A 57,671-nucleotide genomic window follows, 5' to 3' on the forward strand; every position below is an offset into this window, starting at 1 on the left:
GCGGGGGCAGGATTTGAACCTACGACCTTCGGGTTATGAGCCCGACGAGCTACCAGGCTGCTCCACCCCGCAACAACTCCAGGAAACGAAGCCTGGCAATCTTAGTTTCCCTGCGGCGGGGCTAACTAACCCAACCACTCAAGAGGCTGCGAATTCTATGGCTGCGGCCCAAGTGAGTCAAGCCGTAATTGGCATTTGTTTTTACTCTGGGCGGAAAGCCACCCGCCCTATCCCGCAGATCAGTATAGAAAAGGAAGAAAATCCCGCAAGAGGTCATTCTCCACTGTTGACCACCTGCGCCGGGCTGCCAGCAAGCCGGCTGGCGGCCCGGCCAATCCCGACACCTGGCGGGCCTGCTTCCGCCGCTATCCGCTCTTTCTTTTTAGCCACTTTAAACCTGGCCAATTTGCTATATTCACCGCTCCCACAATCCTCGTTAGCGCATGAGCTGGTGCACGATAGCCCGACGAATTGGCGCAAAGTGATCACTCACACGCAGCACTGCCTTGCGCAGCAACTTCGCAGGCAGACGATCATTGGTAAACAGGCCCACCACCCGATTGGTCCCTGAGTAAATCGGGCGAGTCTCCAGGCGGTGCTGAAATTGATAGCGGGACAGTGCGCGCCCGAGCCGCGCAGGCTGATACAGGCGGGCAACCCCTTGCAGCTGACGCGCCAGGGTATCTGCACCGGCAAGCCCGAGATTAAAGCCGTGCGCCGTCACCGGGTGCATACCCACAGCGGCGTCCCCCACCAAGGCAAAGCGCTCAGCATAGAACCGGTGTGCATACATAGCGACCAGTGGATAGCTGTAGCGCTGGCCACAGGTCTCGACCGCGCCAAGCTGCGAAGCACTTTCCGCCTGCACCCAGGCGGCAAACGCTGCATCACTTAACTGCATAACCGCCTCAGTGCAACTGGCGGGCACGGTCACCACTGCCGAGGAGGCGTGACACTCCGCCAGGGGCAACAGCGCCAGGGTAGAGCCATAGCGAAAACATTCCCGCGCGACACCACCGTGCGCCCGTTCAGTGCGCACCTGCCCGACAATCGCCACACGACCAAAGTCGCGCATATCTGCACCGATACCCGCCATTCTCCGCACCTCAGAAAAACGGCTGTCCGCCGCCACTACCAGTGCTGCAGCAATACTCCCGTCCTCCCCATAGCCCAGCACTCGCCGGCCCGCTTCGGCTATGATCCCAGTTACTGTGCAGCCGCTGCAGAGTTGTATCTTGCGGTCCTCCCGAGCCACCTCATAGAGCACGCGCCGGAGAGTCGCATTAGATACAATAAACCCAAGGGGCCCGCCGCCGCGGGTACCAAAATTCAAACTGGCCGGGGCGTATCCGTCCACAACCTGTGCAGATCGCAGTGTGCCGATTTCATCGTCGCGCAGTCGCTGCCAAGCCCCCAGATTCTCCAATATCCTCACGGATTTGTGGGTTAGTGCAATCTCTCGTCCGTCATCATCCGGGCTGAGGACATGTTGCTCACTCTGGCGCTCCAGCAATACTACCCGGCAATCACGTCTGGCCAGTGCCACCGCCAACGCCAGCCCTGCAGGCCCCGCCCCAACAATTGCGACATCTGCTTGCAACATTTCTGTCCCCCCTGACGGCAAGTCCACCGCCAAACCATTTTCTCAACTGGCACCTTCGGCTACAGCCGCCGAGTTGTAGGGGACCTTAAAGAAAGGGCTATTACCGGGTACTGACACAGATCAGGAAACAGGTAGAATCAGTGGCAGATCAACAGGCTTCACCGTTGACCTCACCCTTTTACCGGCTTAAAGGCAATAACCGCAGTAACTACGCTCAGGGCACAGTGATTATTCACAGAATAATACGCACAGGATATGGAAAAAGAGGAGCAAACCATGCAGCTCGAAATCACCATTGTAGATGCCTTTACCGACACCCTGTTTAAAGGCAACTCCGCAGCAGTCATTATCACGCAGCAATGGCTTGCGGATGATTTGATGCAATCAATCGCTGCGGAAAATAACCTGTCTGAAACCGCCTTTCTGCTGAAGTGCTCTGACAGCGAGTACCGGATTCGCTGGTTTTCCCCCGTGACTGAAATCGATTTTTGCGGTCATGCCACCCTGGCCTCGGCCTTTGTGATTTTCTCCGAAAATCCCTCATTGCAGGGCGTTCACTTTTCAGCCGGGGCTGTGGGGAAAATGTACGTTGCCCGAGCCGACAATGGCTATATCACCATGCACTTTCCCAAGCGGGCTCCGCATCCGGTAACGCATGTACCCAATGACCTAATTGCAGGGCTATCTATTAAACCGGCGGATATACTGCGCAACCATCAGGCATATTTTGCGATTTACGAGAAGGAAGAGGATATCTACAACCTGAAGCCGAACTCGGCAAAACTGAAAACTCTCGCCCCCTTTGATGTGGTGGCGACAGCCAGATCCGCACAATACGATTTCATCTCAAGATATTTCTGGCCCACCAATGGTGGCGTTGAAGACCCTGTAACCGGGTCCATCCATACGGGACTGGCCCCCTACTGGGCAGAAAAGCTGGACAAATCCCAACTGACTGCGTTCCAGGCATCCAAACGGGGAGGGCTGCTAAACTGCCAAGTCAAGGAGGATCGGGTCATTATTTCCGGCAAGGCGGTTCAATACTTGAAAGGCACCATCACACTATAATTTACCCGGCAATGGTATTGAATCGGTCAAAAAGTCCCCATGTATCTCCTGCCGCAATCGGTAGGCACCAGGCCGGTTTGATCTATGCCAAGGGCCTGTTTGGCGGTTATCGACAGGCCAAATTTTCCACCGCGTAAATACCAGCAAAGCAAATCTCACCCGGTACCGCCTGTCGATGCACTAAAGCGCACTTATTTAAGCGGTTTTTGATCATACGGGATAAAGCCTTCCCAGTGCATCGGAAAATCATGCTCAGCAATAGTTAGCGAAAGCAGATAATCGAAGATGCCTTCCGCATTGTTACTATTACTCATCAACAAGACTCCCGTACCCGTCTCGGGATAAATCATCGAGAAGTTCTGAAAGCCCTCATCATGATGCCCCTCTTTAAAGGCCGCCCAACCGTATTTGGTGTGAAACAACCCCCAACCCAAGCCATAGCTGAGCCGAATATCATCATCACGATCGGTGATTTCTCCGGCACCGGGGCCGAACTGTGTTTTAGTGCGAATCCGTATCTGCGGACTGAACATCTCTTCGAGAGCCATTTTGCTGATGCCATCACCATCCAGTATCGCAGTCATAAAGCGCACATAGTCCTGGGTTGTGGTTTCCAGAGTACTGGGTGCACGGGCCGCATTATCTTTATCCCGAGGAAAGGTGCTGCCGTCAGCCCCATGCCCCAAAGCATAATCGCGCTCAAAGCGGGATTGCCAGGTATAACTGGACATAGCCATTCCGTATGGGGCAAAAATATTTTCCCGCATCAGCTGTTCCACAGATTTTCCGGTCAGCTTTTCCAGCACAATCTGTAAAAGCACCATCCCCTCTGCAGAGTAACTGTATCGCTCTCCCGGCTCGAAATGAATACGCAGTTTATGATCCGGTTCAAACCAGCGCCAGTTTGGCAATCCGGTCGTATGAGACAAGCACATGCGTGCGGTGATTTTCCGATATCGCGGTGCTTGGCGCAAATCCCCTAAATTCTTGTGCCATGCATTTCCGCCATCACTCTGGCTTTTCCACAGTGGCTCTTTCAAATACGATTGAAGCGGTTTATCCAGATCTATAATACCCTGGTCCGCCAGCTTCAATACCAAAACAGCAAAAACCGCTTTACTCAGCGAAGCGCCGTACATTTCTGTGGTGGTTTTGAGCGGTTTTTTATTTGGCAGGTCGGCAAACCCAAACGCTTCAGAATATACCGGCAGGCCATTGTTAAACACTGTGACAGTCAAACCCTGTACCTGAGCCGCATTGGTCAGTTGGGTGATTTTGTTCGTCAATTGACTGGAGGAAATGGTACTGCCATCCAAGCGCACCAGCTGCTTTTCAGCAGAGCTGGCAAAATTGGTCAACCCGATAACAATCAAAACTACCAGAATTCTTTTCATAGCCTATTCACGCTGTTTTTCTTTTAATCTGTATTAAACGGTTTCGCTGCTTCAAAAGAACCTGTGTCAGATTTTAATTCTTATCTGCATGTTCGCAGCCTTGGGAATTGAACAATCGGGAAAAGGAGTTTATTGAGTCGCTCCAGAATACAAGTGAGCGTCTGATCGAATTAATGTGTTTCCAGGTGCTATTAACAAGTCAGCCGTAAAACCCGGTTGAAATCTATCCGGGGCAGACAAAAAGCGTGGATCACTCGAGCGCTCTTGCAAACCTTCGGCTACACAATGTCCACCGTGATTACCCCCCCTTTGGCATCTATTGGAACATTCATTCTCACCCGAGGCAACCCGGTGCCACTGCTATTCCAGATGTCGTTGGGTTTTGACAGACTATCGGAGAATTTTTCCCTCCATATCAGCACCCTAAGAGCACGGTGTCCCTGCCCAGCGCACTGGCAGCCAAATATCTGCTTAACCAGAAAGCTGGCAGCTACCCGAAGCCACCCCGGGACTTACCCGGGGTGGCCATCGCAGCGGGGCCGGAAGAGGACCGGAGTGTAGTACAATAGGAAGAGTGCATACCCCACGATCCAAGTGACGATGGCCACAAGAAAGCCAGTGGGTGCAGATGCCCAGAACACGCGCACCAAGGCCGAGCATGCCAGCGCTGCAAATGCCAGCGGCATCAGGCGCGGCGCCTTCAACACCCGACCGGTATGCCCGAGGCTCACGCGGCTGGCCATCGACAGAATCAATCCGCCGATACCGCCCACAGCAAAGGCATGCAGGGCGGGACTGTGCCAGGATGGCGCTATACCGCTCCAGGCCAGTGCGGCGAGAAAACAGCCGAGAACGACAAGCCAGTAGCTCAAGTGCAGAGACCAGACCATCGGTTCAGCCCAGATCCGGGTGGGATGCCAGCGCAATACACGCACAAGCTGCAATACACCGAGTATCAGGGCGAGTGCGGCCCAAATCTCCCGGGGCAATCCCACAGCCACGCACAGTAAAAGCAGTATTGCGGCAATGTGCGTACCCCACTCGGCAAAGGGCAGCTGCGCACGCGGACGCACTTGGAAACGCCGCGCGGTAAAAAAGGGAATCACCCGCCCACCAATCACCAGAATAATGGCTGTCACCAGTAAAAGGGCGAGCAATGCCACTCGACTCTGGGCCCCTGGCAACAGCCAGTGGCAGGCCGATAACCCGGCAAAAGCCAGCATGGCAGGCAATACAAACAGATTGCGCCACTGCCTGGTACGCAATACCCTTGCCCCCAACAGAAACGCGGCCAACAGGAAAAACACCACCTCTGTGCAGACAGGTATCCACAGCGGTACCGACGAGAAGAGATACCCCAAACGCGCCAGCAGCCACAATCCCACCAAACTCATTAACTGGACCCCTTTCGGCGAGGGAATTCCGGTCCAGGTCTGCATGGCGGTACCGAGAAAGCCGACCACCACCGCTGCTGCAAACCCAAACAGCATTTCATGGGAGTGCCAGACAACCCCACCGCGCAACGCGGGCAGCTGCCATCCGGACAACTGCAGTTGCCATACCAAAAGTGCGATCATACTCCACAGGGCAGCGCCCCAGAAAAAAGGCCGGAAAGGCATACGCCAAATAGGCGAAATGGATTCTGCGCGTGCGCGGTCGACGATGGGAATCACAATCTACTCTCCTTCTAAAAACTGGGCTGTTTTCCCCAGGGCAAATGCTTAACCGGCTCCGGGTTCTCCATCCATTGAGCAATATCATCTCATCTGTGCTGAAGGTTACAGAGCCTTCCCGCGCACACCCTAGCATCTGCCAGGAATCTATACCCTGATTCCGCTCAAGCGTCCACCCTGGGAAGCGGCGAAAAATCCTTGCGCACCCATGATTACAATGACCTGAAATACCATTCCAGAGATTGAGTGAGGTGTTCATTTTCACTCAACCAACACCAATAGTTAATCGCCAATTGCAAAATGTTGAAAGTCGGGAACTATAACCCTTCAGGGAGGCAAGGTATCTCGCGACCCGCTTCAGCAGGCATTCAATGATACAAACAAATCCGGCAATCGACAGGTTGCCGGGTTATCCGTACTTCCAGGCATTGCGCATAAAAAAAGGGGGGGTGACTGCTTAATCCCGATCAGTTCAGTTGTTTCCCTTACCAGCCTGGCAAGGAAAACCAAAGCGCTCCTACCCAACCTCTCTTTACCTCTTGAGAGGGAATATACGACGTACATTCAACAAGGTATTCATTCAAACCAGCGCAACTTTCACCAGAGTTCGCACAGATGATAAAAGGAGCCGAAGTCCGCACCATAGACCTCGCAGGAAAAAATGCCCACCGCGACCAAGACGATCGCGGGGCTGGCTTCGACTTATCAGTTTCTGTTGTAACCGAAACGGACCCATCCGAGAGTGGCCAATAAAAATCGTAACGGAAAACGCCTTGGAAAAAGAAAATCTCACTCAGGTGCCCTGCTTAACCTGGCACCGACTTGGCTACCGGACTGTTAATGACCGGCATTCAGCCAAGTGGAAATCCGCTTTGAAAAGAACACCCGGTCACAAATGTTCCACGGCGTCAATTTCGTATTCCATCGAACCGGAAGGCGCATGTACCACAACAACCTCTCCAACTTCTTTGCCGATCAACGCCCGCGCAATGGGGGAATTCACAGAGATCTTGCGTTTTTTCACATCGGCTTCATCATCACCTACAATCTTGTAGGTGACTTCGCGGTCGTTATCCAAATGAATAATCGTGACTGTGCTACCGAAAACCACCCTGGCACTTGGCTCAATCGACTTAATATCTATGACCTGTGCATGAGACAGTTTACTTTCAATTTCCTGGATGCGGCCTTCAATAAAACCCTGCTTTTCCCGTGCAGCATGGTATTCGGCATTCTCCTTCAGGTCGCCGTGTTCGCGCGCCTCCGCAATAGCCTGCACTACGGCAGGGCGCTCCACTTTCTTCAGATTTTCCAGCTCTGAACGCAATGCGTCGGCGCCTTCAACGGTCATTGGTACCCGGTTCAATGTGGGGCCTCCATGGTAGTTACTGCAGAACCGAACCCTGGAACTTCACAGGGTCCGCCCGCAACTCATAGGTTGGTTTAGAAATTTAAGACAGCTTGACTACGCGCTGGTGAAGGTCCTGCAGACGGCGCACCTGCAGCGGTTGCTCCTGACGCATGGCCATAGCCATGGCCTGGGCGGCCGTCAGGGTAGTGGTATAACACACCCGGTGATTCTCCGCGCTGCGACGGATATCCGCCGAATCGCGAATCGCCTGGCGCCCTTCGGTGGTATTGACCACCAGCGCAATCTCGTCGTTTTTGATCATATCCACGATGTGCGGACGACCTTCACTCATCTTATTCACGGTTGTAACGGGAATGGCGCTCTCTTGCAAGACCCTGGCAGTACCGCGAGTGGCCACCAGCTCAAAACCCAGGGCGACAAGGTCCCGCGCGACACCCACGGCGTCCTGTTTGTCGAAGTCGCGCACAGAAATAAATACACGCCCCGACATCGGCAGTCGGTCGCCAGCAGCCACCAGCCCTTTATCGAACGCCTCCGCGAAAGTCGCGCCGACCCCCATAACCTCACCGGTGGATTTCATCTCGGGCCCGAGAATCGGGTCCACTTTCGGGAACTTGTTAAACGGGAATACCGACTCTTTCACAGAGAAGTAATCCGGCACAATTTCCTTCGTAAAGCCCTGCTCTCTCAGGCTGGTACCCGCCTGACAGCGCGCAGCGACCTTGGCCAGGGAAACCCCGATACACTTGGAGACAAACGGCACCGTGCGGGAGGCGCGCGGATTCACTTCGATCACGTAAATCTCACCATCCTGATAAGCCAGCTGGGTATTCATCAGGCCTATCACACCCAGTTCACGCGCCATGGCTTTGACTTCCTCGCGCATACGGTCCTGCACCTCCACCGGCAGGCTGTAGGGCGGCAGAGAGCAGGCGGAATCACCGGAGTGTACACCGCACTGCTCAATGTGCTGCATAATGGCGCCTATTACAACGTCATGGCCATCGGACACCGCATCGATATCTACCTCGATGGCAGCATTGAGAAAGCGGTCCAGCAGTACCGGCGCCTCGTCGGAAACCTGCACCGCTTCTTTCATGTAGTTGAGCAGTTCATCTTCCTTGTAGACGATCTCCATGGCGCGGCCTCCCAGCACATAGGAGGGGCGCACCACCAGGGGGTAACCCACATCCTTGGCGGCCTGGATCGCTTCTGAGACCGAGCGCACAATGGCATTTTTCGGCTGCTTGAGGCCCAGTCGCTTGATCATCTGCTGGAAGCGCTCGCGGTCTTCCGCGCGATCGATCTGCTCGGGCGTGGTGCCGATAATGGGCACCCCCTCGGCGGCGAGGTAACGCGCCAGGTTCAGAGGAGTCTGGCCACCGAACTGTACAATGACACCCTGGGGCTTCTCTTTGGCGACAATTTCCAGCACGTCTTCCAGAGTGACCGGGTCGAAGTAGAGGCGGTCGGAAGTATCGTAGTCGGTGGAAACCGTCTCCGGATTACAGTTGACCATAATGGTCTCGTAACCATCCTCGCGCATAGCCAGTGCCGCGTGCACACAGCAGTAGTCAAATTCAATGCCCTGGCCAATACGGTTGGGCCCACCACCCAGCACCATGATTTTCTTCCTGTCGGAGGGCACCACCTCACATTCCTCATCGTAAGTGGAATACATATAGGTGGTGGAGGTGGCAAATTCGGCGGCGCAGGTATCCACACATTTGTAAGACGGGAAAACACCCAACTTATGACGGAGTTCACGCACGGTCTTCTGGCTTACGCCCAGCAGATCGGCCAGGCGCCGGTCGGAGAACCCTTTGCGCTTGAGAAAACGCATATGCTCAGTTCGAAGTGCCGAAGTGGGCAGTGACTTGAGCGGCTCTTCGATCTTGATCAGCTCTTCGATCTGCACCAAAAACCAGGGATCTATAGCAGACAGCTCGTATACCTGCTCTACGCTCATCCCCATACGGAAGGCATCGCCCAGGTACCAGATGCGCTCGGCACCCGGCACGGAGAGCTCGCTGCGCAAGCGGTTCTCGGCACCATCTTCGCCGGGATCGATCTTGCTCTCCAGACCGAAGCTACCCACTTCCAGGCCGCGCAGGGCTTTCTGCAGGGACTCCTGGAAAGTGCGGCCGATGGCCATGACCTCGCCCACGGACTTCATCTGGGTGGTGAGGCGCGCGTCGGCCTCACCAAATTTCTCGAAGGTGAAGCGCGGGATTTTTGTCACCACATAGTCGATGGACGGCTCAAAGGAGGCCGGTGTAGCACCGCCGGTGATATCGTTTTGCAGCTCGTCCAGGGTGTAACCCACCGCCAGCTTGGCCGCCACCTTGGCAATCGGGAAGCCGGTGGCCTTGGAGGCCAGCGCCGAGGAGCGGGATACCCGCGGATTCATCTCGATCACCACCATACGGCCGGTCTTCGGGCAGACGCCGAACTGCACGTTGGAACCACCGGTCTCCACGCCGATCTCGCGCAGCACCGCGATGGAGGCGTTGCGCATCAGTTGGTATTCCTTGTCGGTGAGGGTCTGCGCCGGCGCCACGGTGATGGAGTCACCGGTATGCACCCCCATGGGATCAAAGTTCTCGATGGAACACACGATAATGCAGTTGTCGCGCTTATCGCGAACCACCTCCATCTCGTACTCTTTCCAGCCCAGCAGGGATTCGTCGATCAACAGTTCATTGGTGGGGGACAGATCGAAACCGCGTTTGCAGATCTCCTCGAACTCGGGCCAGTTGTAGGCCACACCGCCACCGGAGCCGCCCATAGTGAAGGACGGGCGGATAATCACCGGGAAACCGAACGCTTCCGGGACTGCCTTCGCCTCTTCCATGGAGTGCACAATCCTGGCCCGCGGCGTCTCCAGGCCGATGGCCTGCATCGCCTTGTCAAACAGGTCGCGGTCTTCCGCCTTTTCAATGGCATCTTTGTCCGCACCGATCAGCTCGACATCCCACTCCTCCAGGATGCCGTGCTTTTCCAGGTCCAGGGCACAATTCAACGCGGTCTGACCACCCATCGTGGGCAGGATGGCGTCGGGGCGCTCCTGCTCGATGATCTTGGCCAGGGTACGCCACTCCACGGGTTCGATGTAGGTAGCATCGGCCATGGCCGGGTCGGTCATGATGGTGGCCGGGTTGGAGTTCACCAGAATGACCCGGTAACCCTCCTCGCGCAGCGCCTTGCAGGCCTGGGCACCAGAGTAATCAAATTCGCAGGCTTGGCCGATCACGATTGGGCCGGCGCCGATAATCAGAATGCTTTGGATATCTGTGCGTTTTGGCATCTTTCTTCCGCTCTACTACCGGCTAATGGCCGGCTGCGCTCATTTTCACTCGTGTCTTGTTAAAACCGCCGCAGAAGCGGCGGTTCTCTCACTGCTGCAGACAGCGGCACGCTTAGGTGCGCACTTTCATCAAATCGATAAACTGGTCGAACAAAGGTGCCAGATCGTGCGGGCCCGGGCTCGCCTCCGGGTGCCCCTGAAAGCTGAAGGCCGGCTTGTCTGTCAAGCGGATGCCCTGCAGGGTGCCGTCGAAGAGGGATTTATGGGTTACCTCCACATTCTCGGGAAGGGCGTCCGCATCCACCGCAAAGCCGTGGTTCTGCGCAGTGATCATCACCCTGCCGCTGCGCAGATCCTGCACCGGGTGGTTGCCGCCGTGGTGCCCAAATTTCATCTTGGAGGTTTTAGCGCCCACGGCCAGGCCGAGCAGCTGGTGTCCCAGGCAGATACCATAGGTGGGAATACCCGTGTCGAGCAATGCACGAATAGCAGCGATCGCATAGTCGCAGGGTTCCGGGTCACCGGGGCCATTGGACAGGAAGATGCCGTCGGGGTTCATCCCCAGCACTTCCGCTGCGGGTGTCTGCGCCGGTACCACGGTAATATTGCAGCCGCGATCCACCAGCATGCGCAGGATATTGCGTTTTACACCGAAATCGTAGGCCACCACCTTGAACGGTTGTGGCGGTGCTGCCTTGTGTCCGGCATCCAGGGCCCAGGTCCCTGCATTAAAGGGGTAGGAATCCTTGGTCGTCACAACCCTGGCCAAATCCATCCCCTTGAGGCCGGCAAAGGCTTTGGCCTTTGCCAAAGCCTTTGCGCAATCGAGATTCTCACCTGCCACGATACAGCCGTTCTGCGCACCCTTGTCGCGCAAAAGGCGGGTCAGGCGACGGGTATCGATATCGGCGATAGCGACAATATTGCGCTCGCGCAGGTAGTCCTGCAGGGGCTGCTTGTTGCGAAAACTGCTGGCAAGCAGGGGCAGATCCCGGATCACCAGGCCCGCGGCCCAGACTTCTGCGCACTCTTCATCTGTCCCATTGGTGCCGGTATTGCCGATGTGCGGGTAAGTCAGGGTAACAATCTGGCGGGCGTAGGAGGGATCGGTAAGAATCTCCTGATAGCCGGTCATTGAAGTATTGAACACGACCTCGCCCACAGAGCTGCCGTGGGCCCCGATTGCGCGTCCCTCAAAGACACTGCCATCTGCGAGCACCAGCAGGGCGGGCGTTATCGTGTGCAAAAAGTCGAGGGACATACAGGTCTCCGGCGAGGGTACAGCATTAGTCAAATTGGAACTCCGATCTTCACAGCGGCTTGCGGGCCGTGGGCCTTGAACAGGTGGGCATCTCTGGCTAGTGCGCGCATAAAAAAGCGAGATGAAACCTGACAGCTTCATCCCGCTTTAAAATTCTGCCCACACTCGGCACTCACAAACTGGCCATTGCTTACCACCGGTTTTCCGCGGACCTGCACGGCACAACTCAGCCCCGCGCCACAGACCTAAATCCGGGCGCAGATTCTACCCGAATCCGCGCCCGGATGCCAGTGCAAAAATATGCCGAGGGAATCGAGCGGCTCCCGTTCAGTTGGCCTCGCGCCCGAGACGGAACAGGCTGGTACCCATCTTCAACTCCGCCTTCTCCAGCATGGTCTTGTTCATACGCACGGCCACTTCACCACCGCTATCGGCAAACTCGACCATACCGCCAGTTGCAGCAAAACGCTCGGCATCACTTACAGTGAGGACAGGGAAAAATTCCAGCGCCACCAGGGTCTTGAGCAGGCTGGCGCGCGCCATTGGGCCGAGCACGACAATCTGGCACTTGCGGGCGCGCAGCATCTGCTGCAGGTCGACCTTCTCAAACTCCGCCCTGCGCCCGTCGATACGCTGGTTTCTGAAGCGCTCCTGCAGGGGTTCACCAAGGGAATCTCCGCCCATCAGGCACACGCGGAAAGGGGCATTACGGTTGGCAAAGGCATTGACCGGCCATTGCAGATGGTAGGCAAAATGCACAATGTAATCCACCATCACACGCCGTCCAAGGGGGGTATCCGAGAGCTGCACCGCTGCCTGGGCGCCTGGGGCAGCCAGCGATACCAGCAGTAGAAAGCGTGCAAGAAGGCTGTGGGAAGTGCGAGCATTGTGTGTGTTCACGGTTCTTCAATCCCTGCGGCTTGCACCATTTGCCCACAAGGCAACAGCCCCGCCCTGTTCCCAGGGAGCTACCACCCGACAAACGGTTTCGGTCAATGGGCACCTGTGGCGAGGGACCTTCCCCGGACTCCCTTGCGCTTTGCAAAAAAGCCCGGCCACTCCGCAAGTTTAGCTCACCGGGTCGGCGCAAGGCCTTTAAATAGCAGCGACAGCCCGAAGTTGCGCCCGACTGTCATGGGAAGGGAATGGAGGGACAGCAGCACCTGTTATCCCATCCGGCTGCGCGGCATCCACTTACCACCGCTTGTATGGTACAAGGCCTTTAAGAAAGCAGTGCTTTTGAGAACAGAATAGGTAGTTAAGAATGAAACCAAAAACTGCCCGCTCATCTGCAACAAGAACTTGGGCCAGAAATCAATTTCTTCGGTGAACAGCGAAAGGACCAAATTCCCAGGGGCTCAGCGGCGTTCCGGCTTGCGCTACCATTTCTGCAACGCTACGAGCGCCAGCAGAGGAGTCTGCCCAAGCGGCATGACTCAAATCAAATTGCCTCCGGTAAACCCAGAGTGATTCCCCTTTCAAGCTACACTGCCCTACCCATTCCTTTGGGAGTTACCTTGGGTCTCACAAGTTCTCATTACATCTCTGTATGCATGCCACGGCTGAAGAACTCCGTGAGGTCTCCACAATCTTGCCATTCAGATAGCGAGAAACTCTCCCTTCTGAGTCGATTGCTTTGCAGGGGCTTCGATGGCGTTACAAACCTCGTCACCTAGAATTTGCATTTCAAAGCGATACCAGCACTTCAGGAGCGCGCACTCCCTATGGCCTACGTACTTCTCTGCCTACACTTCACGTTGATTGTTCGCTCGTGCATCCTGCCTCTCAAATATTCCTAATTTAAAGCTCCGCACAGCGCGCAAGACTCGATACTGGTGTGTGGCTAGCTCTTGCCAGGCAGGGACTTTCACCCTACAAGATGCTACAAGCTGCGCTTGTTAGCACTAGAATGGCACATCAATTTCAAAAACCTGTGGAGGTTCAGAAGCCTTTGGCTGAAGAACGTTCTCATGATTCTGTCGCAAATTTTTCCATGCTTGCTGATGCCTCTACTTTTCAGGTATAAACTCCCGATTTCAATTTGTGGCTTGAGGGTCATGTCATTGATCAGTTTTAAGGGGGCCCACTACCCAAAAAATGTGATTCTGTATGCGGTTTTTTCTACGTACGCTATACGGTTTCCCATCGTGATCTTGAGGAAATTATGCAAGAACACGGGGTGACCGTGGATCAGGCCACACTCAATCGGTGGGTTGTCAAATACTCTTCTCAAATTGCCAAAGAGGCCAAAAAGAAAAAGGGGGCAGGTCGGCACATCCTGGCGTATGGATGAGACGTATATCAAAATTAAGGGTAAGTGGGTATACCTGTATCGAGCCGTTGATAAATCCGGAAAAACCATTGATTTTATGCTATCAAAGGCCAGAGATGAAGCTGCAGCGACACGCTTCTTTGAGAAATCCATTGCTAGTAATGGGGTGCCAGAGAAGGTGGTTATAAGTAAAAGCGGAGCCAATCTGGCGGGTCCAACCAACCTCAATATCTATCTGTTTCTGATGGGATTCTGGCTTTCATTTATCGATACTCTGCAGTTCAAATATCTCAACAATATCGTGGAACAGGACCATCGGTTTATCAAGCGAATAACCAAGCCTATGATGGGCTTTAAGGCCTTTCATTCAGCCGCTGCCACTCTCGATGGAACTGAAGCGGCACATATGATCCGAAAAGGGCAACTGGGACAGGCTGACATACCAGCCTATCGCCAGTTTATGGCGCTCGCAGGGTAACTGCGCCCAGATCATCGGTGTATTTCGGCCAGACGTAAAGTTTGCGACAAAACCCAAAGTGGAGCGCTACAGTTGGTGTTTGCTTGTGGATGGCAAAAAGGCTTTTATACTTCCTATACTCAAAAGCAATTCATTCGCTCAGCGTAATTTCTGCACCCGCCCCAGGCAATCCGGATACCGGCAGCGAATCACCGCTGTCTTTTCGGCGAATATCCACGGCGGTAACACTGCTGGAGAAGGTTTTGGATACGGAACCGCCGGTGCTGCTGGAGCTACTCGAACTGCCGCCCCCGCCGCCACAAGCACTCAAAGCTAATAACAGCAGAGCGGTGAGCGCAGATTTAAGCATGAAGTTTTTCCCGTTCATCAGTTTGCGCTCCTTCATTGCACAAAATCGTAAGTGACGATGAAATGGCTCTTGCCGGGCTCCAGCGCCAGCGGTCCCGGCATGTCGAGTTGGAAAGTCAGCTCGCCGTTATCTGTTTGAAACCGGCTGCTGGCAAGTAGGGTGTCGCCCTCATCCAGGTTTCCGTCGCTGTTGTCGTCCAGGTAGAGTTTTGCCAGGGCGATATCCAATCCGTCGTCCCCGCTGCCGGATGCTTGCAAGGTCAGGGTGTTGAGTTCCGATGCCACGTCCGTCCCCAGGCTAAACACCTGCACCACCACATCCTCCTCGCCGGGACTCGCCTCGCGATCGCCCGCAGTACCCGAATTTAACTTCACGCCTGAACTCGATGCCTGCCGGAAGCGGGGGTTAAAGGGCTGGGCATCTTCGCTGTCCACCGCGCCGTCATTATCGGTATCCACCACCGTTGCCGCATTCAAGCCCAGCACGAAGGCGCCGCGAATCGTGTTCTGCACACTGTTGCCGGCACTGTCTGTGGCGACAATGCGCAGGTCGGCGACGGCGGAGTCCGACACTTCGGGCAGCAGGGCAAGGTAGCGACCGTCCACCGGTGCGGTTTCCAGCGACAACCAGTCACCCCCGCCCAGCGCCAATTCGGTGGTCACGGAATCGAGTGGCAACTGGCTTTCGAGGGACAAAAACAGCTTGGCGTTGCGGCGCGCATAGTGGGAAATCACGCCGTCGTCCAGCAGTTCCAGCATGGCGATACGCGGCGCGGTGGCACCGTCCAGATTGTTGAGTTGCATCCGGGCGCTGGAGGTGTATTCCTCTTCACCAAGAGACGTGGTGTACTCGAAATCCATCTGCACCGAGGTACATTCGCTGCCGGCGAAGAACAGGTACTCTGGAATAACGTCGCCGCTGCCCAATTCACTATCGCCGGGCAGGCACAGGGCGCGGTAGCTGGACTCCGGGCGGTAGCCGTTGCCCCAGCTGTCCATTATCCAGGAAGAAATGGAGCCGTGGCTGGGAAGCAAGCGGTGATTACCGCCGTCATTGCGCAGACCCCCGACAAAATACCTGGGGCCCTGGCCCATAAGCATGATGCCACTGGACCGCTCCAGTATTACCTCGGGGATAGTGAAGTCCTCATCGTTACGCCGCAGCTTGCGGTAGACCGTGCGGCCGACGGAAATTTCGTTGCTGTGGGTCTGCGTGGTCCAATCTTCCCCTAGGGGTACACGCAAATTCAAAAATGTGGGCCAAGCGGCGATACCCTCCTCGTGCCCATGCAGGGTCAGCAGGGACGACTTGTGGGTCAACTCGCTCGGTATCGTCCACCAGTTGATAATGGACTCGTACATCATGAACCCGTAACCCACGGCATAGCCCTCCCGATTCCAGAACGGATTGCTGACCAGCAATTGCGTACTGCCGGGATTGCTGAGATCGAAGTGCAGATCTTCAGACATGCCCTGTTGGCCGTGCTTAACCGTATACAGCTTGCGGTCCTGCGGGTGCGCGCTCCCTTCCTCCGCCAGGCCCACATAGTTGACATGGAAGTTATCAGACAGGTTGCGCAGGGTTCTCATCGGCGTATCATCACCGTAACCTAGGCTCAAGGCTCTGGGCATTTCAGGGTGGGTCAGCTCAAGTGTCTGTTCCATAAACTGGAGCGTCTTGCCGCTTTCTGTTTGCAAAGGGGGAATGCCAGCCCCCCGAACTCTTGCCGGCACTACCAATTCACCATCGGACGTGTGCCGGTTTTCAAACGCATGCCAGACGTCATACCGCTCTCCATCAGCAACGACGTCCGCACTGAACAGAATATGGATCGGCTCGTTACGCACCGCCATATGCAGGACCGGTTCAGCACTTTCGAAATGGGAGAGCTGCCTCCAGGCAGACCAGCCCTTATTGAACAAAAATGCGGAATAGGACCAGAATTCCCCCGGCGCCTCGGATTCACGCATGGCCAGCACCTCCGCGCGATGGAAGGCCACTGGCAGGCGCACCCGCTCTTCGCCGGATAAATATTCAAGCGCCGAATCGTGGGCGAGTTCCAGCGGTTCGCGGTAGGGCACCCGACCATGATCGACATTCAGGTCGACGAACTGGACTTCGCTCGCACCCGCAGCCAACATGAGCTGGTCGGTGGAAAGCTCCAAGTTGGCGCCGGCGGGGAAACTACCCCCGTCCGCAACTGCGAATTCGGCAGGCGCGCCCAGGTTTTTCACTGTCACCTGCAGGGATCTCCGGCTGTGAGCGCCCTGCCCGAAGTGCCCCGCATACAGGGTCGGCGGGCTGACCAGAAAACGCGCGCTCGCGGCCGCGAAGGCATCCAACTGCCCGTTGCCCACCTCGGCCAGTTGGCCGACCACCTGCGCGGCGCGGTTGACCAGCAGCGCCTTGATCTCGGCGCTGGTCAGTTGCGGGTGCAACTGGCGCAGCAGCGCCGCGGCGCCTGCCACATGGGGTGCGGCAAAAGAAGTACCGGATTCAGTGCGGAGGCCGCCGCCCAGGTTGGCACTGGTGATATCCACGCCCGGCGCGACCATCTCCGGCTTGACGCTGTTGCTCCTCAGGTCCAGGCTGATGCCGAACATGCCTCGGGAACTGAAGTCCGCCAGGTGGCCCGCCCCATCCACCGCGCCTACGGTGACGATTTCCTCCGCGGAACCGGGACTGCCAATGGAGTTGAGAAAGGGACCGTCGTTGCCGGCGGCGGCTACCACCACGACACCGGCGCGCATGGCATTGTTGGCGGCGACGGACGTAACCGAGTTGTTTCCACCCACGCCACCCAGGCTCAGATTGATCACGTCCACTGCGTCGTCAGTTTGCGGATTTCCGTCCGGGTCCAACGCGGCTTCGATGGCGGCGATGATGTCGCTCTCGCTGCCAATGCCATGGCTATTCAGCGCCTTGTAGGCGTAGAGCCTGGCAGCGGGCGCCATCGCCGCGGCCACGCCGGCTACCATGGTGCCGTGGAAGTCGTCGTCCATGGGATCACTATCGTCGTTCACGAAATCGTAGCCACCGGCCACGCGGCAGCCGCTGCCCAAACAGCCGCCCAGGTCTTCATGGGTGTAATCGATACCGGTATCGATAATGGCGATGCTGGTCCCTTGCCCTTTGACGGCCCTGCCTTGCGCATCGCGCATTGCCCACACCTCGGGGGCGCGTACCTGCTGCGGACTGCCGGCCTGAAAAGCGCGCACCTGCCGGTCCCGCGTCACCGCGCGCACCTCCGGCATGGCGGCGATAGCGGGCAGCTGATCCACCCTGGCGATTGCGCTGATGGCGTTGACTGCACGAGTAAAGCGGTGGCTATGGCTCGCGATCAGTTTGCGCTGTTGAAGTTTGGCGACCATTTGCCGCTGGCGCAGGCCCAACTCCTGCTGCCGGGCGGCGAAAGCGCGCATATCCCGCCGTGTGCCGATAGCGCCCGATGCCCGCAAGCCAGCCTGCTCCGCAGCGGAAGGCCCGCGCAGTTCGATGATAATGCGCACCTCTTCGTTCGGGCGATATCTGATCACCTCCGGCCAGGCTTGCCTGTTGCGCTGCGCCTGAGACGCGCCTTCGCGGGACACGCTCAACTGCAGAGAACGAGACTCTGAAGCTTTCCCCCCCGGGTCGGCTGCCGCGGGTTGCAGTAATGCAACCAAGGCGATCGCTGCCAGATACTGCAGCATCGGTTTTACGCGCATAGTGAACGCCCTGTTTAAGTATTTATTCTTTCTTTGAAAGGGACCGACTACCGCCAAACCCCAACTACTTTGAGAAATAAAAGGGTAACAGTTCTCAGGAAGAAAGGAAGGCTTGCCCGATAACATTCCATTGCACTGCTATCGTACCTATATTAGCTGTCATATGACCAGTGGATTCTATCGCAAATTTTTCCATGCTCGCAGATGCCTCTACTTTTCAGGTATAAGCTCCTGATTTCAATTTGTGGCTTGAGGGTCATGTCATTGATCAGTTTTAAGGGGGCCCACTACCCAAAAAATGTGATTCTGTATGCGGTTTTTTCTACGTACGCTATACGGTTTCCCATCGTGATCTTGAGGAAATTATGCAAGAACACGGGGTGACCGTGGATCAGGCCACACTCAACCGGTGGGTTGTCAAATACTCTTCTCAAATTGCCAAAGAGGCCAAAAAGAAAAAGGGGGCAGGTCGGCACATCCTGGCGTATGGATGAGACGTATATCAAAATTAAGGGTAAGTGGGTATACCTGTATCGAGCCGTTGATAAATCCGGAAAAACCATTGATTTTATGCTATCAAAGGCCAGAGATGAAGCTGCAGCGACACGCTTCTTTGAGAAATCCATTGCTAGTAATGGGGTGCCAGAGAAGGTGGTTATAGGTAAAAGCGGAGCCAATCTGGCGGGTCCAACCAACCTCAATATCTATCTGTTTCTGATGGGATTCTGGCTTTCATTTATCGATACTCTGCAGTTCAAATATCTCAACAATATCGTGGAACAGGACCATCGGTTTATCAAGCGAATAACCAAGCCTATGATGGGCTTTAAGGCCTTTCATTCAGCCGCTGCCACTCTCGATGGAACTGAAGCGGCACATATGATCCGAAAAGGGCAACTGGGACAGGCTGACATACCAGCCTATCGCCAGTTTATGGCGCTCGCAGGGTAACTGCGCCCAGATCATCGGTGTATTTCGACCAGACGCAAAATTTGCGACAGAACCGTAAATAGCATGCAGGAATTCTACTGCAATGGTGGTACGGAACACACATTGTCTAATCCGTATCGCAAACCCCTTGAACGCCCTCCCCGATCATCGCCGGGCGCCACTTCAGGGCTTTCTCGATTGACATAATCATGGCACCGGCCACATCCTTGCGGGTTGCGCTCTCGATTCCCTCCAAACCGGGAGAGGAATTCACTTCCAATAGCAATGGCCCCTTGCGCGAACGGATAATATCCACTCCTGCCACTCTCAGCCCCAGCACTTTTGCAGCCTTCACCGCCAAGCGCTTCTCCTCCCGGGTGACCTTGACCACCGAGGCACTGCCGCCCTGGTGAAGATTGGCGCGAAATTCTCCCGGCGCGGCCTCCCGCTGGATGGAGGCCACCACGCGGCTGTCAATCACAAACAGACGCAAGTCCCTGCCCTCAGCCTCGCGAATAAATTCCTGTACCAGCAGGTTGGCCTTCAGAGACTTGAAAGCGTTGATCACGGACTCCCCCGCTTTGCGGGTTTCCGCCAGTACCACGCCGCGCCCCTGGGTGCCTTCCAGCAGTTTGACCACAAGCGGTGCCCCCCCCACCATCTCAATCAGTTCGTTAGTATCTACAGGGGAGCTGGCAAAGCCGGAAGTGGGGATAGTCAGCCCGCTTTGCTGCAGAAGCTGCAGAGAGAACAGTTTGTCCCGCGACTGGCTGATGGCGGCAGAACCATTCAGGGCAAAAACATTCAGGCTCTCAAAATGACGCGTGAGGGCACAGCCGTAAAAGGTCTGACTGGGGCGGATACGTGGAATCACCGCATCCAGGTTGTTGAGGATGCGGCCATCTCTATAGTGTACCTCTGGCTCATCGGCATCCAGCTTCATATAACACTGGCGCACATCGAGAAATGTCATGCGATGACTGCGCTCCGCCCCCGCCTCCATAATCCGGCGGTTGCTGTAGAGGTCCGGGTTGGAGGCCAGCAGGCCGATGCGCAGTCCGGTGCCCGCAATATGATGCTCGTCGCGGTAGTATTCATCCAACTGACTCTGGGGGATCACTCCCAGGCAGTAGCACTCCGAGGGGTCCACCAACATGCGCCCCAACATCGCCTCCCGCCCCAGCAACATACGGTAACCCATGCTATCGCGGTTGGTCAGGGTCAATTCTATGTCCCAGACACTGCCGCCAACCGACAGGGCCGTGCGAATCACCGGGCGTTTCTCACTTTCACCGGAGGAACTGCGCACCAGGCGCTTGTCCATCAGGCGTGCTTCACAGCGTACCGAGGGACGGCGCTGGTGCTGCAACGGATGGGCCTCAAAACTTACCCAGGATTCACCATCGCGCTTAAACGTCTGGATGTTGTAGGCGTGCAGGCAGGACGTCTTGGCTCCCGAGTCCACCCGTGCCTTTATCGCCGGAATACCGAGCGCAGGAAATCCACACCACTCTTCACTGCCGACAATCAGCTTCTTTTCCAAGAGTACTTCCTCAAAGGGGATGACAGACTGACCGATCGGGCGAAACACCCTTCGGCCCTGGCAGGCTCACCCACAAGAGTGGCTGGCAGATGGAAATCACAAAATATCAGGCAGTCCCCTGCAGGCGTCAAAAGTAACTGTTCAGGATGGGATTAATGCAGCCCAAGCACGTCACGCATATCATAGTGTCCCGGCATGCGCACGGACTCCCCGTCGCCCAGCAGCCAAAGAGCCGCCCGCACGGCGCCGCGGGCAAAAGCCAGACGGCTGCTCGCACGGTGATTAATCTCTACCCGTTCACCCTCGGACAGAAAGATGACCGAATGTTCGCCGATGACATCGCCACCGCGTATTGTGGCAAAGCCGATGGTATCCCGATCACGCACACCGGTGTGGCCCTCGCGACCGTAGATTGCCACCCTGTCCAAATCGCGACCCAGCGTTTCGGCCACCACCTCCCCCATACTGAGGGCAGTGCCGGAGGGGGCATCCACCTTGTGGCGGTGATGCGCTTCCACAATTTCGATATCCGCATCCTCACCCAGCACCCGCGCAGCGGTTTCCAGCAATTTGAAACACAGATTTACCCCGGTGGAAAAATTACTGGCCAGGCACAGCGGTACCTTTTCCGCATTGGCCAGCAGCCGAGTTTTCTGCCCCACATCAAAGCCGGTGGTGCCGATGGCAATGGGGCGCCCCAGAGCTGCGCAAAAAGTGGCGTTATCCACAGTAGCTTGCGGCGTGGAAAAGTCGATCAGTACATCGAAGTCGGCCTTTTCCAGGTTATCCACAATAGTGAGGCCGTTACGCCCCAGGCCGGCAACTTCCCCGGCATCCGCCCCAACCAGGCTGGAACCCGGACGCACTACCGCAGCGGAAAGCGCGGCATTTTCGCAAAGCGCCAAAGCCTCTACCAGCGCCCGCCCCATACGTCCGCCAAATCCCGTTACTGCTACCTGTACCGCCATTTTCGACACTCCTGTCCACACCCATAAGTCAGGCCTGGAATTCTACCTTGGGCTCCATACTACGCATAGAACAATAGAAATGCTCAAAATCGGGTAACTTCGCCCTTAAAGGCTTTGCCAGTGGGCCTGAACCCTCATTTGGGGGAATAAGAGAATCTGTTCTTATTGCAAAGGGGCTTTCCCTCACAAAAACAGCGCCAGCCACCGCTGCTAGGCTTTATCCAAAGTAGTCAATGGAGCGCCAATATGCGGCTCATCATTCATTCCAGTGTCTGGCCGTGCCTACTGCAAGTCGCCCTTTCCCTGGGTCTCGCCTTTACCAGCCTGTCAGTTAAAGCGCAGGAACAACCGGAGGTCAACCCCGATTTCTGGGAAAAATATGACGACCTTACAGATTGGGTGACACTCCGCCTGCAACTCACCCCCGAGCAGGAAAAGGTCGTGCTGCCAGTGATGCAGAGGAGTTTTGCGAAACAGAAATCCCTGCTGCAAAGCTACGGCCTTGCCAACAGTACCAAACCCAGCCTCACCCCTGGGCAACGCGGGGAAATCGGCGCACAGCTAGCGATCATCAGCGCACGAAACTACCGGGAACTGCAGGGCATGCTGAACGAGAAACAGCTGAAGGAGGCCAGCAAAATCCAGCGCGAGTTTTTGCGTGCATTTGCCGCCAGATTGAGTATGCGATCAGCGCAAGACGAGTAACCCGGCGCGCTGATCCACTGGCGGGCAAAGCCCCTGGCACCTATCAAACTGCTTGAACAAGTCATTGTCGTTTAGGCACCAGGGAAAAATTACAGTTTCATCTCTCCGAAGAAGCTCTTAACCCCTTCAAACCAGCCGGTCTGACGTGGTGCATTCTTCTTCTCACTGAGAGTACTGGCAAACGTTTGCAACAGCTCCTTCTGCTTGCCGGAGAGGTTCACTGGTGTTTCCACCACAACCCGGCACAACAGGTCGCCGGTGGCACCGCCGCGCACTGGCGCTACACCCTTGCCACGCAAGCGGAACAGCTTGCCAGTCTGGCTCTCTGCCGGGATTTTCAGTTTCACCTTGCCCTCAAGGGTAGGGACTTCCAATTCCCCGCCGAGCGCAGCAGCGGCAAAGCTGATCGGCACTTCGCAGTAGAGATTTTTACCGTCGCGCTGGAACAGCTCGTGCTCCTTGACGACCATCTGTACATACAAATCACCGGCGGGACCGCCGTCAGGCCCCGCCTCACCCTCTCCAGACAGGCGAATGCGATCGCCGGTATCCACACCGGGAGGCACCTTGACCGACAGGGTCTTGGTTTCCTCCACCCGACCGCGCCCGTGGCAGCGGCCACAAGGGTCGGATATAATGCTGCCGCGACCGCGGCACTTGGGACAGGTCTGCTGCACAGAGAAGAATCCCTGCTGCATACGCACCTGACCGGCCCCGCCACAGGTAGCGCAGGTTTGCGGCGAAGAGCCGGGCTTGGCACCGGAGCCATGGCAGATATCGCAGGCAGCCAGCGTGGGTATACGGATCTTCACGGTCGTGCCGCGCACCGCGTCTTCCAGGTCCAGCTCAAGGTCGTAGCGCAGGTCGGAACCGCGCGCCGGCCCGCCGCGGCGACCACCACCACCACCGCCACCGCCAAAAATATCGCCAAACACATCACCGAAAATATCGGAGAAACCGCCGAAACCACCACCGCTGCCACCGCCCATCTGGCCTTCCACACCGGCGTGACCAAACTGGTCATAGGCAGCGCGCTTCTGGGAATCCGCCAGGATCTCGTAGGCTTCGTTGGCCTCTTTAAATCGGTTTTCCGCTTCCTTGTCATCGGGGTTGCGGTCCGGGTGGAACTTCATCGCCACCCGGCGGTAAGCCTTCTTCAGCTCTGCATCCGAAGCGCCGCGTTCGACACCCAGGACTTCATAATAATCGCGTTTCGACATAAAGCTCTATTCTCTGGTCCGGCTGCAACAACAGCCAAACTCAATTTTCTAATTTTCAGTCCCTAACGAACCCCCGCACTGTTACGGGGCTCTGCCAAGCCGAAAGGGACGGCACCACTCTGGCAGGTATCCAAAACCCTCGGCTTTAAATCCATCCACCTGAAACAACACAGGGCACGGGGCCTTAAGAGGAAGGCACCGCACCCCTGAGTTTTCCGGCAGCCACAGTGAGCAATAGCTGCCGTCAAAATGAACCGTAGACGTCTACTTACCTTCTTTCTTGTCGTCCTTTACCTCTTCAAACTCGGCGTCTACCGCATCGTCACCCGCGGAAGACGGTTGCTCACCCTGAGCCTCCGCGCCAGCGCCCCCTTCGGCACCGGCCGCCTGGGCCTGCTCGGCGTACATCTTCTGGGCAACCGGACCAGAGGCTTCGGTCAGCTTGGTGGTGGCAGCTTCCATCGCGGCCTTGTCGTTGCCTTTCACCGCCTCCTCCGCTTCCGAGATAGCCGCTTCAATCGCGGACTTTTCCTCTGCAGTCGCCTTTTCACCGGCCTCTTCCAGGGTTTTCTTGGTAGCTGAAATCAGGCTATCGAGGGTATTGCGAGTTTGCACCAGTTCCTCGAACTGCTTGTCCGCTTCCGCATTGGCTTCCGCGTCAGCAACCATCTTGTCGATCTCCTCCTCGGACAGGCCAGAGGATGCCTTGATCACGATAGACTGCTCCTTGCCGGTGGCTTTGTCCTTGGCGTGAACATGCAGAATACCGTTGGCGTCGATGTCGAAAGTGACTTCGATTTGCGGCATACCGCGCGGTGACGGTGGGATATCAGCCAAGTCGAAACGGCCCAGGGACTTATTCTGGGAAGCCTGCTTGCGTTCACCCTGTACCACATGGATGGTCACGGCAGTTTGATTGTCTTCCGCAGTGGAGAAAACCTGGGACTTCTTGGTCGGGATAGTGGTGTTCTTGTCAATCAGCGGTGTTGCCACGCCACCCATGGTTTCAATACCCAAGGTCAGCGGGGTCACATCCAGTAGCAGTACGTCTTTGACATCCCCAGACAGCACCGCACCCTGAATGGCCGCACCTACGGCAACGGCTTCATCCGGGTTGACATCTTTGCGCGGCTCCTTGCCGAAGAACTCGGTGACTTTCTGTTGTACCAGCGGCATGCGGGTCTGGCCGCCCACCAGGATAACTTCGTCTACGCCGGAAGCGGACAGATCGGCGTCCTGAAGAGCAATTTTTACCGGCTCCAGGGAGCGGGTAACCAACTCCTCCACCAGACTTTCCAGCTTGGCGCGGGTCAATTTAACCACCAGGTGCTTTGGACCGGTGGCATCGGCGGTGATGTACGGCAGATTAACTTCGGTCTGCTGACTGGAAGACAACTCGATCTTGGCTTTTTCCGCAGCCTCTTTCAGACGCTGCATGGCCAGAGGATCGCCTTTCAGGTCGATGCCCTGGTCTTTCTTGAACTCTTCCGCCAGATAGTCGATCAGGCGCAGATCGAAGTCTTCACCACCGAGGAAGGTGTCTCCGTTGGTAGACAGCACTTCAAACTGCTTCTCACCATCCACGTCCGCGATTTCGATAATGGAGATATCGAAGGTGCCGCCACCCAGGTCGTAAACCGCTACGGTGCGGTCGCCACCCTGCTTGTCGAGACCGTAGGCCAGCGCAGCAGCGGTCGGCTCGTTGATAATCCGCTTCACATCCAGACCGGCGATACGGCCGGCATCTTTGGTGGCCTGGCGCTGGGAGTCGTTGAAATAAGCCGGTACCGTAATCACCGCGGCTTCCACTTTCTCACCGAGAAAATCTTCCGCGGTTTTCTTCATTTTTTTCAGGACTTCGGCAGAGATCTGCGGCGGCGCCTTCTTATCGCCCTTGGCTTCCACCCAGGCGTCGCCGTTATCGGCTTCAACGATCGAGTAAGGCACCATTTTAATGTCTTTTTGTACAACATCGTCTTTGAACTTGCGCCCGATCAAGCGCTTGACCGCATACAGGGTGTTCTTGGGATTGGTCACCGCCTGGCGTTTGGCAGACTGGCCAACCAGGATCTCATTGTCGTCAGTGAAGGCAACAATGGAGGGCGTAGTGCGATCACCTTCCGCATTCTCGATGACGCGCGCTTTGTCACCATCCAGTATCGCCACACAGCTGTTGGTGGTGCCCAGATCGATGCCGATAATTTTTCCCATCTGTAAAATCCTCGTTTGATGCGCGCCGCCAGCTCTGTTCTGTATGTATCGCGCGAATAATTCCTGATGTCAGCTATATTGGTGCCGACCGATAAAATTCAAGGCTGCCTCACACAGGCGCCATTACGGTGCCTTGCTGACCACTACCATGGCCGGGCGCACCAGGCGACCGTTGAGGCGATAGCCCTTTTGAAACACTTCCAGAACCGTATTCGGTTCCACGTCCCCGTTGGGTATCTGGGTCATGGCCTGGTGCAGTTCGGGGTCGAAAGGCTCGCCGACTGGATCGACAACCTCCACTGAATTTTTCACCAGGGTATCAGTGAAAGATTTGTGGGTCAGCGCAATGCCTTCCGCCAGCGCCTTGCTGGTCTTGTCTTCGGTGTCGATGGTGGCCAGGGCACGCTCCAGGTTGTCCACCACCGGCAGCAAGTCCTGCAGCAGTTTCTCCACCGCAAACTTGCGCGCGCGTTCAACATCCTGCTGGGCGCGGCGGCGGGCATTCTGCCCTTCGGCCTGGGCACGCAGGGCGAGGTCTTTCTGTACCGCCAGTTGCTCCTGCAGCTTGATAATTTCATCGTGTAGGGCATCGGCACTCTCGGCCTCTTCCAGTAAGGTTTCCTCGGCCTGCCGGCGCTCTGCTGTGGAAGGGTCCTCAATCTCGGCGGAAGCCGCCTCATCTGTCTCTGCCAGATGCTCGTCCGCCAGCGCTTCCGGCTGCACGCCCTCTGTGATCTGATCTTCTTCGCTGCGCTCTCTAGCCACTGCTCTCTCCGTCGCATCAACTCTGTCAGTAATGGAATGGGCCCGCCCAGCGGACACTGGGGCTATATGGGGTCAACACCGCACAGTTCAAGGGGTTTTTCCTGCATGCACCTGTTGGCAGGGTAATGTGGTCCTGGCGCTATAGCTAACGGGAGATAAATACTGTATAAATAACCACTAAGCAGGCCGAAGTGCCCTCACAATAAAAGACACAGAAGCGATTCCTATGTTGCTGCATTTGTCTATCAGCCAATTCGCCCTGGTGGACCAACTGGAGTTGGAACTCGGCCCCGGTACCAGTGCCTTCACTGGCGAAACCGGCGCGGGGAAGTCCATTACCCTGGATGCACTGGGACTGGCCCTGGGCGGGCGGGGCAGTGCCGAATTGGTGCGTCCCGGTGCCAGCCGCGCCGATATCAGTGCCACCTTCGATATCAGCGACCACCCCAGCGCCGAACACTGGCTGGTATCCCGGGAAATGGATGCGGGGCAAGAGGTGATACTGCGCCGTACCATCGGCGCCGACGGCCGCTCAAGGGCTTATATCAACGGCCAGCCGGTGCCCCTCCTGCAGCTGCGCGCTTTTGCTGAACAACTGATCGATATCCACAGCCAACACGAGCACCAATCCCTGCTGAATAAAGAAACCCACTGTCGCCTACTGGATGAATTCGCCCAGGCCCAAACACTGGCCACGGATACCCGCAGCCTTTACAAGACCTGGCAGGACCAGTACCGCCACTACCGCACCCTGGCAGACAGTGCCGAGGAGAGCGAGGCGCGGCGTCAGCTGCTGCAATACCAACTGCAGGAGCTGTCCCGACTGGATTTGAGCGCGGGGGAGATAGAAGCGCTGGAGCGCGAACAACGCCAACTGGCCAAAGCCGGTGACATACTCAACGGCGGCTATCAACTGGCGGCGCTGTTGTCCGGCGGCGAAGGGGATATCGCCGAGCAACTCCACTGCGCCCTGCAGCTGCTCTCAGCCATACCGGATCAGGCCCCGGCCCTGCTGGAGGTGACGCAGATGCTCGACAGCGCACGCATTCAGGTGGATGAGGCGGCAGACACCCTGTCGCGCCATATAGACCGCTTCGAGGTGAACCCGGAACGTTTGGCCGAGGTGGAGGCACGCCTCAGTACGATCTACCAGGCGGCCCGCAGGCACAGGGTACAGCCACAGGAACTACCCTTTCTAGAGCAGCAATTACAGGCGGAATTGGACGATATAAACACGGCAGATACCCTTGAACGACGCGCTGCAGAGTGTGAGAAACTGGAGCGGCAATTCCGCACAGCCGCCGGAAAGCTGAGCAAACGGCGCACCAAAGCCGCACACCAGTTGGCCGAGGCTGTGAACCGACAAATGGCGGAGCTGGCCATGCCCCATGTGCGCATGGAGCTGGCGTTGCACACACTGGCGAAGCCCAACAGCCGCGGTCTGGAGGACGTGGAGATGCTTATAACCACCAATCCGGGACAGCCGCCGCGCCCCTTGGGCAAAATCGCTTCCGGTGGAGAGCTTTCCCGGGTGAGCCTGGCGATCCAGGTTGTGACGGCACGGACCTCCCGCACCCCCACCCTAGTATTCGACGAAGTGGATGTGGGAATCGGCGGCGCCACCGGGGATGTGGTCGGGCGCCTGCTGCGCCAGTTGGGCGAGATGCAAAGTGGCCGCAGTGGCCAGGTGATCTGTGTCACCCATCTGGCCCAGGTGGCCGCGCGGGCCCACCGCCATTACCTGGTAGAGAAGCACGCCGATAGTGAAAGTGCCTTTGTCGCCCTGCGCGAACTGAGCGGTGGCAAACGCCGCGAAGAAATCGCCCGCATGCTTGGGGGAGAGCCCACAGCCCAGTCCCTGGCCCACGCCGAAGAGATGCTATCGCGGGTTGTTTGATCACGCGAAGGGCGCAGACCAGCCCGGCCTCCGCTCGTATTAAGCGCCTTCCACCTTGCCTTAAATAACCGTCACACCACCAATCGGGCGAAGCAGCTGGTTTGTCAGAGACATAGGCCAATTTAGGGCAAGCAGGCCAGAATTAACTGGGTTTGGCGGCAGAAGTCACCATATACTTGGCGGTCCATCCAACTGGCATCGACCAAGTTTATGCAGAAAACGATTTTTAACACCCCAATAGTCACCCCGCTGATGCGCCAAGTCGCCAGATTGCTACTGAGGTTGCATGGCTGGCGCGTAAAAGGCAACCAACAATCGTTGAAGTTGAGAAAGTACGTGCTCTTGGGGGCTCCCCACACCACCAACTGGGACGGTTACTTCTTTATATTGGCCGCGCTTAAACTGAGGCTCACCCCGCAGTGGATGGGCAAAGACAGGTTGTTCAAGTTCCCATTGGGCGGGCCCATGCGCTGGTTTGGCGGTATTGCAGTGAATCGCAGCAAGGCCAACAATTTGGTGGAGGCCACCATCAAGCAGTTCAAGCTGAATAAGGAGCTGATTATCGCGATTCCCCCGGAGGGCACTCGCGGTATGGCGGAGCGTTGGAGAACCGGCTTCTACCATATCGCGCGCAATGCCAAGGTGCCCGTAGTGCTGGGCTTTATCAACTTCAGTAAGAAAGAGGTGGGCATTGGTCCAATCGCGCAGTTGGGTGAAAATCTGGAGGTGGAACTGAACAAGTTACGGATATTCTACGCGGACAAAATCGGCAAATTCCCGCAACGTTACGCGCCCCCCTGCCAGCCACAGCAATAACCTTTGGAGCCCGCTGGGAACCCGGGTGTGTCAAATGCCACACCCGGCGGTGCCTACTGCGCTTTTTCTTTGACGTAAAGCACAAGGCTGTGGCCGGTCAGTTCATAGCCGTGCTCTTCAGCAATCTGGCACTGTAGCTTTTCAATTTCCTCATTGTGAAACTCAATCACTTTACCGGTATCGGTACATACCATGTGATCATGGTGATCCCCACGGTCCAGCTCAAATACGGAGTGGCCACCATCGAAGTTATGGCGCATAACCAGACCCGCGCTCTCAAACTGGGTCAGAACCCGGTAGACGGTGGCCAGACCCACATCCTCCCCCGCTTCCAGCAGCAGCTTGTACACATCCTCAGCACTCAGATGCTGTTCACTGGCACTTTCAAGCAACTGCAGAATCTTTACCCGCGGCAGGGTGACTTTGAGACCGGCCTTGCGCAATTCCTGGTTTTCGTTTGACATGAATAGAGATTTCCCGACAGGATCTTAAGAATGGTCTTTACCTGAAACGGCCCGGAGCAGGGATCAATAATCGGCTAAGATCAAAGCGTCCTATCTGTCAGCGAGCCACCTCTTCGGGTATTATCCCATGTCCTGCGGAGTCAGCGAAACCCCGGCCATCCCTTATGGGGGCAAATCGCCAAGCCCGGGGGAACTTTCCCCCTCAATCGGGGCCTATTTGATCTGGCCAGTTAAAAATGGCGCAATAAACGCCTTTTTCAGCACATAATGGAGCAATGAATGCCGACTAGCCTGAAACTTCTCGCCATCGCCAGCCTGTGCACCCTCCTGGGCGCCTGTACACTGATCAAATTCCCCGGTGTGCACCGTATCGAGGTTCAGCAGGGCAACATCATCACCCAGGACATGGTGGATCAGTTGAAACCCGGTATGACCCGGCGACAGGTTCAATTCGTGCTGGGTACACCGCTGGTGGAAGATACCTATAATCCCAATCGCTGGGACTATGTCAATCGCCTCCGCGACCCCAAAGGCGGAGTGACCCAGCAGCGCTTTAGTGTCTATTTCAATGGCGATATCCTGATCGCCACGAGTGGCGACTGGCAGCCGACAGGCTGGCCCTGAACGCCCTTAGTGCCCTCTATTTCTTCCCGGCCAGGCGTCTAGCCTTCTCAGCGCGCTGTTTACGCGCCTCCTTCGGATCGGCGATCAGGGGACGGTACACTTCAACCCGGTCACCGGGCTGTAATTCGTAGCGCTCCGCCGGCGGCAAGCCCTTGCTGCCCAGCACCTGGGCATAAATCCCCATTTTGACGGTATTCGGGTCCACCTCCGGATACTCTTCCGGTATCCCCGAGCGTATCAGCGCCTCACGCGCGGTAGTACCGCGTTTGACCAGTAAACGCATCAGACGCTGCTCGTGGGGCAAGGCATAAACCACTTCCACTGAAATCGTCTTATTTTCTGTCATCGCGGTTTTCCGTATATCGTATCAGCTCGCTCACACATCACCGCAACCATCTGGTTGGCCAGATCGCTGAACAGCTTGCCCACAGCTGCGGCAACCAGACGGCTCTTGAGGGAAAATGCCAGGGAAAAGGTCACCTTGCAGGCACTTTCAGCCAGCGGACTAAACTGCCACTGCCCGGTGAACTGCTCAAAGGGGCCATCGACCAGAGTCAGGGTCATACTGTGCGGTCGCTGCAAGCGGTTGCGCGTGACAAAACTCTGCCGAATGCCTGCGCGAGACAGTTCCAGGCGCGCCTCCAGAGTTTCTTTATCGCGGTGCAAGACCTCCGCACCACGGCACCCCGGTAAAAACTGCGGGTAGCTGGCCACATCATTGACCAGATCAAACATTTGCTCTGCACTGTACATCACCAGCGCGCTGCGCTCTATTTCAGTCATTCCTGCTATCCAAGCCAGTCTACTTGGCAAAATTGCCTGGGATTGCCATTCACCTGCTAATTTTGCCAGCCGACGCTACTCAAGCAAGGCAATTCCTGTAACAATCGCGTTTTTGCCGGCGAGCCGCACTCGGCACCAACCGGGATAACAACGAGACAAGCCGTATCGGGTACAGAATAATAGTGAGAGTACTATGACCGCAGTAAGAGAGCATTTTGGGTCAAGACTGGGTTTTATCCTGGCTGCCGCGGGTTCCGCAGTAGGCATTGGCAACCTGGTGGCCTTCCCGGTAGCCGCCACCAAAAGCGGGGGCGGTGCCTTCCTGTTGATCTACGCTCTTTTCGTCTTCCTGATCTGCCTGCCGGTCATGATGGCGGAGTTGGCCTTGGGGCGGCGCTCCGATAAAGACCCGGTTGGCGCCTATCGCGAACTTTCCAACCGCTCCCACCTCTGGCGCATACCCGGATGGCTGGCCTTGGCCACGCCATTTATGATCGCGGTGTTTTACCTGGTGGTCACCGTGTGGGTACTGGGATACTTGATTGAAACGGTAACCGGCAATCTGGACAAACTCGCCACCCCGGATTTCTTTATCCAGTTTATCAATACTCCACAGATATTTATCTATCTGGTGGCCCTTATGCTGGTGATCAACGCCATTCTTGCCATGGGCGTTAAAGACGGGATCGAGCGCGCCGCGAAAACACTGATGCCCATGTTGTTCGTCATGCTGCTGGGATTGGTGATTTTTGTACTGAGCCTGGAGAACGCCTCTCTCGGCTTAAAGTATTACCTTGTTCCGGACTTCAGCAAGGTCGACGGCAATGTGATCAGCAAAGCCATGGCCCAGGCTTTCTTCTCCCTCTCTCTGGGCATGGGTATTATGATCACCTACGGCTCCTACATGAAGCGGCAGGACTCCATCCCCGGCTCCTCCCGCGCAGTGGCCATCACCGACACCCTGGTGGCCTTCACCGCCGGCCTGCTGATACTACCGAGTATCTTCCACTTTAATCCACAAATAGACCCCTCTGAGCTGAGTGAATCCTCCGCAGGCATGATCTTCCAGTTCCTACCCAAGATCTTCCTCGCCCTGCAAGACGGTATCGGCTATGTTGGCGCAAGCGCAGTGGCTGCAACTTTCTTCTTCCTGGTGCTGGTTGCGGCGATCACCTCACTGGTTTCCATAATCGAAGTGCCCATCGCCACCCTGCGTGACGAGCGGCGTATGGAGCGCAAAAAAGCCATCTACCTGATTGCCGGGGTACAATTTGTACTGGCAATTGCTTGCGCCGTATCCTTTGGCATGGTCAACTGGACCACTGATTTTGTGCAACTGGCCGGCACCAACAAGTCCTTCTTCGATTTGGTTGAGATCATCTTTTACGACACCATTTTGCCCCTGAACGGCCTGCTCGTGTGTCTGTTTGTGATCTATAAGTGGAAGAAGGCAAACTTTGACAAAGAGCTGCAGGAAGGCGATGAGAACTTTGCCGGCTCCTTTTCACAGAAATACGTCAACTTCTCCCTGGGCACCTTTATTCCATTGATACTGTTGCTGATTTTCATCAATACCGTGGCCCTGAAGTTTTTTGGACACAGTTTTATCTAGTCATTCGAAGTTTTCATGACCCAGAAAAAGAAAGCGCAAAGACCCAATACCATTGCCCTGAACAAGAAGGCCCGCCACGACTACTTCATTGAAGAGAAGTTTGAGGCGGGTGTGGAAATGCAGGGATGGGAAGTAAAGAGCTGTCGCGAGGGCAAGGCCCAGCTGACGGACAGCTATGTCATTTTTAAAAATGGCGAAGCCTGGCTACTGGGTGCGCGCATACAGCCGCTGCCCAGTGCATCCACCCATTTTGTCACTGAGCCCGACCGCACCCGACGCCTGCTGCTCACCAAGCGAGAGCTGTCCAAACTGATCATTGCAGTGGAGCAGAAAGGCCACACGGTGGTGGCCACCGCGCTGTATTGGAAAGGGCACCTGATCAAATGCGAAATTGCCCTGGCCAAAGGCAAGGCGACGCACGACAAACGCGAAACCGAGAAAAAGCGCGACTGGAACCGCGAGAAACAGCGCCTGATGCGCGCAACACACAAGTAGTGTGCCGTATTAATACCCCGGTATCCAATTAGGTTACCAGGGTAGTACCAGAAGAATAATGACAGGATTTATCATGAGTGCACCTCGAGGACAATTCAGTTCGAATATTGGCTTTTTGATGGCCGCGGCGGGGTCCGCCGTGGGCCTCGGCAATATCTGGGGCTTCCCTACCAAAGCCGCCAGCAATGGCGGCGCCGCCTTTGTGGTGGTCTATCTGTTCCTGGCCTTTGCACTCGCCTATCCGGCCCTGATGGCCGAACTCACCATAGGCCGCTACGCGCGCCGCAATATGGTGCAGGCCCTGCGCACCATCTCCAATGGACCAATCAGCCGTTTCTTCGGCGGCCTCACCGGCTTCGGCGGCATTCTGGTAGCCTCGCTGATCCTGAGCTTTTACGCCATCGTAGCCGGCTGGATGGTAGCGCATCTGGCCGAGCCCTTTGCCACACTGTTCGGCGCTCAGGATGCCGCGCAGTGGCTGACTGGCAGCAGCACCGAGCGCAATCTACTCTTCACCGCCATTTTCAGCGGCCTCACCATGCTGATTATCGCCAGCGGTGTAGAAAAAGGGATTGAGCGCTGGTCCACCCTGCTGATGCCCGCACTGATCATTCTTCTGCTGCTGTTGATTGGCTATGTGCTCACCCAGCCCGGCGCCCTTTCCGGCCTTGAGGTATACCTGATGCCGGACTTCAGCCATTTCACGCCCAAACTGCTGATCTCCGCTTTGGGCCAGGCCTTCTTTTCCCTGTCACTGGGGGTGGGCACTATGCTGATCTACGGCTCCTACCTGAGCCAGCAAGAGAGCCTGCCGCGCCTAGGTGCGCTGGTGACGCTGATCGACGTGGGTATCGCCTTTACCGCCGGCCTGCTGATTTTGCCGGCCATGTACGTTGCCCAGGAAGCCGGCTCACAGATTTTCTCTGCCAGCGGAGAACTGGTCGCCGGACCCGATCTCATTTTACAGGTGCTGCCGGCGCTGTTCGACACCATGGGGGAAGCCGGTATCGTTGTGGCCATCACTTTTTTTGCCCTGATGGTCATCGCCTCTCTGACCTCCTCGATTTCCATGCTGGAGGTGCCGGTGGCTTTCTCCATTGAAAATCTGGGCATTCCGCGACGCATCGCCACCCCCGTGGTGGGCCTGATCATCTTCGGCATCAGCACTATCATCATCACCCACTTCGATACCCTGTTTGGACTGGCGGTCAGCATTAGTACCGAATACGGGCAACCGCTGCTCGGCATCGCCCTGTGTATCTTTGCCGGCTGGGTCTGGCGTCGCGACCAGCTACTCGCCGAGTTAAAGAAAGGTCACCCAGACATTGAAAAGACTCTGTTTTGGAAGATCTGGCCCTGGTATGTACGCATTGTCTGCCCACTACTGATCCTGACCGCCTTCGTACATTCGGTCATATAGGAAATCCCAACCACCCGCTCCCGGCGCCTCCGCCGGGGCCTTTCCCACAGGTTTCTCTTGTCTGAACAGCGACCGGCCTGACTGCCGGGCCAATCCGGCGTATTGCCGGGCCGCCAATTGAGGTATACTGGCACGACACGAGAGTGTTTCCGATCGGGGATGACTTGGATTCGACGCCGGTGACGAAACCTTGGGTGCATGCCGTGATGGCAGCCAATCACGTAAATCCAAAGCTGCATTTTATTAGTTGCCAACGACGACAACTACGCTCTAGCGGCTTAAGCCCGCTAGCAGTCTTCAGCAAGGTTCCAGTATCGCGCTGCAGACTGTAATACAGAACTGGATCGCTGTGAGCCGCGCCTGTCGGGGATCGGTTAAAAACTTCTCAGGCTCGCCTTCTACGTCCTGACCGCCGGGCTGTAGCGGGCTAAATCAATAGACGGAACTAAGCATGTAGAGCCTCTGGCAGAGTGCTGACGGACGCGGGTTCGACTCCCGCCATCTCCACCAAATCGCTGTTTCAGACAGTCCTCAAAAGCCCCGAAAACCTAAAGTTTTCGGGGCTTTTGCTTATCTGACCAATCCCAGTTAATCTAGCGCAACCCCACCTAATCTAGACATTTTTGGTGGGGTTAATTGTGGGGTCGAGCAGATTTGTGCCACTGACCCCACCAAATTGCCAGAGAGCAAGGAGCCATGCGGGGTTGACCCGCAACTCCAGTAAAGTCACAGGGAGACAGGAAAGTGCCCCTATCGGATACCAAAGCGAAGGCCCTCAAGCCCAGAGACAAGAAATACCTGGAGAGCGATTGCAAGGGCCTCTACCTAGAGGTAAAGCCTAACGGCACCAAACGCTGGCTATTCCGCTTTCGCCTGCATGAAAAACGCTGTGATCTAGCGCTGGGGGTGTACCCATCAATCAGCCTTGCCAAGGCCCGTGAAGCTTGTAGAGAGGCCAGGGAGTATGTTGCTCAGGGTATAGACCCCCGCGATGTTAAGCGCGTTCGCAGAGAATCCAGCCTGGAGACCAACCGCAATAGCTTCGCCGCCGTCAGTGAGGAGTGGTATGCCGCCAAGATGGCCCACCTTTCCAGTTCATCAAAAGACCGCGCCACTCTCGCGCTAGAGCGTGACCTAAAACCCTATTTGGGTAAGCGTCCAATCTCTGAAATAAACCCAACTGAAGTGCTGCGCTGCCTGCGCCGTATTGAGAGCCGGGGAACCCTGGAGACTGCCCACCGGGTAAAACGAGTAGCCAGCCAGGTATTCCGCTTTGCGGTGGCCACCGGCAGGGCCGACCGCGACCCCACCACAGACTTGACCGGCGCGCTCACCCCCACCAAGAAAAAGCACTTGGCAGCAATTACCCACCCCGCTGAAGTTGGACGTCTGCTAACTGCCATAGACGAATACCAGGGCACGCCGGTAGTGAGAGCAGCCCTGAAGCTATCCCCTCTTCTATTCTGCCGCCCTGGAGAGCTGCGCAAACTTGAGTGGACCGAAATTAACTGGGAAGCCAGGCAAATTGAATTGCCCAGCAAGAAAATGAAAATGGGGCAGCCGCACATTATCCCGCTTGCAGAACAGTCGCTGGCACTACTGCAGGAACTGGAGCCACTCACTGGCCGTGGCAAATATGTTTTCCCATCAGCTCGCGGGCTGAGCCGCCCGTTGTCTGATAACGGCGTGAGAACTGCGCTCAGGTCACTGGGCTATGACAATGAGACCATGACCGCTCACGGCTTCCGCGCTATGGCCCGTACCCTGCTGGATGAGGTTTTGGGCTTTCGCGTAGACTTCATAGAGCATCAGCTTGCCCATGAAGTGAAAGACACACTGGGGCGCGCCTACAACCGCACAAAGCACTTGGAACAGCGAGCAGCAATGATGCAGAAATGGGCAGATTATTTGTACAGTTTAAAAGCGCAATCAGGGGCTGAGAATGTAGTGACTGTCAAATTTGGAGGGGGCGGCTTGGTGAATTGATTCGAAAAACATCCTGGCCACACCATCGATAACACAAGGAAGATAAATAAAAGAACATATAAGATAGATGCAGGTTAAATATGGCTTTGAAATTTAAGATTAGAGAGTGGCTGATGATAAATGAATCAGCAGAGTACCTATCTGTTCTGACAGGGGAATCATTCACATGGAAGGATATTCTTGCGATTGTCACTGAGGGAAATCTTGATGTTTATTGGGTTTTACAGCATGTGATGGCCGAAAGAACAGCTTTCTATGAGCACACTTCTAAATATATAAACCCCAAAGAAATTAATTTCTCTCAACTGTTTGAAGCTACTAGCAACTTTCTTGGACTTGATAAACCAGAGGGTGATAAATCCTCAGGTAGGCACCACGGCGAGGATAACTGCGACAAGCCTGTGCTCGGGCATCCAGAAGGAGTGGAAGGTCTTTTAAGAGGCAAGCCACCTGAAAGAGTAAGCCTCAACGGCAAGTATAAAATCGAGGATCGGTTTTCAGGGGTAATTGCTGACTACTTCCTTTCACATATTACCAACTCAGGTGGAGAGCTAATCAACTTAGATGGGCACGCTGTAAGCGACTCAAATGGTCAGTACTGGATACTTCTCGAATGGTCTGAACCGATGGGGGATGGACATGAAGGGTACTACTACCCGTCAGGAAGCTTGCCGGAATTAGACCAGTTAGCATTTAAAAGAACAGACCTAGAGGCACTTTTGCGGCAAGAAAGTGAGTCCACAACAGATGGGTTTAACTCTACAATGCCACCTCATTGGGCTCCTCATTTACAAACTCTGGTGAGAGCAGCAAACCACTTTTGGCAAAATGCCGACCCTGATGACCAATCGACCTATCCAAAGCAAAAAGAGGTTGCCAGTTATTTAAGGCAAAGAGGTTTTGAGTCGGAGCGTTTAGCAAATGCAGGTGCTGCAATCATAAAATGCTCTTGGGCGAACAAAGCGCAGTGACATGCTGAAAGTGAGCCACAATCAACCCCTTTCGCCTAGTGACACCTCTTTGGTGTCACACTGACAGGTGTAAGCCTATTTTTTTATCCAAATTTCCTGCATATCTTAAGTGTCAGCCCCAACAAACCCACAGGAGAGCTGACAAGTGCAGACCAATCTAATTAATCAATCAACCATAAACCCTTCCGCCATGTACCGGGCCCGTGACTGCGCCCAGTTCTACTCCATTGGCCTTTCCACTTGGTGGCACTGGACCAAAACAGGCAAAGCCAGACGTGGCACAAAGTTAGGACCAAAGACCACCGTATGGGAAGGGACATACCTACTTGAGCTGAAGCAAAAGCTAATCACTGAAGCCGAAAGCTGCTAAGGGGGGATAGCTATGGAAATAATCAGAACCACCCTGGCAAAGAGCAGTCCCGATATACAAGATAAGCCGAACAATACTAACAACAACACGCTAACTGCAGAACACTCAGCCAGCAAGATTTGGCACCCCCTATCACCTCGCCAAGCGCGAGCGTTGGGAGCTTTGCTCACCGGCCCATGCAGCCGGGAAAAGCTTGACAGAGTGACGGGGGCCAGCAACGGCCCGAATGTAATCATGCAGCTCAGAAACCGAGGAATAAGTATTCAATGCCGAATGGAGAGGCATATAGACCGCGATGGCATTGCAGGGCGTCACGGCGCTTACTGGCTACCTGATAGTGAGCGCCAGCGTATAGTCTCACTTAAGTTGCTGGGGGACTAATGGCTGAATCTGCTAGAGAGCTTTTGCAACGGCTTCTAGCGCGTGGTGATGGTGTGGCGGTCAATCGTGGCCGCCTTACCTTAGCCCCTGCCAGTGGCTGCCCTGTGCCCGCTGAATGGCTTTCAAAGCATGAGCAACCCCTTATCATCGAAGTTGCCCGTTTAGCCAGTGTCGAGGCCCTGGAGTATATCGGCTACTCAGTGGGAAATTATGGCCCTCGAAAAAATGGGGGTGTCACTCTCCAATTTCGCAGCCTCCTCAATGGGCATGATTGGTATGCAATATTCAACGCTTACACAACGCGAGCACGCACCACTAAGCATGGTAAGGCGGGTAGCCCTCTACCCAAAGGGCGTTTCCGTATGGGCAAGCGCTCTAGTTTCCTAAAGTTCTGGGGTCGTACCGGGCAACGAATGCCAAAGAGTTTTGATGCCTTTGGCGATTACATGGGGAAATTGCGAAGTCAGGTATTTACCGGGATTCCGGTAAAAACAGAGCGATTAAATGCAGCGACCCTTGCCCCACTTTACATTGAACAACAACAGTTACCTTCTTGTGAAGAGCTGAATGCCTCGGTTAACTTACGGGTAAGTTCCGGGTTAAATCCGGGTAAGGTCCGGGTAAATTTTCCGGGTAAGCAATTGGCGCAACCCCAACAGCCACGGGGCCTACAGCCTAATCAAACTACGGGTGATGCAAACTGCGGTAATACGGTAATAAGGGAGTGCGGGTATAAGGGAATCCCCAAGCCCCCTAAAGAACAGACCAATGAAGAGTGGCTGGAAGAATATGGACGCGCAGGCTGATTCAAGAGTGCCTGCTAATCTGCCCAGGATTAAAGTCAACGATTACAACAACAATAATTGGCACAATATTCAACGTTCAGAGTTGAAAGTTGTTACAATGAACACGCATACTGGTTGCGCTACGGCAACCTCCGTAGCCGGGATTGACAACCCGTAACTACAAGGCGCCAAGAAGACGCCACCAGCGGTATGCGTCTTTTTTTATGCGCGAAACCTCCTTGTTATGGTGGGGTATTCGGGGGGCTTTCGGGCCCGCCGTTTCCTTGTAGCGGTATTGTCAACCCGTTTACCCCGCCACCCAATTGAGATTGACAACTCCCTGGTGGCGGAACTCGCTATACAAGGAGGCTATTATGCCAAATCACTCTGAAACTGTGCCTTATTACCGAGTCGATTCATTGTTGACCAAAGCATTCGACACCGCATCCCTCGGTATTGAGCACGCAAACCGATTCCGTGCATTGTTCTTTGCCATTACCCGTATACCCGATAATCCAAAGGCCACGTTGGAGTTAGCACAAGCCGGTATGGAGTTAAGCGATATCTATCATAGCTGCTTCAGTTCTGAACAGAATCTGCTCAAGAGGCGTCAAGAAGAGGATAAATGATAAGCAATAGCTACTCCTGTTGCAGCCAAATTATTAAGAAATATTATGGTTGCTTGCTGCTAAGCCGCCTCAACAGGTATTCAGAATTGTTGAGAAAAGTTGAGGTACCTTTTTAGCCGGGCAGGATTACTGAGGAATACTGAGGTGGTTTCTAAGCGTCGGATGCACCAATATCAATCGCTCACAAGGCTACTAAAAAGGCTCAGAGGACCGCAGGAGCACTTTCAGCAGGGGGTATGCACATGCTCCTCAGGGTTTTGTGACCAGTACGCGCGCTAGTAGCGCCAGGGGAGAGCAGGACCTAATCGGCTTGATTTTAAGCCGGACTCTTTGCAGACGGTATCTGGGCCAAAATGTAAATTTACACCTTGAGTCAGTGAAGCCTCTTATTCACCACCGACCCGTCCCTTTGCTACACCCTGGCAATCTGGCTACATTTTGACCTAAGCCAGAATCCTGGCTTAGCTTGTGCGCGACATAGGCACGTATTATCAGCACCTATTCGGCAGGCAAAGCGTGCAAATCTTCGGAGTTAAAACTGTGCTTGAGACTTCCTTTAAACTAAGGACACGTCTTGTAATCAAATAAAATTGATCATCTCCAAATTATATAAGCCTGTAATCGCACGTATATATATTTTCCCAGCAAGGTTTTGTATTCTCTCTTCTTGGCGCCATCAAAAAAAGGAATAGAGCAGTGGGACACTACGAGCAGCCGAAGCCCTACTACTTGAAAGACCGCCGCGAGGTGGCTATTGACAGGTTTGTATCAAAGGAGAATCTCACCAAGGCCGATTACTTAGCGCTGAAGGTAGTCGATCAAGTAGAGGCAACTCTCGACAAATACCGCCAAGAATCTGTCACCATGTCGAAAAAAGAGGTAAGGAATGAGGAGCATGACTCCACCCGGCTTGGCGAGTTCATGGAGAAGAATGGGAAACCTCACCCTGGTGGTAACTGTGATGCACACGCCATTGTTTCAGGGGGCCACTCAATGGCCACACCGCTCAGAGCTATCTTGGCCCGCGTGAAAATTAGGATAGATGACATAAGAAATGGCACATGGCTTCCCAGAAGAACTGCTGACACTCCTCACCCCAAAATGCCCGCTGCTGTCCCCCACTCCCGCATCCATAGAGTGGGTTATTACACATGGCTGGAAGAGGAATTTGACACATTAGATATTAGCAATCTAACGGAAGAGGATGTTGAGAAGGTGCTTAGAGGAATCGAATACGACCTCAAATTCTCTAGCTTTCCGCACTATGTTATGTTGCCCGCTAACGAAGTACGTAAACAAGTTGGAGTTTAGTGTGGAAATCTACAAAGTATCTGCCAATCTCAGCGACTACATGGCCCCGAATTTTGACATCGATGAGGTTGAAGAAAAACGCGGAGATGATGACTTTATTATCGATACAAGGCCCGCAAAGTATGCCGACGATTGGGTGCCACTGGAGATTGAATTCAGCATTGATGATGGCCACCCTACGATTCCCGCGCTATCTAAGTGGCGAAACTATCTAGTATTGCACGAATCGGCATATAAAGTCCTAGAGGGAGTGCTAGGCCCCTATGGTGAGCTTCTGCCATGCTCTCATCAAGGTGCGAAGTTTTACCTATTCAACCCACTTACATTTGCCGAAAACTTGGGCGCTGTAGTGCCCAGATCTGTCACGCGGTATGGAAACTTACTCTCAGGCATTGAATTCGATAAGACCAAACTCAAGGATGTGCCAATTTTCAGGACTAAAGAATCGTATATCAGCATTTATTGTACTAATGCCCTCAAAGATACAGTTGAGTCCGAAAAACTTGATGGGCTATTGTTTAGCCTTAAGCTAACACCCTACTAGAGCTACCCTCTCCCACTACTGGCCTGGAAAGTAAAGACAGCTTATCTGCTTCGCTACTGGGCCCTAGCCTGAGAATACTTGAAGTTTACTTTTATCTAAAACTCTACATTTCGGACAAGAGTTTCCAGCATAATGATTTTTACAGCGCACACAAAATATTCTTGTATACTCATCCGGAAAGCATAAAGGACATTCCTTTGTGACAAATTGTCGCTTGCAAGATAAGCAGCACTTTTTGATATTCAATTCTTTATCTTCTGAGTTTAGCCTGAATCTATTCCCTTCTTCTTTAACGCTTCCGCCCATTGTCTCATGGGTATACTTAGAGCTAGGGTTCGTTGAAGAACCAGTTTTCTGGTGCTTAAATATTTCACCATTTGCATTTATAGGTTCAGTTACCCAAAACTCTGAGTCATGCCAATTTTTCAAATCAGAGATGTCATTCTCAAGTTTTGACTTTAGCGTTGCAGATAGACTCTCAAGTTTTTTCCTTTCATTAGCGTGATAGAGCCATTTTTTTGCATCTAGTTCCTCTGTTATCCACCCCCGTAAAGCAGCCTTATAAGTAATTCCGCTTTCCCCCATACGCTCAATTAAAGATGCATATTGCGACACATCAAACTCCAGGTGGCCTGCTATTTTACCAGGGTAGTCTTCTGGGGCTATTGCGGTACGCTCTCTATAAATTACATCGATAAGCAACTCATGGTTTTGTATAGCCGCCACGAGCGTATAAGGGACAGAAAACTCTTTGTACTCACTCACAATGGGATTCGAGGCGCTAGTTATGGGTATTGAATCTCTGAATAGCTCTCCGTCTCTGGATAGCTCCACAGTTCCAATATAGTCAGGAAGGGCCAAGGGCTCATTTTTTGTACAAAGTAACATTTGCCTTAGCATTTGAGCACAGACCGACTCGAAAGATAGGTCACACTCTTTTTCAGCCACTATTTCAGCTCGGCTGTCATGAGCAAAGTGCCACTCCACTTTCTCACCAAGCCTAGCGACAACACTCTGTCCACAGGAGGGGCAGACACAATTACAGCTACGCCCACGTGACACATCTTCAACACCACAAAGTTCGCCACTCTCTCTATTTACCGCAAATGGTATTAGCGTACTCATAACCCTATGACTCACATTTCCTTATCTGTCGCCAATTATGACAAATAAGCTCATCTTGAAACTACATGGAGTAAACCAGAATTTCGGCCCTTTTTAGGACTAAAAAACTACCCTATCGAGCCACACCCTAGGGCAGCCCTCTAAAGCCTCCTATCGGACTGGCATTTGCTGACACTCACCTGCTAGGCATATCAAGTGCAAGATTTATCCACAATCAAGGGAGCCGCTAATCTGTTGACATCGATAAAGGTTTTTTTAACTTCACAAGCAGCATCGGCCAATAACAGTCTTTCTTTTTCAAATAAGTTGTGGCGTCAAAAGAGAATTTGGAGGGCAGGCAGTAAGCGAGAGGGGTGAAATAGATGAGAAGAGTTGAGGTGCCTCCCGGGCTGCATAGAAATGCTGAGGTAACTCCGTCGTTTAGGAGAGCCGACGTCAACCCATCCTTCCAAATTACCAAATCTATTAACTTTGTTTACCATTTAACATAATCTGGTATCATTTATATTGCTCAAGCACCAAACCTTACCGCGGATAGACTAAAAATGAGCCAGCAATCTCTCTCACCTACGGCTAAACAAGCCCTCTTGGAATTAATTAGCCTAGGGGTCAAAGGGGATTCAAGCAGTTTTGCCATGGCTGGGCGCGTCCTAGCCAGCAAGCTGAGAACGTCAGACTCCGATCTTGCATTAGCAATTTCCAGCAGGCTAGGAGAAGCTTCCGCTACAAGAGCTGCGCAGTATTCTGCGCCAGTAGACCCAGATAGTAGACAAAAATTGCTATTAGAAGAGTTCCCCGTCGACATAAAGACCAAACCGGTTTGGCCTGAATCGATTGAACAGTCAATTCAGGCAGCCCTGAGGGAGCGTAACTGCGCGGACATACTCATTGATGCAGGCTTAACTCCTACACGCTCATTGTTATTTGAAGGGCCTCCAGGCTTAGGGAAAACGATGAGCGCTCGCTGGCTAGCTAGCCAACTCAATCTACCGCTTCTGACGTTGGATCTATCAACAGTCATGAGCAGCTACCTAGGTAAAACCGGCAGCAACATAAGAGCCGTCTTACAATACGCTCAGCAGCGACCATGCGTTTTATTGCTTGATGAATTCGACTCAATTGCCAAACGCCGCAATGATGACAGTGACATTGGAGAACTGAAGAGGCTGGTAACGGTATTGCTTCAGGCCATTGATGACTGGCCTCACACATCGCTTCTAGTTGCCGCGACAAACCATGCTGAATTGCTAGACCCAGCAATTTGGCGGAGGTTCGATGCCGTTATTACATTCAAGGAAGCAACCGCTGAGGCATACCAAGAGTTTCTTCTTCAAAAAAATTGCTCTGAAGTTGTTTCGCAATGGGTTGGCAAGCGAATTAACCACTTCTCATTCGCAACACTGGAAAAGAAGGTAGATACGGCAAAAAAGCGCTCCCTGCTTGAAAGTCGCCCCTTTATTGAAGAGCTTCTGTACCTTCTAGAGCTGAGCATAGATGACTATCTCAGAGAGACCACTTCAAAGAGCGAAAGAGACTTAAAGATAGTAAATTTACATCGAGATGGTTATTCTCAACGAAAAATAAGTGAAAAACTAAAGATATCACGCCCTACGGTTAAGCGGGTTCTCGAATCATTAAAGGAGTAAAGTTATGCCAAAAAGAAACATATTGCTAGGATTTGGTGAAACACTAACCCGACCTATAGAAAGAAAAAAAGGAGGGGGAGGAAAATCCCACCCATATACGTACTTAGAAGCTAGGAAGAGGCTACTACAACAACAAGCAAAACTCTTGGAGCGTATCAATACCGTCCCGGATACTGCAGCTCCGGAAGGGATTTACGTAGCAAGATTTACGTTACACCCAGCCTACCTAGCAAAATCATATCATCCTGGAAATTTATTACGGAAATCTAGCCTACAAGATGTAGGTAGTAAGCGTGTAGTTATCACACCCGAAAAAACACAAAAGAAAGGTCAACCAACTCAGGAACTCACTAGCTGTCTTTATGTAGCTGGAAAAGCAGCAAGTTTCAAAGATCTATATCGCAGGCTAGAGAAAAACACACTTAGCGCTAATGAAAAGAAACAAATAATTCAGTTTGAAGAAATTGATTTCTTTGAGCCTGAAGACAAAATTCGCACGCTGCAAGATGGGGAGCACCAACTGCTCGATGTGGCGTTACACACCCCATTTGAAGACGCCATCGCAATCCTAGATGGGTTCAGCAAATATGTCGCACAACTTAATGGACATACAGATCTAAAAAGACGACTTTCAACTGGCGGAATAACTTTTGTTCCAGTTGAAATTCCTTCTGCTCAAACTAGTCAACTCGCTGCATTCACAACGCTCCGAGTGCTCAGGGGGATGCCAGAGCTACGGATAAACGAGCCATCCGTCACTCGCCAAATAACTAGCAATAATTCACTACAACCACCGACAGAAAACGCTGTAAATCAAAGTGTTTCAGTAGCTGTTTTTGACGGGGGACTGGGCACAAATGCCCTAGAAAAATGGTGTAAAGAAGAAGTTTTCACGTCAGAAATAGGAACAAATCCCGAGTTTCTTCACCATGGTAATGAAGTCACTTCGACAATTCTTTTTGGTCCGATGAAAACAGGTCAAACCACCCTTCCTACGCCCCTCTGTAATATCGACCACTATCGAGTGCTGGACCCAACTATTGGAAATCACCCGGATCTTTATGACGTGCTCCATCGAATTAAAGAGGGGCTTGCAAAAAAGCAATACGATTTTGTAAACCTAAGCCTAGGCCCCCGTCTACCAATCGATGATGAGGATATTAACCCATGGACAGCAGTTCTCGATCAAGTTTTATCCTCAAGCCGGAGTCTGATGACTGTTGCGGTCGGCAATGACGGAATGTTAACAGAACCTTTAAATAGAATTCAGCCGCCATCTGATATGGTGAATGGATTCGCAATTGGAGCAAGCGATTCCAGAGGGGCTAATTGGGCTCGAGCCCCTTATAGCAGTGTTGGCCCAGGTCGAAGTCCTGGATTCATTAAACCGGATGCGGTTTGTTTCGGTGGTTCCGAAAATGAGGGGTTCACAGTTTACAATCCTCTTGCGGGAGGAATAAGTCATACATACGGTACAAGCTATGCCGCACCTCTTGCATTGCGTCACGCTATTGAATTGTTTTCGGAGGTGGAGCTGGCTGCTCCTATAACCGCAAAAGCTCTGCTTATACATTGTGCAAATGCGAGCGTACACCCGCGCAACGAGGTCGGCTGGGGGCACCTACCATCCGAGTTGAATTCCATTATCGAATGCGACGATAGCGAGGCGACGATTATTTACCAGGGGGAGCTAGTACCCGGTGCGGTAATGAGGGCTACGATTCCTTACCCAGAGGTCGAAATTAAAGGCAATGTCACTATTAAGGCAACACTTTGTTACCTTTGCGATGCAGATCCAGAGCACCCCATTAACTACACTCGCAGCGGTTTAGATATTACCTTCCGTAAGGATGAAGACAAAGCCCAGCCGTTTTTCAAACTTCGAGATCAATATCAATCTGAACAGGAAGCGCGAGGAGATGCGCACAAGTGGGAAACAACTTTACATGCATCTAGAACGTTTCAGCGTCAAACTCTCTCAGAACCGTGCTTCGACATCGACTACCAGATTCGTGAGCAGGGGCGAGGGGTAGACTACAACGACTACCCACCGTTACCCTACTGCCTAGTGGTCACGGTTAGCGCTAAAAATACTCCAGAGGTATACAACGGTATACGTCAGCAATACCAAACTCTACAACCTGTGAAGCTGAGGAATCAAATCCCGATTACTATTCAGGACTTTAACTAACCGTGTTTAGCAAAAGGATAGGCGTACTGGTTACATCCCCAAGTATGGTTCCAGCAGCAGGGCAGTTCTGCTGCCCCAGCACCGGGCCCTAGCCTGAGAATGCCTGAGGTCCACCACAGGCCAAGGCCCTAAACCTCAGCCCTTTTTAGGGACTAAAGAAACTAACCCCACCAAGCGACCCTACGCCCAAGGGCGGCCCTCTCTAACCCGTTATTTCGGCGGGATTGGCTCTTGATGACGCTCAGCAGCTAAACGCCCTCTGGGGAAGGTTTTTCCACAATCAAGGCAACCGCCCCCTGTTGACAAATGTTGACATCGATAAAGGTTTTTCACGTCAGTATGGGCCCCTGGGAAACCTGCCAAAGCGTATCGTAAAGCCAGCCCGGAGTGCAGCAGGGCTCATTAATTAGCGCGCCAAGCTGGGGGGTTACTTTGCTCAAGTGGTGGGGTTATTTGTGGGGTTTTGGAGCACAGATAGCCAAGAACCAAGAAAATACGGGGCCTACAGCCAGATTTTCGACTCCCGCCATCTCCACCAAATCGCTGTCTCAAGCAGCCCACAAAAGCCCCGAAAGCGTTGAGTTTCCGGAGCTTTTGCTTATCTGACCAATCCCAGTTGATCTAAGCTAACCCGTCCAAATCCAGCCTCAAGTGGACGGGTTATTGAACGGGTTGATTGCAGTGCGACCGTCCAACCCGTCCAAATTCTATGGAAGGTGAGCTATGCCGCTGTCTAACACTAAGGTCCGCGCCCTCAAGCCCCGCGAAAAGAAGTACATCGAGTCCGATGAAAAAGGGCTGACCATCGAAGTCACTCCCACCGGGGCCAAGCGCTAGGTATTCCGTTTCCGCGTCCACGGCAAGCGGCCGGAAATGGCTCTTGGGCTTTACCCTGATGTAAGCCTAAAGCGCGCCAGAAAACGCCGTGATGAAGCTCGGCAACAGGTTGCCGAAGGCATAGACCCCCGCGATATAAAACGCACCCGCAAAGAGTCAGCCCTGGAGGCCAATCGCAACAGCTTTGCCGCCGTCAGCGATGAATGGTTTGCCACCAAGATGGCCCACCTTTCAAGTTCATCCAAGGACCGCGCCACCCTCGCTTTAGAGCGCGACCTGAAACCTTACCTGGGCAAGCGCCCCATCTCCGAAATAAACCCTCCCGAATTGCTGCGCTGCCTACGCCGCATTGAAAGCCGGGGAACCCGGACCGCCCACCGGGTGAAGCGGGTAGCCAGCCAGGTATTCCGCTTTGCCGTTGCCACTGGGAAAGCCGACCGCGACCCCACCACCGACCTAAATGGCGCCCTCACCCCACCAAGAAAAAACACCTTGCGGCAATTACTGGCCCGGTAGAAGTTGGACGCCTGCTAACCGCCATAGACGAATACCGGGGCACCCCAGTTGTAAGAGCAGCCCTCAAGCTGTCCCCTCTTCTATTCAGCCGCGCATTATCCCGCTAGCTAAACAGTCGCTAGCATAACTGCGAGAACTGGAGCCACTCACAAGTTGCGGTAAATACGTTTTCCCATCAGCCCGAGGCAAGAGCCGCCCACTGTCTGATAACGGTGTGAGAACCGCGCTCAAGTCGCCTGGCTATGACAATAAAACCATGACCGCCCATGGCTTCCGCACTATGGCCCGCACCTTGCTAGATGAGATTCTGGGCTTTCGCGTGGACTACATAGAACACCAGTTGGCTCATAAAGTGAAGGATACCCTGGGGCGCGCCTACAACCGCACCAAGCACCTTGAGCAGCGGGCAGGCATGATGCAGGAGTGGGCGGATTACCTCGACAGCCTCAAAGCTAGCGAGAAAGCAGGGAATGTAATCGCAGCGAACTTTAGCAATCGATAACACACAATTGAATTTCAGCGCCTAGGGTAGCTCCCCAAAAGCCGCAACCCTTGACGGCCTGGGGCTGAATCTAAACAAGAGGTTCTCTTTAAAGAAGGAGGACTATGAGCAACGCAGCTATTTATAAAACATGGCTATCTATTGAGGATACGATTGCGTTTTTGACCGGCGAGCTAGGATTTAATGTTACCCTCCGTGATATGTACGCACTTTCTTCTGAGCGACAATTCCCGCTATGTCTCAAGGTTTTTCCCGACCAGTCATTGGCAGAGCCACCAAAGCGAAGATGGGAGATTGAAAACTTCTCGGTTGCCGAGCGCACTTCAGTATTGGGTCATCGGAAAGAGTACTACCTTGAGGGATGGGTAACCGACTCAAAGAAGGTTCATGGCGGAATTTTCATTATACCAATGAGGATAATTGATGACCTTTCTTTCTATTTCCATCAGTTGTCCTGCGGAGAAAACTCAGATTTTCCCAGATTATTATCTTATATAAAATATTCTATTTCCAATGGTATCAAGCTATATCATTTATAAAAAAGCCTGAATATCATTATTCAGGATTTTTTATAAATGGTTAGAACTAAACCAATAGATTTCAAAATCTATTACATCATGCCACCGATAGCTAGAGTAAACAACTGATAATTAGTTGAAAAATAGAACTCATAAAGTGGGATACCCCAATTTATACCCCTGAACACTTAACACCAACCCTGACCAGTTGAATTATAGCGAAATATTATATTCTTCTCTTACTTAGACTAGCAATATTGTTTAACTTCTTTCAAGAATTTATTACCTCAAATAAATCTTTCAATTAATTGACATAAAGATCATAACCAACCTTTCTGTTTGGCAATACGAGCCGCTTCAATTCTATTTTTAGCACCTAATTTTGAGGTCGCTTGGGATAAATAATTTCGGACAGTTCCAGCAGACAAATATATTAAATCAGCAATTTCTTTGGTTGAATTCCCCTCTAATGAAAAGCGTAATACTTTACGCTCGTTGTCGCTCAGCGGATCATCGGCGGCCCAAGCTTCTGTCACTAACTCAGGGGCAACAATGACTTTTCCAGCATGAATTTTTCTTACGGCATCGGCTAGTGAATCAGAAGGGGCATCTTTGAGCAGGTAGCCCCTTACCCCTGCATCCATTGCTCGACGAAGGTAACCGCCACGCACGAATGTCGTTAAAATCATCACTTTGGCAGGGTGATTAATCAACTGTAATTCCTGAGCTAATTCTATCCCAGTCATGCTAGGCATTTCGATATCAGTCAAGATGATATCGATCGAATGTTGCTGAGATCTCACTAGCGCATCCTTGCCATTTTCCGCTTGTTCTACGACTTCAAAGTCTTCTTCCATATCAAGTAACGCAGATAAAGCGCCAAGTACCATAGATTGATCTTCAGCGATGAGTATTTTAATCATTAATTTTATCCATTAGTAACATTCATCAAGGTTGTTTTTACATCGCTAGTTTTGCTTTGCTCGGGAAGTGTTAACGTAAAGATAAGTTGGGTATTAGGAGTGTTTTTTACCGCCATTTTACCACCTAGTTGATCAATACGTGTGCGCATATTTTGCATACCCGATTGCTCATTCTTGGTAATGATTTGTCCTTGGTCGCTTATTGTCAAAGTTAAGTGAGTTGCCACTTGTTTTAAGTCGATCCAGACTTTTTCTGTTTCAGCATGACGAATAACATTCGTTATCGCTTCGCGGATAATTAATGCTAATTCAGATTCAAATTTTATCGGTAAAGATTCAACTTCGATATTGACGATTAATTCTATTTTAGCTGCTTGTGTGGCAACTTTAATTTGTAGTAACTCCCCGTTAATTGTTGCGACATTATAACCTTTTACAGCATCTCTAACTTGCGCTAACGTCTTTCTGGATAATTCTTCAACGGATTTGATTTCAGTTTTTATTTTTTCCAACGATATTCCTTTATCAATCATTTTACTGGACAGTTCAGACTTTAGAGTGATGACTGATAAGCTATGACCTAATAAGTCATGTAAGTCTCGACTAATACGTTCTCGCTCTGCAATTTTAGCTAATTGTTTGGCCTCTTGCTGTGATTGTTTTAATGCTTTATTTTTTTTCAAAACCTCAGAATGATGAATATTTAGCAAACCTAAGGTTATTGACATAAAAATTGCAGGTATCCAAAAATAACTCGACTTGTCGGCTATAACTGCATACAAGGCGGTGAATGCCAATACAAGTAAAAGCGATAAAAATGCTTTTCTCTTATGATAAAATTCTCCGCTAAACGCAGCAGCATATACGAAAAAAACATTTGCTCCAAAAGTAATTTCCGACAAACCAATACCAATTAAGAAAATAGCAGCAATATAAAAAGGTAATTCATTCTCCTGAACTGAAAATGCTCGAAAATACAACACTAAAAAGGTAAAGAATCCAGAAACAACAATCGCCAATTCAACACCATGCACAGGACTCAAATACAAATTACCAAAGAATAAACTTAAGACAAGTAAATTGCTATATACTGAATAACCTATATCTTGACCTTTCGGAATTAAGAAATGATGTATTTTAAGCAATAAATTCATGCGATTCCTGATGGTTTGTTTAACGTTAAAAGACTGCAGTATATCAAGTTAGGGTTTCGGTACAGCCAATTTATTTGTAGTTATTGTGCTATCACTGAAACAGCGGTTAATTTATCTAGTGCTATGCGACCAGATAATATAACCATTTCAATATTTTTAAGTTCAGTGATATCTTGCCAAGGCTGACCATCTACTAATAATATATCTGCAAATTTTCCAACTTCTATCGTACCCAATTCGTCAGATTTACCCAAAGCCTCAGAACCATTTTTTGTTGCTGCAATCAGGGCTTTAACATCAGGAAGACCAGCATTAACCATGCGAGATAGCTCTTTGCGGTAGCTATTTCCATTTTTCATTTCGACGGGGGAATCTGTACCGACACCAAACGTTATACCTGCGTGATTTAAAGCGGCAATATTTAAATGTCCTTGTGGCTCTCTCCCCAATGTTGGTACATAGACGATATTATTTTCCACTATTTTTTGCATGGTTGTTGTTTCAATAAGGTTACCGTGGCGTATGCCATGTTCAATGGTCGTAATACCAGCAGCAATGGCTTCTTCAGTTTCTTCAGGTGTGCCAGTATGTACAGCGACCCAAAGCCCATGTTTACGTGCTTCACTGGTTATAGCTTGCAAAGTTTCATTGGATATACGCGGCATGACAACGACGCCTTGCTCATCGGTATGGCTCTGGTAGACAACTTTGACACCATCTATGCCTTTTTTGGCTAATGCTGCAATTTGCTGTTTTACATAAACAGGATCATCAGACTGTACTGTCATATTTTCAAGTACCCAGCTTGAAATTCTTTTGTTTTGGCTTGGATGTCCGTCTTTAATGGTAAATATTGGTCCAGCAATGAACAGCCTAGGTCCTGCAATATTTTGCTCGCTAAGTTCTTCTTTAAGTTTGAAAATTGCTGGCATAACATCGCCAAGAGTTCGATAACTGGTAATTCCAGCGGCGATTAATTCTTGTCGAACACTTGGTAAAAAACGTAGTTGGTCCCAGAACATAGCTGGTATACCTTGTCTATTCCCTTCTGCTTTTGCACTTAATATATGACCATGTAAGTCAATTAGCCCTGGTATAATACCTTTGCCCGTTGCATCAATGTGGATAGCGCTTTTTGGTATTTTACAAGCACCACCAATACAAGAAATTTTTCCGTTTTCAACTAAAATCCCTGGATTTTTTACCGCTTTTTCACTGGTACCATCAAATAACTGTCCATTGGCAATCCACATACTTTGCTGTGGATTTTGCCAAACATATAAATCTTTTTGATAGGCAATCATAAAAATAGCGCTGATAAATATGATCAGTAAGGTGAAATAGATAAAGAATTTTTTCATAATAATAATCACTAAAAATTGGATAATTCTGTAACTTATGGTTATTTAAATTACGGTTATTATATCGGTTAAATTTATTTTGAATAAACTAAATTAGCATTGGATAAAGTACCGTGAGAGCCGTTTGAAACAATATGTTGCTGCTTGGCAACTCCTTGAATGCTTAAATCACCAGCATCATTCATTTCCATCACTATACTTTCAACTTCAACATCTAAGTTGGCGTTGCCTGCACCATTAATTATCACTATTAATTTATCAGCCTTGATAGCTAGATCTTTGATATCACCAGCGCCATTGGTGGTTACGAGCATTTGCTGGGTGTTTAAGGTATTAGTCCCGGTTAATTCAACAGAGCCTGAGGTACTGATACTATTAAGCTGATGATAATGAACAAAAACCTGCACAGATTCCCCGCGATGTGAGCCTTTAGTGGTAATGAATAACGTCTCATTTTCAATTTTGGTAATGACATCTGTTATTGGCATGCCTGATACTTTAACTTCTAGTTTTTGGTTACTTGCTTGAGTGATAATAACTTCAGCAAGTCCTGATATTTCTAATGCGGTAAACTTTCCCACTTCTCGGAATTCAGTTTGAGATGCAAATACAGAACAAACGGTTTGTATAAGCGCTAAAGCTAATACGATTGATTTGATAATATATTTCATGGCTGGTTTTATAGTTAATGGGCAGTGAGATTAGTTTGCCCGATATAAAGTGTAAGCGTTAGAGAGCTTTGTCATGAGTTAAAATGACAAATGTCATATTGTAGTGAATGAGGACAATCTGCGCCGGTTTTATAGTTTAACCAAATATCATTATTATCCAGAGGAAAGTGCCTAATTGAAGCATGATAATGAAGTTTATTTTATGCATTAGTTCAGACCAAATCTGACACATCTCCTTGAAAAGAAGGGGTTTACCGGTTTTGATGAAGGTGACAAAACCTGAAGCCAAAACCAAGGATAAACCCCATGATTCATACTAACGATCGCATCATTAAACACAAGACCGGTCTGCTCAATCTGGCGGAAGAACTCGGCAATATCTCCAAAGCCTGCAAGATGCTCGGCGTATCGCGAGACACCTTCTACGTTGGGACATTCAAAGGTGTTGGACGTGTATACCAGCAGACCTACGTTGACACCTACGCAAAAGTGACACACTGCAAGCTGTATACAACAAAGACGCCAATCACTGCAGCAGACCTTCTGAATGACCGTGTGCTGCCATTCTACGCTTCGCATGAGCTACCTGTGCTGCGTACCTGACTGATCGTGGCACCGAGTACTGCGGCAAGCTGGAGCAGCAAGATTACCAGCTGTATCTAAGTGTGAATGAGATTGAACATACGAAGACGAAAGCCCGGCATCCACAAACGAATAGTATCTGTGAGCGATTTCACAAGACTATTCTGCAGGAGTTTTGTCAGCCGTCACTACGACGCAAGATTTATGGCTCGCTGGAGGATCTGCAGATGGATCTAGACGTATGGCTCAATTATTACAATAATGAACGAACCCACCAAGGCAAGAAGTGCTGTGGCCGTACGCCTGTACAAACGCTTGAAGATGGCAAAAAGATCTGGATGGAAAAGTTCGTGAACTGAACCTGACCTGACAGACCACCGTCAGAAAAACCGGTAACTGTCAGATCAAGTCTGAACTACTACACTTTAACTTACTTCGCCAATTGATAATGGGAGGCGGAATATCGTATCAATATTTCACTCTACGTCCGATCAATCAACATTAAGCAGACTTTAGAACGGAAACCACCTTCGAATCTTCAGAGTGATTTAGATTTAACACAGCAAGAAGCTTTTCATCACCTCTATCATGAATCTCAGACCCATAAATAAAGTAATTAACTGAATCTTCGAGCGCCTCACCCTCATGGAAGGTTGTAACTACCTTAGTCACTAACTCCGTACCATGTTTCTCATCGAAATGATAAATTAATTCATCAATTTCGTCGTGCAAATATTCTGAGAATTTTCCCACACAAACAAAATTAGCCACTCCATCAGACAACAATTTTTCAATCAGGCCGCTATACAAAATTTCTTGCGCACCGCTTTCTGACCATGCCGTTAATAAAACAACAGTAAACTTATCTTCCTCAACATTCAGTTTCGCTTGATACAAATCCAAAACAACGACCTTACGATCATTTGAGCTTGTGAACATCATGAGTTTATCCTTCCTTGCAATATTTTCTGTATATTATTCTTGAATGTATTAATTTCAGTTTCCAGATGTTGAATACGTCGCAACTGCTGCCTCTGTATTACATCTTTTGGTAAGCTCTCCATTCCGGGCCGAACTGTAGGGTTATCCCTAAACTCTCTGAGCTTTTGTTCATGCCTAGCTATTTGCTTTTCAAGAGAACGAATTGCTTTTTGCTGCTGAGGAGAAAGCTCAACTTCTTTCTTCCCAAAAATTTTTTTCCAAAATTGTTTGGAAAACAGCGCTCTGAGTGCGCTTGGGCTTAAGGGCGGACCAATACCCCAAACCATTTCAACTTCTTCTCCATTAATTAGTATCGTGCTACCATTCCCGTCTTGTGCACAGGGATTACCGGCCGCCCTTTGATCAGCACAACTAGCGGTTACAACGATTTCCTCCTGCTGTTCTTCAGCTTCTTTCTTTGCATCCTTGTCATCCTGACTTTTCTGGCTGATTGGTGCAGAAATACTACCTCCACCCCAACCGCCATTGAAGCTATCCCAGTTATCGTAGCCACCGCCGAACAGTGAACTTGACCATAGCCAGGAAAAGTCAGGCTCATGATAATATCCGGTTACGGTAACCTCTTCCATCCATACAAAACCGCTAGGGTCTGTCAAACTGAGAGGGTTATTCATGACATAGCTGTAACGGTTCCAGCTTTGGCTATGGGTTGGCGCCTGCACAATCGGGTCAGGGCTTAAGAAACGGCCAAGAATGGGGTCATAGATACGCCCGTTCATATGGATCAGACCGGTACGGTCCAGCTGCTCATGGTTGGTAAAACCGCGATTGGTGCTAAGGCCTTGAGCCGCTAAAAGCTCTTCAAACTCACTTTCGCTAATATCTCCCGACCAATCGCCACTTCTGCGGCTGCCGTAGGGGTCATACGCAAAGGTTTCCAATGTACCTAACAACAGGCTGCCTTCGGCATCGGTGATTTTCTCCACAGACCCCAAGTGATCGCGATGCAGATATTCCACCGTATTGATGGAAAGCCCGGCGTGATCGGTGGCAGTCACCAGGATAATCGTATCGCCAATCCGGGTTTTCTGTATCCGCTTGTACTCCGGATCATTGCCCGGCAGGAAATCCTCAAAGGGACCAACAATAAAGGTTTTATCGGTTACCAGCTGTTGCTGGCCCTCATCCCAGTAGCTGCTTTCGCGATAGAATCGCTGGCCGCCCGGGCCATAGCTGAAGCGGTCGCGGGCCGTGGGGGTTTGTGTGGTCTGGCTGTCGCCTACTACAATTTCTGTAGGTAGCCCCCTGGCATTCCAGCTGATCCATTTATCATCCCCGGTTGCCGCGTCATAGCGCACAATTGCCCCATTTTGGTTATACCGGAAGGTGTAGCTGATGCCATTGATTGTAGCCGAGCTTACCGCATGTGCTCCCGCGTTGGCAGCTTGCCCGTACTGGTAGTCTGTTACAGCAGTATCACTGGCAATGCTACTGGTTTTACTCTGGATATTGCCAAGTCTGTCGAAAAGCGTGGTCAAAGTGCGTTGACTGGTATTATTCAACCAGGTTTGCGCCGTCTGCAGCCGGTTTAATCCATCATAACCAAATGTCTCCCGCTTGGTGGTTGACCCTGCACCATTCGCTATACGGCTCTCCAGGGTGCCATTGCTGCGCCAGTGGTAGGTGTTGTTTTGTATCTCCTGGGCACCTGTGGATACGATACTTTCCAGCCTGCCACTGTCAGGGTTATACACCCTGGTTGTCACAATGCCATTGCCATAATGCTCTTCCCCGGCCTGTCCTAGCGCGTTTACACTGTCGAAGGCCTTGAGTACGCTGGCGCCGTCGGTAAGCTGATGGAGGTATCCCCGGCCATTGTACTGGTAATGTACAACCGAGCCTGAAGGATCGGTTACAGAAGCCATGCGGCCCCGGCTATCGTAGCTGTAGTCCTGTTGGTAATTGCGCACAAGACTGCCTGCCTGTAAGCGCGTATGGGTATTTACCAGCTTTGCGTCCGTGTCATAGCTGTTGACCTCCTGGTATACCTGGCTACCGCCGCTGGTATAAGTACGGCTCCCCAGCAGTCCTATACCATTTGTGGGGTCATAGATCCATTCCGCAACGCCCTGGCCGTCTTCCTTAAAGCGCAGGCGGCCCAGCTTGTCATAACTGCTATTGACAGACTGACCACTGTTGTCGGTCTGACTTACCAGCTGCCCCAGTGCATTATAGGCACTGGTAATCAAGCCCGTATCCGGGGTGGTCATTGCATTTTGATAGCCGGCTGAATCATAGTCAAACAGGGTTTCTGTCGAAGCGTCATTATTGACTAACACAGAAGCTAATTGGCCCGCACCGTTGTAGGTGTACTTGGTGGCTACCCGCTCGGAAGTGCCCACGGCATCCACCGTCAGCAGCAGGTCACCAAGGAAATTAAAGGTGGTGGTTTTTACCTGTGTCTCCTGAAAATCACCAGAACCATTTAAAACATCTTCCTCGACCGTAACCATATATTGCCCGGCACCACTGGTCGGTGCGTAGGTGGTGCGAACCTGGGAACCATCGGGGCGGTCAATTTGGGTAATTCGATTTCTGATATCGAATTGATAAGTAGTCAGCGGCTTCTCGTCACCGACAAAATAGGGCGCGGTTTCTAAATACATCCTGCCCAGGGAATCATAATTATATTCCTGCCTGGTTGTATCCACACCGTTAAAGGCCTGGGTATCCTGCTGGACCATACGCCCCAGGACATCGTAATAACGCGTACTGCTTGGTGTTATGGG

45 protein-coding genes, 1 other RNA gene and 3 pseudogenes (1 of these 49 running past the window's edge) are annotated in these 57,671 nt (G+C 52.4%); 23 read left to right on the forward strand and 26 right to left on the reverse strand.

Features of this window, described 5'->3' with window-relative positions; genetic code table 11:
- Positions 1 to 436: 436 nt before the first annotated feature.
- Entirely contained in the window at positions 437 to 1,603 is a 1,167-nt protein-coding gene (gene ubiM / locus Q1A48_RS04445) for a 5-demethoxyubiquinol-8 5-hydroxylase UbiM (protein ID WP_299941755.1), read from the reverse strand.
- Between the two features lie 276 nt (positions 1,604 to 1,879).
- Between ubiM and Q1A48_RS04450 the strand changes: the two genes are divergently transcribed.
- On the forward strand, positions 1,880 to 2,671 hold the full coding sequence (locus Q1A48_RS04450; protein WP_299941757.1) for a PhzF family phenazine biosynthesis protein: 792 nt from the start codon (positions 1,880 to 1,882) through the stop codon (positions 2,669 to 2,671).
- 191 nt (positions 2,672 to 2,862) lie between these two features.
- Here the strand turns inward: Q1A48_RS04450 and Q1A48_RS04455 are convergent, their stop codons facing one another.
- The 6 genes from Q1A48_RS04455 to Q1A48_RS04480 form a co-directional block, all read right to left on the reverse strand.
- A complete protein-coding gene (locus Q1A48_RS04455) occupies positions 2,863 to 4,065 on the reverse strand; it encodes a serine hydrolase domain-containing protein (RefSeq protein WP_299941760.1) in 1,203 nt (400 codons plus the stop codon).
- 512 nt (positions 4,066 to 4,577) lie between these two features.
- Positions 4,578 to 5,738, reverse strand: a complete 1,161-nt coding sequence (locus Q1A48_RS04460; RefSeq protein ID WP_299941763.1) for an NnrS family protein — start codon at positions 5,736 to 5,738, stop codon at positions 4,578 to 4,580.
- Between the two features lie 889 nt (positions 5,739 to 6,627).
- On the reverse strand, positions 6,628 to 7,104 hold the full coding sequence (greA, locus tag Q1A48_RS04465; RefSeq protein WP_299941766.1) for a transcription elongation factor GreA: 477 nt from the start codon (positions 7,102 to 7,104) through the stop codon (positions 6,628 to 6,630).
- Between the two features lie 85 nt (positions 7,105 to 7,189).
- Positions 7,190 to 10,417: a carbamoyl-phosphate synthase large subunit gene (gene carB, locus Q1A48_RS04470; RefSeq protein WP_299941768.1), complete on the reverse strand. Its 3,228-nt coding sequence runs from the start codon at positions 10,415 to 10,417 to the stop codon at positions 7,190 to 7,192.
- A gap of 112 nt (positions 10,418 to 10,529) precedes the next feature.
- Entirely contained in the window at positions 10,530 to 11,678 is a 1,149-nt protein-coding gene (gene carA, locus Q1A48_RS04475; protein WP_299941771.1) for a glutamine-hydrolyzing carbamoyl-phosphate synthase small subunit, read from the reverse strand.
- A gap of 327 nt (positions 11,679 to 12,005) precedes the next feature.
- Positions 12,006 to 12,578: a YfiR family protein gene (locus tag Q1A48_RS04480; RefSeq protein WP_299941774.1), complete on the reverse strand. Its 573-nt coding sequence runs from the start codon at positions 12,576 to 12,578 to the stop codon at positions 12,006 to 12,008.
- Positions 12,579 to 13,912: 1,334 nt separating this feature from the next.
- On the opposite strand from Q1A48_RS04480, the gene Q1A48_RS04485 reads away from it, so the two are divergent.
- The gene (locus Q1A48_RS04485; RefSeq protein WP_299942022.1) at positions 13,913 to 14,428 is read left to right on the forward strand and encodes an IS6 family transposase; all 516 of its coding nucleotides are present in this window, start codon (positions 13,913 to 13,915) and stop codon (positions 14,426 to 14,428) included.
- Between the two features lie 130 nt (positions 14,429 to 14,558).
- Here Q1A48_RS04485 and Q1A48_RS04490 read toward each other — a convergent pair whose 3' ends face one another.
- A complete protein-coding gene (locus Q1A48_RS04490; protein WP_299941776.1) occupies positions 14,559 to 14,777 on the reverse strand; it encodes a hypothetical protein in 219 nt (72 codons plus the stop codon).
- A gap of 32 nt (positions 14,778 to 14,809) precedes the next feature.
- Positions 14,810 to 18,484, reverse strand: a complete 3,675-nt coding sequence (locus Q1A48_RS04495) for a S8 family serine peptidase (protein WP_299941779.1) — start codon at positions 18,482 to 18,484, stop codon at positions 14,810 to 14,812.
- Positions 18,485 to 18,919: 435 nt separating this feature from the next.
- Between Q1A48_RS04495 and Q1A48_RS04500 the strand changes: the two genes are divergently transcribed.
- Positions 18,920 to 19,435: an IS6 family transposase gene (locus Q1A48_RS04500; protein ID WP_299942024.1), complete on the forward strand. Its 516-nt coding sequence runs from the start codon at positions 18,920 to 18,922 to the stop codon at positions 19,433 to 19,435.
- A gap of 106 nt (positions 19,436 to 19,541) precedes the next feature.
- Here Q1A48_RS04500 and rimK read toward each other — a convergent pair whose 3' ends face one another.
- The 3 genes and pseudogenes from rimK to dapB all read right to left on the reverse strand — a co-directional run bounded on the left by rimK (position 19,542) and on the right by dapB (position 21,925).
- A complete protein-coding gene (gene rimK, locus Q1A48_RS04505) occupies positions 19,542 to 20,471 on the reverse strand; it encodes a 30S ribosomal protein S6--L-glutamate ligase (protein WP_299942026.1) in 930 nt (309 codons plus the stop codon).
- A gap of 84 nt (positions 20,472 to 20,555) precedes the next feature.
- A pseudogene (locus tag Q1A48_RS04510) lies at positions 20,556 to 21,005 on the reverse strand (ATP-dependent zinc protease); the annotation flags it as partial.
- A 104-nt stretch (positions 21,006 to 21,109) separates the two neighbouring features.
- On the reverse strand, positions 21,110 to 21,925 hold the full coding sequence (dapB, locus tag Q1A48_RS04515) for a 4-hydroxy-tetrahydrodipicolinate reductase (protein ID WP_299941782.1): 816 nt from the start codon (positions 21,923 to 21,925) through the stop codon (positions 21,110 to 21,112).
- Positions 21,926 to 22,171: 246 nt separating this feature from the next.
- Here dapB and Q1A48_RS04520 point away from each other — a divergent pair, with 246 nt between their 5' ends.
- Positions 22,172 to 22,630 carry a hypothetical protein gene (locus tag Q1A48_RS04520; RefSeq protein ID WP_299941785.1) on the forward strand — a complete coding sequence of 153 codons (459 nt, stop codon included), beginning with the start codon at positions 22,172 to 22,174 and terminating at the stop codon, positions 22,628 to 22,630.
- An 89-nt stretch (positions 22,631 to 22,719) separates the two neighbouring features.
- Here the strand turns inward: Q1A48_RS04520 and dnaJ are convergent, their stop codons facing one another.
- From dnaJ to grpE, 3 genes are all read right to left on the reverse strand, one after another.
- Positions 22,720 to 23,850 (reverse strand): molecular chaperone DnaJ, encoded by a 1,131-nt coding sequence (dnaJ, locus tag Q1A48_RS04525; protein ID WP_299941788.1) that lies wholly within the window; start codon positions 23,848 to 23,850, stop codon positions 22,720 to 22,722.
- Positions 23,851 to 24,114: 264 nt separating this feature from the next.
- Entirely contained in the window at positions 24,115 to 26,061 is a 1,947-nt protein-coding gene (gene dnaK / locus Q1A48_RS04530; RefSeq protein ID WP_299941791.1) for a molecular chaperone DnaK, read from the reverse strand.
- A gap of 123 nt (positions 26,062 to 26,184) precedes the next feature.
- Entirely contained in the window at positions 26,185 to 26,826 is a 642-nt protein-coding gene (gene grpE, locus Q1A48_RS04535; protein ID WP_299941795.1) for a nucleotide exchange factor GrpE, read from the reverse strand.
- Positions 26,827 to 27,052: 226 nt separating this feature from the next.
- On the opposite strand from grpE, the gene recN reads away from it, so the two are divergent.
- Together recN and Q1A48_RS04545 are read left to right on the forward strand one after the other, a co-directional pair.
- The gene (recN, locus tag Q1A48_RS04540; protein WP_299941797.1) at positions 27,053 to 28,723 is read left to right on the forward strand and encodes a DNA repair protein RecN; all 1,671 of its coding nucleotides are present in this window, start codon (positions 27,053 to 27,055) and stop codon (positions 28,721 to 28,723) included.
- Between the two features lie 210 nt (positions 28,724 to 28,933).
- A complete protein-coding gene (locus Q1A48_RS04545; protein ID WP_299941800.1) occupies positions 28,934 to 29,539 on the forward strand; it encodes a 1-acyl-sn-glycerol-3-phosphate acyltransferase in 606 nt (201 codons plus the stop codon).
- A 53-nt stretch (positions 29,540 to 29,592) separates the two neighbouring features.
- On the opposite strand, the gene fur is transcribed toward Q1A48_RS04545, so the two are convergent.
- A complete protein-coding gene (gene fur, locus Q1A48_RS04550; RefSeq protein ID WP_299941803.1) occupies positions 29,593 to 30,003 on the reverse strand; it encodes a ferric iron uptake transcriptional regulator in 411 nt (136 codons plus the stop codon).
- 279 nt (positions 30,004 to 30,282) lie between these two features.
- On the opposite strand from fur, the gene Q1A48_RS04555 reads away from it, so the two are divergent.
- Complete coding sequence (locus Q1A48_RS04555; RefSeq protein ID WP_299941806.1) at positions 30,283 to 30,627, forward strand: outer membrane protein assembly factor BamE; 345 nt, start codon at positions 30,283 to 30,285, stop codon at positions 30,625 to 30,627.
- Between the two features lie 16 nt (positions 30,628 to 30,643).
- On the opposite strand, the gene Q1A48_RS04560 is transcribed toward Q1A48_RS04555, so the two are convergent.
- Both Q1A48_RS04560 and Q1A48_RS04565 read right to left on the reverse strand, forming a co-directional pair.
- Complete coding sequence (locus tag Q1A48_RS04560; protein WP_299941809.1) at positions 30,644 to 30,973, reverse strand: RnfH family protein; 330 nt, start codon at positions 30,971 to 30,973, stop codon at positions 30,644 to 30,646.
- A complete protein-coding gene (locus Q1A48_RS04565) occupies positions 30,970 to 31,410 on the reverse strand; it encodes a type II toxin-antitoxin system RatA family toxin (protein ID WP_299941812.1) in 441 nt (146 codons plus the stop codon). Before Q1A48_RS04565 ends, Q1A48_RS04560 begins: the two co-directional genes overlap by 4 nt.
- A 193-nt stretch (positions 31,411 to 31,603) precedes the next feature.
- Between Q1A48_RS04565 and Q1A48_RS04570 the strand changes: the two genes are divergently transcribed.
- From Q1A48_RS04570 to Q1A48_RS04615, 10 genes are all read left to right on the forward strand, one after another.
- Positions 31,604 to 33,022 carry a sodium-dependent transporter gene (locus Q1A48_RS04570; RefSeq protein WP_299941815.1) on the forward strand — a complete coding sequence of 473 codons (1,419 nt, stop codon included), beginning with the start codon at positions 31,604 to 31,606 and terminating at the stop codon, positions 33,020 to 33,022.
- 15 nt (positions 33,023 to 33,037) lie between these two features.
- On the forward strand, positions 33,038 to 33,517 hold the full coding sequence (gene smpB / locus Q1A48_RS04575; protein ID WP_299941818.1) for an SsrA-binding protein SmpB: 480 nt from the start codon (positions 33,038 to 33,040) through the stop codon (positions 33,515 to 33,517).
- Between the two features lie 73 nt (positions 33,518 to 33,590).
- Positions 33,591 to 34,937 carry a sodium-dependent transporter gene (locus Q1A48_RS04580; protein WP_299941821.1) on the forward strand — a complete coding sequence of 449 codons (1,347 nt, stop codon included), beginning with the start codon at positions 33,591 to 33,593 and terminating at the stop codon, positions 34,935 to 34,937.
- Positions 34,938 to 35,092: 155 nt separating this feature from the next.
- Positions 35,093 to 35,447: a transfer-messenger RNA gene (gene ssrA, locus Q1A48_RS04585) on the forward strand.
- 234 nt (positions 35,448 to 35,681) lie between these two features.
- A complete protein-coding gene (locus Q1A48_RS04590; RefSeq protein WP_299941824.1) occupies positions 35,682 to 36,923 on the forward strand; it encodes an integrase arm-type DNA-binding domain-containing protein in 1,242 nt (413 codons plus the stop codon).
- An 80-nt stretch (positions 36,924 to 37,003) separates the two neighbouring features.
- Positions 37,004 to 37,894, forward strand: coding sequence for a hypothetical protein (locus tag Q1A48_RS04595; protein WP_299941827.1), 891 nt, complete (start codon positions 37,004 to 37,006; stop codon positions 37,892 to 37,894).
- Between the two features lie 750 nt (positions 37,895 to 38,644).
- Positions 38,645 to 39,451 (forward strand): hypothetical protein, encoded by an 807-nt coding sequence (locus Q1A48_RS04600; RefSeq protein WP_299941830.1) that lies wholly within the window; start codon positions 38,645 to 38,647, stop codon positions 39,449 to 39,451.
- A gap of 353 nt (positions 39,452 to 39,804) precedes the next feature.
- Positions 39,805 to 40,059, forward strand: a complete 255-nt coding sequence (locus Q1A48_RS04605; RefSeq protein ID WP_299941833.1) for a hypothetical protein — start codon at positions 39,805 to 39,807, stop codon at positions 40,057 to 40,059.
- Positions 40,060 to 40,755: 696 nt separating this feature from the next.
- Positions 40,756 to 41,370 (forward strand): AHH domain-containing protein, encoded by a 615-nt coding sequence (locus Q1A48_RS04610; protein ID WP_299941836.1) that lies wholly within the window; start codon positions 40,756 to 40,758, stop codon positions 41,368 to 41,370.
- 1 nt (position 41,371) lies between these two features.
- The gene (locus Q1A48_RS04615) at positions 41,372 to 41,914 is read left to right on the forward strand and encodes a hypothetical protein (RefSeq protein WP_299941839.1); all 543 of its coding nucleotides are present in this window, start codon (positions 41,372 to 41,374) and stop codon (positions 41,912 to 41,914) included.
- A gap of 63 nt (positions 41,915 to 41,977) precedes the next feature.
- On the opposite strand, the gene Q1A48_RS04620 is transcribed toward Q1A48_RS04615, so the two are convergent.
- Complete coding sequence (locus tag Q1A48_RS04620) at positions 41,978 to 42,679, reverse strand: hypothetical protein (RefSeq protein WP_299941841.1); 702 nt, start codon at positions 42,677 to 42,679, stop codon at positions 41,978 to 41,980.
- Between the two features lie 183 nt (positions 42,680 to 42,862).
- Positions 42,863 to 43,039: pseudogene (locus tag Q1A48_RS21750) on the reverse strand (competence protein CoiA family protein); the annotation flags it as partial.
- 545 nt (positions 43,040 to 43,584) lie between these two features.
- Here Q1A48_RS21750 and Q1A48_RS04625 point away from each other — a divergent pair.
- From Q1A48_RS04625 to Q1A48_RS04645, 5 genes are all read left to right on the forward strand, one after another.
- Positions 43,585 to 44,685: an AAA family ATPase gene (locus tag Q1A48_RS04625; RefSeq protein WP_299941845.1), complete on the forward strand. Its 1,101-nt coding sequence runs from the start codon at positions 43,585 to 43,587 to the stop codon at positions 44,683 to 44,685.
- 4 nt (positions 44,686 to 44,689) lie between these two features.
- Positions 44,690 to 46,876, forward strand: coding sequence for a S8 family peptidase (locus tag Q1A48_RS04630; RefSeq protein ID WP_299941847.1), 2,187 nt, complete (start codon positions 44,690 to 44,692; stop codon positions 46,874 to 46,876).
- 873 nt (positions 46,877 to 47,749) lie between these two features.
- Positions 47,750 to 48,229: an integrase arm-type DNA-binding domain-containing protein gene (locus Q1A48_RS04635; protein WP_299941850.1), complete on the forward strand. Its 480-nt coding sequence runs from the start codon at positions 47,750 to 47,752 to the stop codon at positions 48,227 to 48,229.
- Positions 48,230 to 48,443: 214 nt separating this feature from the next.
- Positions 48,444 to 48,731 carry a hypothetical protein gene (locus Q1A48_RS04640; protein WP_299941853.1) on the forward strand — a complete coding sequence of 96 codons (288 nt, stop codon included), beginning with the start codon at positions 48,444 to 48,446 and terminating at the stop codon, positions 48,729 to 48,731.
- Positions 48,732 to 48,835: 104 nt separating this feature from the next.
- A complete protein-coding gene (locus Q1A48_RS04645; protein ID WP_299941856.1) occupies positions 48,836 to 49,270 on the forward strand; it encodes a hypothetical protein in 435 nt (144 codons plus the stop codon).
- 299 nt (positions 49,271 to 49,569) lie between these two features.
- Here the strand turns inward: Q1A48_RS04645 and Q1A48_RS04650 are convergent, their stop codons facing one another.
- From Q1A48_RS04650 to Q1A48_RS04665, 4 genes are all read right to left on the reverse strand, one after another.
- Entirely contained in the window at positions 49,570 to 50,172 is a 603-nt protein-coding gene (locus Q1A48_RS04650; protein ID WP_299941859.1) for a response regulator transcription factor, read from the reverse strand.
- Positions 50,173 to 50,177: 5 nt separating this feature from the next.
- On the reverse strand, positions 50,178 to 51,326 hold the full coding sequence (locus tag Q1A48_RS04655) for a sensor histidine kinase (protein WP_299941862.1): 1,149 nt from the start codon (positions 51,324 to 51,326) through the stop codon (positions 50,178 to 50,180).
- A gap of 80 nt (positions 51,327 to 51,406) precedes the next feature.
- Positions 51,407 to 52,687 carry an amidohydrolase family protein gene (locus tag Q1A48_RS04660; protein WP_299941865.1) on the reverse strand — a complete coding sequence of 427 codons (1,281 nt, stop codon included), beginning with the start codon at positions 52,685 to 52,687 and terminating at the stop codon, positions 51,407 to 51,409.
- A 74-nt stretch (positions 52,688 to 52,761) separates the two neighbouring features.
- Positions 52,762 to 53,358 (reverse strand): DUF2807 domain-containing protein, encoded by a 597-nt coding sequence (locus Q1A48_RS04665; RefSeq protein WP_299941868.1) that lies wholly within the window; start codon positions 53,356 to 53,358, stop codon positions 52,762 to 52,764.
- Positions 53,359 to 53,664: 306 nt separating this feature from the next.
- Here Q1A48_RS04665 and Q1A48_RS04670 point away from each other — a divergent pair.
- Positions 53,665 to 54,299: pseudogene (locus Q1A48_RS04670) on the forward strand (integrase core domain-containing protein).
- A 142-nt stretch (positions 54,300 to 54,441) separates the two neighbouring features.
- Here Q1A48_RS04670 and Q1A48_RS04675 read toward each other — a convergent pair.
- Together Q1A48_RS04675 and Q1A48_RS04680 are read right to left on the reverse strand one after the other, a co-directional pair.
- Positions 54,442 to 54,882, reverse strand: a complete 441-nt coding sequence (locus Q1A48_RS04675) for a hypothetical protein (protein ID WP_299941871.1) — start codon at positions 54,880 to 54,882, stop codon at positions 54,442 to 54,444.
- Positions 54,879 to 57,671, reverse strand: the 3' portion of a protein-coding gene (locus Q1A48_RS04680; RefSeq protein ID WP_299941874.1) for an RHS repeat-associated core domain-containing protein. 3,528 nt of this gene lie beyond the right edge of the window; 2,793 of the gene's 6,321 nt are visible here — the last part of the coding sequence; the start codon falls outside the window, past its right edge — the gene reads right to left on this strand; it ends in the stop codon at positions 54,879 to 54,881. Before Q1A48_RS04680 ends, Q1A48_RS04675 begins: the two co-directional genes overlap by 4 nt.

Origin of the sequence: uncultured Microbulbifer sp., assembly GCF_947489355.1 — a bacterium.
GTDB lineage: Bacteria > Pseudomonadota > Gammaproteobacteria > Pseudomonadales > Cellvibrionaceae > Microbulbifer.

What these genes read in the sequence shown, in the direction of transcription:
- Q1A48_RS04655 (WP_299941862.1), bottom strand. Translation starts at nt 51,326, where the DNA reads ATGAATTTATTGCTTAAAATACATCATTTCTTAATTCCGAAAGGTCAA.
- Q1A48_RS04560 (WP_299941809.1), bottom strand. Translation starts at nt 30,973, where the DNA reads ATGACAGAAAATAAGACGATTTCAGTGGAAGTGGTTTATGCCTTGCCC.
- Q1A48_RS04595 (WP_299941827.1), top strand. Translation starts at nt 37,004, where the DNA reads ATGGCTTTGAAATTTAAGATTAGAGAGTGGCTGATGATAAATGAATCA.
- dapB (WP_299941782.1), bottom strand. Translation starts at nt 21,925, where the DNA reads ATGGCGGTACAGGTAGCAGTAACGGGATTTGGCGGACGTATGGGGCGG.
- Q1A48_RS04565 (WP_299941812.1), bottom strand. Translation starts at nt 31,410, where the DNA reads ATGACTGAAATAGAGCGCAGCGCGCTGGTGATGTACAGTGCAGAGCAA.
- fur (WP_299941803.1), bottom strand. Translation starts at nt 30,003, where the DNA reads ATGTCAAACGAAAACCAGGAATTGCGCAAGGCCGGTCTCAAAGTCACC.
- dnaK (WP_299941791.1), bottom strand. Translation starts at nt 26,061, where the DNA reads ATGGGAAAAATTATCGGCATCGATCTGGGCACCACCAACAGCTGTGTG.
- dnaJ (WP_299941788.1), bottom strand. Translation starts at nt 23,850, where the DNA reads ATGTCGAAACGCGATTATTATGAAGTCCTGGGTGTCGAACGCGGCGCT.
- carA (WP_299941771.1), bottom strand. Translation starts at nt 11,678, where the DNA reads ATGTCCCTCGACTTTTTGCACACGATAACGCCCGCCCTGCTGGTGCTC.
- ubiM (WP_299941755.1), bottom strand. Translation starts at nt 1,603, where the DNA reads ATGTTGCAAGCAGATGTCGCAATTGTTGGGGCGGGGCCTGCAGGGCTG.
- Q1A48_RS04650 (WP_299941859.1), bottom strand. Translation starts at nt 50,172, where the DNA reads ATGATTAAAATACTCATCGCTGAAGATCAATCTATGGTACTTGGCGCT.
- Q1A48_RS04675 (WP_299941871.1), bottom strand. Translation starts at nt 54,882, where the DNA reads ATGATGTTCACAAGCTCAAATGATCGTAAGGTCGTTGTTTTGGATTTG.
- Q1A48_RS04570 (WP_299941815.1), top strand. Translation starts at nt 31,604, where the DNA reads ATGACCGCAGTAAGAGAGCATTTTGGGTCAAGACTGGGTTTTATCCTG.
- Q1A48_RS04455 (WP_299941760.1), bottom strand. Translation starts at nt 4,065, where the DNA reads ATGAAAAGAATTCTGGTAGTTTTGATTGTTATCGGGTTGACCAATTTT.
- Q1A48_RS04580 (WP_299941821.1), top strand. Translation starts at nt 33,591, where the DNA reads ATGAGTGCACCTCGAGGACAATTCAGTTCGAATATTGGCTTTTTGATG.
- Q1A48_RS04520 (WP_299941785.1), top strand. Translation starts at nt 22,172, where the DNA reads ATGCGGCTCATCATTCATTCCAGTGTCTGGCCGTGCCTACTGCAAGTC.
- Q1A48_RS04555 (WP_299941806.1), top strand. Translation starts at nt 30,283, where the DNA reads ATGCCGACTAGCCTGAAACTTCTCGCCATCGCCAGCCTGTGCACCCTC.
- Q1A48_RS04660 (WP_299941865.1), bottom strand. Translation starts at nt 52,687, where the DNA reads ATGAAAAAATTCTTTATCTATTTCACCTTACTGATCATATTTATCAGC.
- carB (WP_299941768.1), bottom strand. Translation starts at nt 10,417, where the DNA reads ATGCCAAAACGCACAGATATCCAAAGCATTCTGATTATCGGCGCCGGC.
- Q1A48_RS04450 (WP_299941757.1), top strand. Translation starts at nt 1,880, where the DNA reads ATGCAGCTCGAAATCACCATTGTAGATGCCTTTACCGACACCCTGTTT.
- smpB (WP_299941818.1), top strand. Translation starts at nt 33,038, where the DNA reads ATGACCCAGAAAAAGAAAGCGCAAAGACCCAATACCATTGCCCTGAAC.
- Q1A48_RS04645 (WP_299941856.1), top strand. Translation starts at nt 48,836, where the DNA reads ATGAGCAACGCAGCTATTTATAAAACATGGCTATCTATTGAGGATACG.
- Q1A48_RS04635 (WP_299941850.1), top strand. Translation starts at nt 47,750, where the DNA reads ATGGCTCTTGGGCTTTACCCTGATGTAAGCCTAAAGCGCGCCAGAAAA.
- recN (WP_299941797.1), top strand. Translation starts at nt 27,053, where the DNA reads ATGTTGCTGCATTTGTCTATCAGCCAATTCGCCCTGGTGGACCAACTG.
- Q1A48_RS04495 (WP_299941779.1), bottom strand. Translation starts at nt 18,484, where the DNA reads ATGCGCGTAAAACCGATGCTGCAGTATCTGGCAGCGATCGCCTTGGTT.
- Q1A48_RS04625 (WP_299941845.1), top strand. Translation starts at nt 43,585, where the DNA reads ATGAGCCAGCAATCTCTCTCACCTACGGCTAAACAAGCCCTCTTGGAA.
- Q1A48_RS04605 (WP_299941833.1), top strand. Translation starts at nt 39,805, where the DNA reads ATGCCAAATCACTCTGAAACTGTGCCTTATTACCGAGTCGATTCATTG.
- Q1A48_RS04545 (WP_299941800.1), top strand. Translation starts at nt 28,934, where the DNA reads ATGCAGAAAACGATTTTTAACACCCCAATAGTCACCCCGCTGATGCGC.
- Q1A48_RS04630 (WP_299941847.1), top strand. Translation starts at nt 44,690, where the DNA reads ATGCCAAAAAGAAACATATTGCTAGGATTTGGTGAAACACTAACCCGA.
- Q1A48_RS04600 (WP_299941830.1), top strand. Translation starts at nt 38,645, where the DNA reads ATGGCTGAATCTGCTAGAGAGCTTTTGCAACGGCTTCTAGCGCGTGGT.
- Q1A48_RS04665 (WP_299941868.1), bottom strand. Translation starts at nt 53,358, where the DNA reads ATGAAATATATTATCAAATCAATCGTATTAGCTTTAGCGCTTATACAA.
- Q1A48_RS04490 (WP_299941776.1), bottom strand. Translation starts at nt 14,777, where the DNA reads ATGCTTAAATCTGCGCTCACCGCTCTGCTGTTATTAGCTTTGAGTGCT.